The sequence below is a fragment of the Mycobacterium sp. NGS66 genome (genome assembly GCF_059812225.1).
On sequence record NZ_JCALCG010000008.1, the window covers coordinates 57,672 to 114,580 of the forward strand.

Below are 56,909 nucleotides of genomic sequence, written 5' to 3' on the forward strand. Positions count from 1 at the left end.
ACCGCCGCCCTTGGGCTCACCGGTCTGATCTACGAGGTGCGCCACTACCGCCAGCACCACCCCAAGCGGTCACACGTCGCTCATCAGGAGATTCGGGAGCCGGCGATCACCCACTGAGCACGCAGTCAGGTTGCGGGCAGGCTGAGCCGGAATTGCGCCCCGCCCTCGTGCGGCACACACACCAGCTCACCACCGTGGGCTCGGGCCAGCGCTCGCGCGATCGGCAGGCCCAGCCCAGCGCCGCCGTGGTCGCGGGCGCGGCCCGCATCCAGGCGCACCAGTCGCTCGAAGATGCGGTCGCGCTCCTCGTCGGGAACTCCCGGTCCGGTGTCGGTCACGGTCACTTCCGCCGTGTGATCATCGCTGCTCAGCTCGACGGTGATGGACCCGCCGTCCGGGGTGTATTTGCGCGCGTTGTCGAGGAGGTTGGACAGGATCTGCTCCACCCGGGTCGGGTCTGCCCTGACGATCAACGTCGTCGGTCCGGTGGCGGACACGGTCACCCGCGGCGCCAGCATGGCGGCCCGGTCGGCTTCGGCGGCGACGATGGAACCCAGGTCGGCGTCGCGCAGGTCCAGGGCGAGCCCGGCATCGATACGACTCAAATCCAGCATGTCGGCGACGAGCCGGCCGGCGCGGCGGGCATCGGACAATAACAGGCTGGCGCGGCGGTATTGATCACGCGCCGCATCGTCGTCGGCTTGACCGGCGCTCCCGACGAGCTGTTCGGCGGCGGCCTGGATGCCGGCGATCGGGGTCCGCAGCTCGTGTGCGGCGTCGACGAGGAAGCGACGGGTCGCCGTCTCGGCGCGGTGCGCGGCGTCCGCGGCCTGCCGGGCCCGACGTTCGGAGCTTTCCAGCGCGTCGAGCATCTCGTCGAAGGCGCTGGCCGCGCGACCGAGTTCGGTGTCAGTGCGCTCGGGACGCAGCCGCCGGCCGCGATCGCCGGTGGTGATGCCCTTGGCCAGCGCCGTCATCCGGTCCAAGGGCCGCAACGCCGCGCGGCTGACCGCCATCATCAGCAGCGCGGCCACCACCAGGGTCGCCAGGCCTGCGCCGATCATTAACCGGCGCAGCTGCCTGGTCACTTGTGTCGTCTGCGTGGTGTCGGCAACCAGGATCACCCGGCCACCGTCGCGCAACGGGTGGACCAGCACGGTCGCGGTCGCATCCGGCGGCGGAGCTGGCGGCGGAGGCGGCGGCCCTGGCGGCGGCGGCAGTCCCGGGGGCGGCGGCTCGGGCGGATTTGCGGGTGGGCCGGGTGGTGGCCCCGGCGGTAGCGGCTCCGGCGGCGGGCCCGCGGTGGTGTCGGGGCTGATGCGGCGGTCCCCATAGGTCGCGCCGTCGGCGGTCACCAGCAGCGCCCGCACGCTGCCGCCGTTGAGTTCGGCCACAAGCAGGTCCGGTGCGGTATGCGCGGCTGTCAGCGCGTCGGCACGTGACGTCGCCGCCAGCAGCCGGTCGTGCAGGTCTCGGCGCGCCTGGACACCCATCACCACGTCGATCGTCAGCCCCAGCATCGTCAGCAGCACCGCGAGCAACGCGACCACGATCACGGTGACCCGGCGCTGCAGCGACGGTGTCGGCGTGCCGGAATCCGCGTTGGCCGGCGCAGGGCAGCTCATGACCGCTGCGGTTGGAGCCGATACCCGATGCCGCGGACGGTGTGCAAAATCCGCGGGCCATGCGCCTCGAGTTTGCGTCGCAACCCGCTGACGTGCACCTGCACCAGGTTGGGGTCGTACGCGTCATAGCCCCACACCGCGTTCAGGATCTGGGCGGCACTGACGATCCGGCCGCGTTGCGCGACGAGGAAGTCGAGCAGCCGAAGCTCGGTGCCGGTCAGCTCCAGGCGGTGTCCGTCTCGCGCGGCGACGCCGGCCTCCACGTCGAGCATCAAGTCACCGAGTTGAACCACCTGCGGCAGCCGTCCCCGGCGGCGCAGCACCGCCCCGACCCGCGATATCAGTTCGGCGAGCTCGAAGGGCTTGACCACATAGTCGTCCGCGCCGCCGTCGAGGCCACGCAACCGGTCCGGCAGGCCGTCGCGGGCGGTGATCAACACGATGCCGATGTCGCCCCATTCCCGAACGACGTCCACGAGCGCGAATCCGTCCCGCCCAGGCAGCATCACGTCCAGGACCACCAAGTCGGGGCGCAGGCCGTCCAGAACCTCTTCCAGTCCTTCACCGTCGCAGCGGCTCTCGGTGTGGTAGCCGGCGTCGGCCAACGCCTCGCTGACCATTTCCCGGATCGTCTCGGAGTCCTCGACTACCAGGACGCGCGGGGTACCGACGCTGAATTGGTCGGCCCGGGCCGAAACCGAACGGCTGCCGGTCGGTCCCGGTCGCGAACAATCAGTCATGGCCCCATTGTTAACGCGCCATTCTGGGATCAGGCTTAAGGATGCAATGTCATTGAAAGTCCTCCCGATCCGATCCAGCCGACATGGGGAGCCACATGACCTCCGATGAGACCGTTGAGCCGCCACCGTCGCCAGAACCACCGGCGTCGCCAGAACCACCGGCGCAGCCACAACCACCGGCATCGCCACAACCACCGGCATCGCCACCGCCCGCGGCGCGCCGTTATTCCGCCGGTGTGGTGATCGGCGCTGCGCTGGGCGGGCTGGCGGTCGGCGCGCTGGTGGTCCTTGCCGTCACCGGGCCCACCTGGAAAGTCCGACTCGAGTTCCCGCCGCCGCCGTATCCCGCGCCGATGTCCACGCCGCTGGTCAGTTATGTCCCGCCATCGCCGCCGGTGGTCACCGTCCCGTCGTCCGGGCCCAGTGTGCTCCCGCCGCCCGCGTTCCCGCCGCCCGGCCAGCACCCCTGAATCTTCAGCTTCGCTTCAACTTCGGTTCCTACCGTGGCAGCTGGCCATAAACCGACGACGTGAGGAGCCGCATGACCTCCGACGAAACCAGCACCGAACAGCCCGGCACCGAGCACCAGGGGCCCGCAGCGCCGCCACAGGCGCCGGTCGTTCCGCCCCGGCCGCCCAGACGCCGCCATTCCACGGGAGTCGTGATCGGCGCCGGAGTGGCCGGCGGGTTTTTGGGAGCTTTGTTCACCGCGGCCGCATCCCTGCTGATATTTATGTTCAGTTTCGATCCCCCTCCGCCGCCCCCGCCGCCCGGATTCGGGCCCGCCGCACCGCAATTCGGCTTCCCGCCACCGCCCGGTCCGCCCGGGCCGATGGCCGGACCGCACAGCGGCCTGGGGATGTCCCCGATGGGTCCGGGGCCCCGGGCGCCTCGGCCGCCGCTCCCGGGAGGACCCCCGCCCGGCGCGCCGGGAGCACCGCCACCGCCAGCACCCAGCCAGTCACCGGCATCGCCGACGCCGGCACCGCCTGGCGGACAGCGCTGACCTCAGCGCCTGTCAGGTCCCTTAGCCGTCATCGCCGCGAACAGCGCCAGGAACGACGCCGCCGGTAGGGCGTTGACCACCTTGTCCCGCACCCGGATGTGCGCGCCGAGGGCGCAGACGAAGTACAACGTCAGCAGCGCCGTCGTCAGCCTCGCCACGGCGGGAAAGCGGCTGACCGACAGCAGGCCGACTGCCGAGGCGGCCTTGACCACCGGAAGGACCGGGCGCACGTTGACCGGCAGCCCGACGGTGTCCAATGACTTTTCGATCGGCGCCAGCGGAATGGCACACGCCACCGCGTCACCGGCCTGGAAAGCGGCTAGGGCCACATAGGTTTTCGGGGAAGTCAATGCACTCATGCGCACACCTTATTGAGGGCTATTGAGTCAGCTGTGGCGGCACCCCTGGCGGACCGTCCACGGGCTGGCGGGCGATCGCCTCGGCCTTGGCCACCGCCTGCGCGATCGCGGGATCGGTTTCCGTGGAGAACCAGTCGGCGACCTCGGCGTCATCGTCGTCGGTGGCATGCCGGGGTGCGTCATCGACCGGGGACGGCTGGAACCGGAACACGCCGTCCTCACCCGGCGCGCCCAGCAGCCGGGTGAACCCCTGCAGCGCCGCGCTGAAGTCGCTGGGCACCACCCACACCTTGTTGGCGTCGCCGCGGGCCATTTCGGGAAGCGTCTGCAGGTACTGGTAGGCCAGCATCTCCGGGGTGGGCCGGCCGGCCTTGATCGCGGCGAACGTCTTCTCGATCGCCTTGGCCTGCCCCTGGGCTCGCAGGTAGGCGGCGGCCCGCTCACCCTGAGCCCGCAGCATGCGCGACTGACGGTCGGCCTCGGCGGCCAGGATGGCGGCCTGCTTGGCGCCCTCGGCGGCCAGGATCTGGGCCTGCTTGTTGCCTTCGGCCTGTTTGATCGCCGCCTCGCGCGTGCCTTCGGCGGTCAATATCATCGCTCGCTTTTCCCGGTCCGCCTTCATCTGCTTTTCCATCGAGGCCTGGATCGACGGCGGCGGGTCGATGCTGCGCAGCTCCACCCGCGCCACCCGCAGGCCCCAGCGGCCGGTGGCCTCGTCGAGCACGCCGCGCAGCTGGGCGTTGATCTGGTCGCGTGAGGTCAGGGTCTGCTCCAGCGTCATGCCGCCGACGACGTTGCGCAGCGTGGTCGTGGTGAGCTGCTCCACGCCGACGATGTAGTTGCTGATTTCGTACACCGCCGCCTGCGGCACGGTGACCTGGAAGTAGACCACCGTGTCGATGTTGAGGGTCAGGTTGTCCTCGGTGATGACGGGCTGCGGCGGGAAGGACACCACCCGCTCGCGCAGGTCCACCCGGGCCCGGATCCGGTCGATGAACGGCACCAGCAACGTCAGCTGCCCGCTGACCGTGCGGCTGTACCGGCCGAGCCGCTCGATGACCGCCGCCTCGGCCTGCGGGATCAAGGCAATCGACTTGGCCACCACGACGATGGTGAAGATCACCAGGACGACGAAAAACGCCAGGACAAGAGTTCCACCTGCACCCACCAGAGTTCCTTTCTCGCAGGGTTATCCGTTCTTGAAGACCACTTAGACGCTCTTGAAGACCACTGCCGTGGCACCGTCGATGTGCATCACGGTCACCGACTCCCCGGGTTCGTAGACGTCGCCCTCGTTCATCGGGCGTGCGGTCCACACCTGGCCGTCAAGCTTCACTTGGCCCTGTTGGCTGGCGACCCTGTCCAGCACCAAGGCCTGCTTGCCCTCCAGTGCCTTGATGCCCATCTGGACGTGCGTGGTGGGCGTAAGCCGGCGCCGCAGCGGGGGCCGGACCAAGGCCACCAGCAGCACCGATACCACCAGGAAAATCACGCCTTCGGCCCACAGCGGCCAATCGGTCAGCCAGCTGGCCCCGGCCGCGGCGAGTGCGCCGCCGCTGAGCATCAGCAAGAACATGTCGCCGGTGAGCGCTTCGGCACCGGCCAGCACCAGAGCGAAGATCAACCAGATCAGCGCGACGGGCATGCGGTCAGAATACGCGTGATCAGCCTTTCCGGGGCCGAACAACTACACTGCGAGATCATGTGGTGTCCAAGTGTTTCGCTGTCGCTATGGGCCAACGCCTGGCTAGCCGGCAAGGCCGCGCCCGACGACGTCCTGGATGCCTTATCGCTTTGGGCGCCAACGCAATCGGTGGCCGCTTATGATGCGGTCGCCGCGGGTCACACCGGGCTGCCCTGGCCGGACGTGCATGACGCGGGCACGGTTTCGCTGCTACAGACGCTGCGGGCGGCCGTGGGCCAAACCCGGACGCATGGAACGGTCAACGTGGTCTTGCCGGTGCCCGGTGACGTGCGCGGGCTGGCGCCGGGCACCCAGTTCGAGCGCGACGCGCTGGCCGTGGGCGAGGCAGTGATCGTCACCAACGCCGACGACTCGGCCACCGCCATCGGATTGGTGCCCGAGTTCACCTACGGCGAAGCCGACACCGGCGACGATTCACCCGAATTGTGTGCGCTGTCTTGGATGGTCTACTCACTGCCCGGCGCATCGGCCCACGAGCACTACGAACTGGGCGACGCGGAGTACGCGCTGCGCTCGGCGGTGCGCTCGGCCGCCGACACCCTTGGCAGCATCGGATTGGGATGCGCGGCGAACGATGTAGCCGACCCGCGGGGCCTGGTCGAGCAGATGCTGGAATCTTCTCGGCAGCACCGGATTCCAGAGCACGCGCCGCCGCGCGCACTGCGGGTTTTGGAGAACGCCTCGCACGTGGACGCGATCATCGCGGTCAGCGCCGGGCTGAGTCGGTTGCCGACCGGAAACTCTTCGGCGGAAACGCAGATCGCCAGTGACGCCTTGCGCCCGCTTGCGGCCGTGGTGCGTTCGGCGCGGATGGCGGCCGTCAGCGCGATCCTTCGTTCGGCCTGGCAATAGTCGCATTCGGGGTGTGAAGCCGCGGCTTTCAGTGTGAAGCCGCGGCTTTTGTTGTGAAACCACGGCTTTCGGCGTGAAACCAGGGCGGGATCTGCGCGATTTTCTCTCCCTGCCTACCCGCCCGACGCCGACGTTTCACGCTCAACGCCGACGATTCACTCCCAACGAGGGCGCACCGCAGCTGGCGACGCAGTGCGGCGGCCGGCACGGCTCACCGTTAGTGCTCGCCAGGCAGCCCGGCACCGGATCGGCGCCACTGACCCGGGCGGGCGCGCGGCCAGTTCGCAGTTCGTCGATCAAATCCGCAGCCAGCGCGGCGAATCGCCGATCCGCATTGGGTGTGGTGGCCCGGGCGAACGCCATACCCGCCGCCTCGGCCTGTGCCCGCAGCTCATGGTCGAGGTCCCAGACCACCTCGATGTGGTCGGCGACAAATCCGATGGGACAGACGATTACCGCCTTAACCCCCGCGTCCGCCAGCAATTCGAGATGGTCCGCTACGTCTGGCTCAAGCCAAGGGACGTGCGGCGGCCCGGATCGTGACTGCCAAGCCAGGTCGTAGTCCGCATAGCCCGCCGCGGCTGCGACCAGCCTTGCGGCGTAAGCGACTTGGCTGCTGTAGAGGTTGGGGCCGCAGCGCCGGTCTGCATCCACGGGGACCGAATGCGCCGTGAACACCAGCCGCGCATCAGGGGACACGGTGCCCGCCGCCACCGCGATCGCGTCGGCGAACATCTCGACAAAAAGCGGATGGTCGAAATACGGTCGCAGCTTGACCAATTCGGGTGCATCCACACCTGCCGACCGACGCGCCCGCGCGATGTCCTCGACATACTGCGTGCAGCCGGAATACCCGCTCCACGCCGACGTGGTGAAGACCGCTGCACGACGAATACCGTTGTCGCGCATGGTTATGACGGCATCTTCAACATACGGCTCCCAGTTGCGGTTGCCGAAGTACACCGGCAGGTCCTGGGCCGCGCGCAGTTCTGCGATCAGCGCACGGTTGATCCCGTTGAGCGGTGACACGCCGCCGAAATGCAGATAGTGCTCGGCCACGGCGTCCAGCCGCTCGGCGGGCACGCCGCGCCCCCGGGTGACGTTCTCCAGGAACGGCCGCACCTGCTCGGGCCCCTCCGGACCGCCGAAGGACAGCACCAGGACGGCGTCGAAAAGCATTGCCAGCTAGAGCAATTGGGTAGCCGCGCCGCCGTCGGCGAAAATCACGGTACCCGTCGTGGCCGGCAGCCAGTCGGAGAGCAGTGCGCAGACGGTCTTGGCGACCGGCGTCGGGTCCTTCATGTTCCAGCCCAGCGGCGCCCGCTGATCCCAGCCGTCCTCGAGCAGCTTGATCTGGGCGCCGGCCTCGTCGCCCAGCGCTCCCCCGACGATCGCCGCCATCGCCAACGTCCGGATCGGCCCTGCCGCAACGAGATTCGAACGGACACCATACTTGCCGGCCTCGCGGGCCACGAACCGGTTGACCGATTCCAGCGCGCTCTTGGCGACGGTCATCCAGTTGTAGGCCGGCATCGCCCGACTGGGGTCGAAGTCCATCCCGACAATCCCGCCGCCGGGGTTCATGATCGGCAGCAGCGCCTTGGCCAGCGAGGCATAGGAATACGCCGAGATGTGGATGCCCTTGGAGACGTCCTCGTAGGGCGCGTCGAAGAACGGGTTGATGCCCATCCCGGTCTGCGGCATGAAGCCGATCGAATGCACCACACCGTCGAGCTTGTTGCCCTCCCCGATGACCTCGGTGACGCGGTCGGCCAGGGTCGCCAGATGCTCCTCGTTCTGCACGTCGAGTTCCAGTAGCGGCGCCTTTTGCGGCAGCCGGTCGACGATGCGCTGGATCAGCCGCAACCGGTCGAAGCCGGTCAGCACCAGTTGAGCGCCTTGCTCTTGGGCCACCCGGGCGATGTGAAACGCAATAGACGAGTCGGTGATGATCCCGGTGACCAGGATCCGTTTGCCTTCGAGCAGTCCTGTCATGTCCGTCCCTCGTGTGTTAATGGCCCATGCCCATGCCGCCGTCCACCGGGATGACCGCACCGGAGATGTAACTCGCATCCTCAGAAGCCAGGAAGCTGACCACCCCGGCGACCTCGGCGGCGGTGCCGATGCGCTTGGCGGGGATGAATTCCAGGGCCCCCTTTTGAATCCGCTCATCCAGCGCGCGGGTCATGTCGGTGTCGATGTAGCCCGGGGCGACCACGTTCGCGGTCACGTTGGCCTTGGACAGCTCCCGGGCGATAGAGCGGGCCATGCCGATCACACCGGCCTTGGAGGCCGCGTAATTGGCCTGGTTCCCGATGCCCCAGGTGCCGGATACCGAGCCGATGAAAATCATGCGGCCGAACCGCTTTCGCTGCATGCTGCGCGATGCCCGCTGCGCCACCCGGAACGCCCCGGTGAGGTTGGCGTTGATGACTCGTTCGAACCTCTCCTCGGTCATCCGGATGAGGAAAGCGTCCGCGGACAGACCGGCGTTGGAGACCAGTACCTCCACCGAGCCCTGATGCTCCTCGACCGCGGTGAAGGCCCGGTCGACGGCGGCGTTGTCGGTGACGTCGCACTCGACGCCGAACAGCCCTTCGGGCGACCCGGACCCGCGGTGCGTGACGGCCACCTTGTGGCCGTCAGCGGCCAGCCGCTGTGCTATCGCCAGGCCAATCCCCCGGTTTCCGCCCGTCACCAGAACCGAGCGGGACACAAAAGGAGGCTTGCCCCCGGCGGGTTCGGTAGCAGGTTCGGTGGCTGTCTCAGTCACCCCGACAACCTATCGTCCCGGCGCTTCAGCATCGAAGTCTGCCCCCATTCGACGCTTGGTTTCGCCGACCCTGTAATTTTGCAGGCCGTTACTCGCACTTACGCTGCAGATTTACAGCCTCGGCAACTTATTGGTCCTGGCTGGCGTCAGTTGGGCAGGCGTCGGTTGATCAACAGCGCCGCCAACGCGGCCAGCGCCAGCACCAACGAACCCAGCCGCAGCCAGCCGACACTGGCGTCGCCCTTGATGGTTTCGTAGCCGATCTGCTGCTGCAACGTGGAGTAAACCTGCTTCAGCTCCTGCAGGCTCGCGGCGTTGTACGAATTTCCACCCGACAGCTGGGCGACCTTTTTCATCGTCTCGTCGTCGACGGGCACCGGCTGGTGCTGGCCGTTGATCTCGACGAACCCGTACGGCGTGCCGAACGAGATCGTGGAGATCGGCACGCCCTGGTCCTTGGCGGTGCGCGCCGCGGTGTAGGCGCCTTTGGGCTGGTCCGGGTTGGTCGGCATGGTCTCCTTGCCGTCGGAGAACAAGACGATGTGCGCCGGGGGCGGGGTGTCGCCGCCGCCGATCACCGCGCCGACCGTCGCGATGGCCTGCAGGGCGGTGAAGATGGCCTCCCCGGTGGCGGTGCGGTCGGCGAACTGCAACTTGTCCAGGCCGGCCTTGGTGGCGGTCCGGTTCGTCGTCGGCTGCACCAGCACCGTCGCGGTGCCCGCGTAAGCGATGAGCCCGAGGTTGATGCCCGGGGTCAGCTCATCGGCGAACTGCTTGGCGGCCTCCTGCGCGGCGGTCATCCGGTTGGGTGCGACGTCGGTGGCGCGCATCGACTGTGACACGTCGATCACCAGCATCACCACCGCGCGGTTGCGGGGTATCTGGATGTCGGTCGTCGGCCCCGCCATCGCGATCGTGAACAGCAGCAATGACAACACCAGCAGGATCGCCGGCACGTGCCGCCACTGGTTGGGCCGCTTGGGGGCGACGCTGTCCAGCAACTCGGTGTTGGCGAACCGCAGCATCCGCCGGTGACGGGCCAGCTGCATCAGCACGTACAGGGCGGCGATGCCCACGACGACCAAAAGGAACAGGAAATACCACGAGTGCGCGAAGCCGGACAGCGTCATCGGTCCGAGCAGCGGCAGCGTCACTGGCGTCCCGCCAACGCACCCCGCCTCCGGGACTCCACGAAACGGACGATGTCGGCGATCCAGTCCCGGTCGGTGCGCAGCGTCAGCAGCGGCGCGCCGCAGCTGCGCAGCGTGCGCGCCACCTCGGCGCGGTGCGCTGCGGCGGCCCTGGCGAAGTCGTCACGCAATTGCGCGTCGATGGTGTACTCGCGGGTGACTCCGGTTTCGGCGTCCTGCAGGACGACCTCACCGACGTCGGGAAGCTCCACGTCACGTGGGTCGAGCACCTCGATGCCGAGCACCTCGTGTCGTCCGGCGATCGCGCGCAGCGGCCGGGTCCAGTTGATCGGGCCCAGGAAGTCGCTGATGATGACCGCCATTCCGCGGCGGCGCTGAGGCCGGCGGAGCGCGTCGATGGTCCTCCCCAGGTCACCGCGCACTCCCGGCGGCGCCTTGGGCATGGTCGCGATGGTGCGCAGCAGCGTGTGCTGGTGCTGGCGCCCGCTACGGGCCGGTACCCGGGTGATGGTCGCGCCGTTGTCGATCAGCGCGCCGAACCGGTTACCGCCACCACTGTTGAGGAAGTTGATCGCGGCCGCCGCCGCCACCGCGAGGTCGCGTTTCTCGCAGAACGCGGTGCCGAAGTCCAGGCTGGCCGACAGGTCGACAACCAGCCAGGTCTCCAGTTCGCGGTCGGCGATCATCTGCCGGACATGCGGATGGGTGGTGCGCGCGGTCACCGACCAATCCATCCGGCGCACGTCATCCCCGGGCTGGTAGAGGCGTGACTCCCCCGGCTCGGAACCGGGACCCGGAATCAGGCCCAGGTGATCGCCATGCAGGACGCCGTCGAGCTTGCGGGTGACGGTCAGCTCGAGGGTGCGTAGCGCTGCCGCCAGCTTCGGGTCGTCGATGTCACCGCGCTGCATCGACGGCGGATGAACCACCGCCGGCGTCTTGGATTCTGTCACCGACCGGCGACGGTAGCGGCGGTCGCGGTCTGCATCACCGGACTCACCGAATGCCCTTGCTGCGGAACGGCATTGATCTGCGGCATGGCGACGGTCTGCAAGACCCGGTTGATGACGATCTCCGACGAGATTTCGTCGGCGAGCGCGTCATAGGTGAGCACCAACCGGTGGCGTAGCACGTCGGGAATGACGTCGACGACATCCTGCGGAATGACGTAGTCGCGACCCCGCACCAGCGCCAGCGAGCGCGCGGAGGCGATGATGCCCAGCGACGCGCGCGGCGACGCTCCGAACGCGACCCAGCTCTTGACGTCGGTCATGCCGAGCTGCTCGGGATTGCGGGTGGCGAAGACGACCCGCACCACATAGTCGACCAGCGCGTGATGCACGAAGTTGTTTGCCGCGATGTCCTGCAGCCGCACCAGGTCACCGGTGGTCAGGATCTGTTTGGGCTCCGGCGGCCGCACACCCATCCGGTAGATGATCTCCCGCTCTTCCTCCGGCGAGGGGTAACCGACGTTGATCTTGAACAGGAAGCGGTCGCGCTGCGCCTCCGGCAGCGGGTAGACGCCCTCGTGCTCGATCGGGTTCTGCGTCGCCATCACCAGGAACGGGTTGGGCAATGCAAAATCCTTGCCGCCGATGGACACCTTGCGTTCCTGCATGACCTCCAGCAATGCCGACTGCACCTTTGCCGGGGCGCGGTTGATTTCGTCGGCCAGCAGGAAGTTGGCCACCACCGGACCGAGCTCGGTGTCGAACTCTTCGCGGCCCTGCCGGTAGATGCGGGTACCGATGATGTCGGTCGGCACCAGGTCCGGGGTGAACTGGATACGGGAGAACGTCCCGCCGACCACGCGGGCGAAGGTCTCCACCGCCAGCGTCTTGGCCACGCCGGGAACACCCTCGAGCAACACATGGCCCTTGGACAGCAGCCCGACCAGCATTCGCTCCACGAGCTGGTCCTGCCCGACGATGATCCGCTTGACCTCGAAGATGGCCCGCTCCAGCGTGTGTACCTCGGCGGCCAGGCCGTCAGCACTTCCCGACGGTGCCTCATGGGCGCCCGCGCCCGGGTAACCGCCGGCGCCCGGGGGCAACCCACCTGCTGATGTCATCAACACCCTCCACAGCTCATTCAGACACGACTGCTGACTAGACCCAATGTCGCGGGGCAGCGGCGTGCCCGCGTCCAACTATTCCAGGCCGCTGGGATTCCGTCGACGCCACCGTTCCCGCTCGGCCACCCGGCCCGGCCAGTCGAACCCCGGGCCGCCTGGTCAGTACTCGATGATCCGGGTCAGAAACGGCGTCATACCGGGCTTGCGCACCGGGCTGATGGTGACCTTGCCAGCCAGGCTGGAGGCCTCCAGCATCTGGCCGTTACCCAGGTACAGCGTGACGTGCTGGGTGCCGTTCGGCCCGTAAAAGATCAGGTCACCGCGTCTGGCCTCGTTCGGCGGGATGTGGCGGCCGGCGTTGTACTGGTCGCCGGAGAATCGCGGGATCAGCACGCCGACCCCGGCGAAGGCGTAGCGCATCAGCCCCGAGCAGTCGAATCCGGTGATGTTGGCGCCGTCGCCGACGCCCTTGCTCGGGCCCTCCAGCGAGCCACCGCCCCACGAATACGGGACGCCCATCTGCGAGCCGGCCCGCCGGATCACGTACTCGATGGCCTGGCGGCCGTTGGCCCGGGGGATCCGGCTGGGGCTGGTGCTCTCGGCGGCCGGGGTGCCGCCGAGGTTGATGCCGAGCCCGCCGAGGAACTGCTTACCCAAGTCGAGTGTGGTCTGGGTGGCCTGCGCCGTGGCCTGCAGCGAGGCGTTGGCGACAGCGAGCGGATCTCCGGGAGCCCCGGCGCTGACCGTGGCCGGCAGCGTGGGATCCCACGGGCCCGGGTCGGCGTTTGCCGGCACCGCCGGCGCGGCGAGAGCCAACAGCAGCCCGGTCACGACGGTGGTGATCCAGGCCAGGTTGATCGAGCGAACCAGGTTGATCAAACGAAAAGGTCTGCGGCACATAGCTCCTCGTCAGAAATCGATGTAGCGGACCACGAAGGGCGTCATGCCGCTGGTGCGCACCGGCGCCACCCGCACCTTCAAGCCGACGTCGGGAGCCTCGAGCATCTGGCCGTCGCCGAGGTAGATGGTCACGTGCTGGCTGCCGCCCGGGCCGTAGAAGATGACGTCTCCGCGGCGCATCTGCGCCGACGGGATCTTGCGGCCCATGTTGTACTGCGAACCCGAGTAGTGCGGCAGCTTGATGCCCACCCCGGCGAACGAGTACAGGACCAGGCCCGAGCAGTCGAAGCCGGTGATGTTGGCGCCGGAGTCGATGCCCTTGCTGGGGCCGGCCGCGTTGCCGCCACCCCAGGAGTAGGGCACCCCGATCTGCGACATACCGCGCCGGATCACATATTCGGAGGCTTGCCGCCCATAGACCCGCGGAATCCGGCTCGGGCCGGTAGCCGCATTGGTGATGCCCGTGTCGTTGGGCTTGAGGATGCCCAGCTGCTGCAGGAAGTTGCGCCCCATTTGCGCGGTGACCTGAGTGGACGTGGCCGACACACCCAACACCTGGTTGATCACCGCGATCGGGTCGCCGGGAACGTTGGCGCTGGGAATCGCCGGCAACGTGGGATCCCAGGCGCCGTCCCAGGTGCGGCCGCCGCCCGGAGGCGGCCCCCCGGGCGCGCCGGGGTCCCAACGGTCGCCCGATACCGGAACGGTCCCGCCCCCAGCCGACCAGCGGGCGGCTTCCAGCCTGGCCTGTGCGGCATCACGTTCGGCGGCCAGGCGATTGACCTGCTCACGTTGCTGGTCGAACTTGCGTTGGGTTTCGAGCAGTGCCTTGACCGCGGCGTCTTGGCTGGCCTTGGCATCGGCGGCGGCCTTGTCGGCCTTCTGCTTGGCCAGTCGCGCCGCGGACTCCTTGTTCACCTGTTCGGTCCGGGCGCGCATCAGGTTGGCCATCATCGTCTGGGAACTGGCCGTGAGAGTCTGCGCGGCGGCCGCAGCGGCGATGATCTCGTCGGGGTTCTTGGCGGTCAGGTAACTTCCCGGCGGGCCGCCCATGTAGGTAGCCGCCGCGAAGCGGCTAAGCCGGCGTTGAGCAGCGGCGATGGCCGTGTTCGCGTCTTTGACCGACTCCTGGCTGGCTGCGAGCTCGCGCTCGGCGGCGCTGACGTTGTCGCGTGCGGTTTCCACATCGACCAGGGCCTTGTTCACGCTTTGTTGTTCGGTCTGGACTTCGGCGCTCAGGTCTTCCAGCCGCTGGTTGGCCCGCGCGACCTCGGCGATCAGCGCGCCCATCGTGTCGGCACCCGGATCGGCTGAGGCCAGTCCGGGCGTCAGCCCCGCCGTGCACGCCAGCAGGGCGACACTCAAGATCGACGGAACGGCCGGCCGCACCAACCTTGCGGCTGATCGCCGGACGCAGCCACGACGGGTCCGTCTCATTCGCAGGTCTCCTACGGCCTAATCCATACGGGCGGCGCAGGTCACATTTTTCACACAAAGCGCCAAAGACAACATCAGCATCATTTGCACCGTACGTCACATCTGAGACCGTGGAAACGCGCGTCACCAACTGCGTTCTGGACGTGCGTTTAATGTGACCGAATAGTGATCTAAGCGGTTTGCCGCACGAATTGGCGGCGCTCGCCAGAAGGGGCGGCGGAGACCGATAGCCGCGGTTAGGCGTCCTGGGCGGGCTCTGCCACGTCCGTGTCCGCGGGCTGCGTGGAGGTTGCTGGCCGCCTACTGCGCAGTTGCATGAATCGGGTGCCGACGGCCGCGGCGAGGACCCCGACCAGCAGCAGAATCGTCAATCCCGTCCAGGGAAACTCCGGGGTTTCCAGCTCGTGCAAAAAGTTGTTCGCCGACTGCACCGGATTGCCCGTCTTGGAGTGGTCTTCTCCTGCCTCGAGCGTTACGCGCGGGTAATGCGTGCTGTAGCTGCCGACGAAGTTCGGGCTGAGGGTCAATACCGTGGCGTCCGGGTAGTCGGCGCCAACCACGGTCGAGATGTCCCGCAGCGGTGTGTCATTGGGCGGGTTGTGGTCGAGCAGCACGATCTTGAGATTGATGCCCTCGGCGTGCGCCTTGTCGAGGACCTGCAGCAGCCCGGGCATGGCTTCTGGCGGCGCGCTGACACCGCTGGCCTTCACCTGAGCCTTGATCAGGTTCATGTCCACGTCTTGCGGAATGTAAAGCGGCAGCATGTGCCCGGTCATACACGCACCGTACGCGAGTGCCCCGGGCCTGCCGCCAAGGCCGTGCCATCGTGGATCGCTTTCTGCGCGATGACTCCGGGCATTGGGCGTGCATCCTGGGCTTTGCGTGTGAATCCTTGGCTTCCGGCGTGAATCCTGGGTGGAAAATCGCGCCGATCCCCGCCCTGTACTCACGACGAAAGCCCTCACTTCACAACGAACGCCCTCACTTCACAACGCAAGCGCTATCTGCCCATCCCCCGTCCCGGGGACGGGCTGACGGCCGATGCGCCGCCCACATACCGGTCGATTCGCGCAGCATGCAATTGCCGAGAGACTCACTCGCGCTGCGGCGCGCTGGCTCCAGGCTGACGAGCCAATCGAAGGGCTTTCCATGCACGCCCGACGCGACAAGACTGAAGTATTGGGTGCCGCTTATTACAGGACAAGCGTACTGTTAAAGTAGCACTGCCCCGTCGACCAGCCCGTCGGCGGCAGAACTCAATCCCGGGAGTTGATGTGACCAGCAAAGATTCGGTGAACTCGTTCGGAGCCCGCGACACCCTCGAGGTCGGCGACAAGAGTTACCAGATCTATCGTCTCGACGCCGTCCCCAACACCAAGAAACTCCCGTACAGCCTGAAGGTGCTGGCCGAGAACCTGCTGCGCAACGAGGACGGCAGCAACATCACCAAAGAGCACATCGAGGCCATCGCCAACTGGGATCCCGACGCAGAGCCCAGCATCGAGATCCAGTACACGCCGGCGCGCGTGGTGATGCAGGACTTCACGGGCGTGCCCTGCATCGTGGACCTGGCCACCATGCGCGAGGCCATCGCCGACTTGGGCGGCAAGCCGGAGAAGGTCAACCCGCTGGCGCCGGCGGACCTGGTGATCGACCACTCGGTGATCGCCGACCTGTTCGGCCGGGAGGACGCCTTCCAGCGCAACGTCGAGATCGAGTACCAGCGCAACGGTGAGCGCTACCAGTTCCTGCGCTGGGGGCAGGGCGCATTCGACGACTTCAAGGTGGTGCCGCCGGGCACCGGGATCGTGCACCAGGTGAACATCGAATACCTGGCGCGGGTGGTGATGGAACGCGACGGGGTGGCTTACCCCGACACCTGCGTGGGCACCGACTCGCACACCACGATGGTCAACGGCCTCGGGGTGCTCGGCTGGGGCGTGGGTGGCATCGAAGCCGAGGCCGCCATGCTCGGCCAGCCGGTGTCGATGCTGATCCCGCGGGTCGTCGGCTTCAAGCTGACCGGTGAGATCCAGCCGGCCGTCACCGCCACCGACGTCGTGCTGACCGTCACCGAGATGCTGCGAAAGCACGGCGTGGTCGGCAAGTTCGTCGAGTTCTACGGCGAGGGCGTGGCCGAGGTGCCGTTGGCCAACCGCGCCACACTCGGCAACATGAGTCCCGAATTCGGTTCCACCGCAGCCATTTTCCCGATCGACGAAGAGACCATCTCGTACCTGAAGTTCACCGGTCGCAGCGACGAACAGGTGGCGCTGGTCGAGGCCTACGCCAAAGAGCAGGGCATGTGGCATGACCCCAAGCACGAGCCCAAGTTCTCCGAGTACCTCGAGCTCGACCTGTCCGACGTGGTGCCGTCGATCGCCGGACCCAAGCGCCCGCAGGACCGCATCGCGCTGAAGGACGCCAAATCGACCTTCCGCGAACAGATTTGCGACTACGTCGGTGACGACCCGGACAAGAAGGAGTACTCCAAGCTCGACGAGCTGGTGGACGAGTCGTTCCCGGCCAGCGACCCGGGGCGAATTTCCAATGGCCACGCCGACGACCATGCGCAGAAGGTGGAATCGGCCGCCAAGCACGCCAAGGGCCGCGTGAGCAACCCGGTGCCGGTCAAGTCCGACGAACTCGGCGAATTCGTGCTCGACCATGGCGCGGTGGTGATCGCCGCCGTCACGTCATGCACCAACACCTCCAATCCCGAGGTGATGCTCGGGGCGGCCTTGTTGGCGCGCAACGCCGTGGAAAAAGGCCTGACCTCCAAGCCCTGGGTGAAGACGACCATGGCACCGGGCTCGCAAGTGGTCAACGACTACTACGACAAAGCCGGCTTGTGGCCGTACCTGGAGAAGCTCGGCTTCTACCTCGTCGGGTACGGCTGCACCACGTGTATCGGCAACTCCGGCCCGCTGCCCGAAGAAATCTCGAAGGCGGTCAACGACAACGATCTTTCGGTGGCCGCCGTGTTGTCCGGCAACCGCAATTTCGAGGGCCGCATCAACCCGGACGTGAAGATGAACTATCTGGCGTCTCCGCCGCTGGTGGTCGCCTACGCGCTGGCCGGCACCATGGATTTCGACTTCGACAGCGAGCCGCTGGGCACTGATAAAGACGGCAATGACGTCTTCCTGAAGGACATTTGGCCGTCGCAGAAGGATGTCTCGGACACCATCGCCTCGGCGATCAACCAGGAGATGTTCACCAAGAACTACGCCGACGTGTTCAAGGGCGACGAACGGTGGCGTAACCTGCCGACTCCGAGCGGCAATACCTTTGAGTGGGACCAGGATTCGACGTACGTGCGCAAACCGCCGTACTTCGAGGGGATGTCCGCGGAGCCGGAGCCGGTCAAGGACATCAAAGGCGCCCGGGTGCTGGCATTGTTGGGCGACTCGGTGACCACCGACCACATCTCCCCCGCCGGCGCCATCAAGCCGGGCACCCCAGCGGCGCAATACCTCGACGAGCACGGCGTCGAACGCAAGGACTACAACTCCTTCGGTTCGCGGCGCGGCAACCACGAGGTGATGATCCGCGGCACGTTCGCCAACATCCGGCTGCGCAACCAACTGCTGGACGACGTGGCCGGTGGCTACACCCGCGACTTCACTCAGGACGACGCTCCTCAGGCGTTCATCTATGACGCGGCGCAAAACTATGCGGCACAAGACATTCCGCTGGTGGTGCTGGGCGGCAAGGAATACGGCTCCGGGTCCTCGCGCGACTGGGCGGCCAAGGGCACGTTGCTGTTGGGTGTGCGCGCCGTGATCACCGAGTCGTTCGAACGCATCCACCGCTCCAACCTGATCGGCATGGGCGTCATCCCGCTGCAGTTCCCCGACGGCGAGTCCGCCGAGTCGCTGGGCCTGGACGGCACCGAAACCTTCGACATCACCGGCATCGAGGAGCTGAACAACGGCAAGACGCCCAAGACGGTGAAGGTCAAAGCGACAAAAGAGGGCTCGGACCCGATCGAGTTCGACGCCAAGGTGCGCATCGACACTCCCGGTGAGGCGGACTATTACCGCAACGGCGGCATCCTGCAGTACGTGCTGCGCAACATGCTGAAGTCCGGCTGACACCGGCCCCGTGCCCAAGGTCAGCGAGGACCATCTGGCGGCTCGCCGCCGTCAGATCCTCGACGGCGCTCGCCGTTGCTTCGCCGAATACGGCTATGACAAGGCGACGGTTCGGCGTCTCGAGAAAGCGATCGGAATGTCGCGTGGGGCGATCTTCCACCACTTCCGGGACAAGGACGCGCTGTTTTTCGCGCTGGCGCACCAGGATGCGGAGCGCATGGCCGACGTCGCGTCCCGCGAGGGCCTGATCCAGGTGATGCGCGACATGCTCGCCGCGCCCGAGGAGTTCGACTGGTTGGCCACGCGGTTGGAGATCGCCCGCAAGCTGCGCAACGACCCCGAGTTCAGCCGCGGGTGGGCGGAACGGTCGGCGGAGCTGGCGGCGGCGACGACCGATCGGCTGCGCAGGCAGAAGGAAGCCCATCGGGTACGCGACGACGTTCCCGGCGACGTGTTGCAGTGCTATCTGGAACTCGTGCTCGACGGGTTGGTGGCCCGGCTGGCGTCCGGCGAGGACCCACAGCGGCTTACCGCTGTTCTGGACCTAGTCGAAAACTCGGTGCGGCGCCACTGATTTCGCTGGCGAGCAGACGCAAAGTCGCCCAAAACAGCCCCGATTTGGGCGATTTTGCGTCTGCTCAGCGGGCACGGGAAACGTGATTGGGGCCGCCGCGGCCGCGCAACGTAGTACCCGACTCGAGCAGCATGCTGTGAACCGACCCGTAAGATCTGCCGGTGCTGGCCACCAGCTTGCGGATGCTGGCGCCGCCTTCATAGGCGTTGCGCAACTCGTGCAACAACTGATCGCGTGTCTTCTTCGACTTCTTGGTTGGGTTTCGCACGGGCCCCTCCACGCTTCGACACGATCGGCAAGCACTTAGCGTAAGAACCCGCGGTCGATAGCGCGGGGCTTTTGCCGAAATGGTTTGCGGCTCCGCGAATAATCAGGCCAGCTCGATGAGATCCCGGTACTCGTCGGACCAATAGTCCTCGGTACCGTCGGGCAATAGCACGACGCGCTGGGGGTCCAGCGCCTCGGCCGCCCCAGGATCGTGGGTCACCAGCACCACCGCGCCACGATAGCTGCGCAGCGCATCCAGCACCTGCTCACGCGAGGCGGGGTCGAGATTGTTGGTCGGCTCGTCGAGCAGCAAGACATTGGCGGTGGACGCGACCAGGCCGGCCAGCGCGAGGCGGGTTTTCTCTCCGCCGGACAACGTACCCGCGGGTTGGTCGAGCTGCGGGCCGCTGAACATGAACGCCCCGAGTAGCCCGCGCAGATCCTGTTCGCCGGAATCGGGTGCGGCGTGCCGGATGTTCTGCCAGACGGTCGCGTCATTGTCCAGCGTGTCGTGCTCCTGCGCGAAATAGCCGATCCGCAAACCATGTCCGGGTTCGAACACTCCGGTGTCGGGCGTCTCGACACCGGCCAGCAGGCGCAACAGGGTGGTCTTGCCCGCGCCGTTGAGTCCCAGCACCACTACCCGCGAGCCGCGGTCGATAGCCAGATCGACATCGGTGAAGACTTCGAGTGATCCGTACGACTTGCTCAGGCCCTGGGCCACCAGCGGGGTGCGCCCGCACGCGGCCGGCGTCGGGAACTTGATGCGGGCCACCTTGTCCGCGACCCGCTCTTCGTCGAGTGCGGCCATCATCCGGTCGGCGCGGCGCAGCATGTTTTGCGCCGCAACGGCTTTGGTGGCCTTGGCACCCAGTTTGGCGGCTTGGGTGCGCAGCGCCGCCGCCTTGCGTTCGGCGTTGGCGCGTTCCCGACGGCGACGGTGCTCGTCGGTTGCCCGGGCGTCGAGGTATTTCTGCCAGCCCATGTTGTAGATGTCGACCTCACCGCGCACGGCGTCGAGATACCAGACCCGATTCACGACATCGGCGATCAAGTCGACGTTATGGCTGATCACCACCAGCCCCCCGGTATGGCTCCGCAAAAAATCCCGAAGCCAGCCAAGCGAATCCGCGTCGAGGTGGTTGGTCGGCTCGTCGAGCAGCAGTGTCGTGGACGATCCGGCGCCGCTGTCGGACGCCGCGAACAGAATGCGCGCCAGCTCCACCCGGCGACGCTGACCGCCGGACAGGGTGCGCAGTTGCTGCGTGAGCACCCGCTCGGGCAGGCCGAGGCTGGCGCAGATGCGGCCCGCTTCGCTTTCGGCGCCGTAGCCGCCCAGGGCGACGAAACGTTCCTCGAGCTGGCCGTAGCGGCGGATCGCGCGATCGCGTGCGTCGTCGTCGGCGACCTCGGCCATCAGCGCCTGCTGCTTTTCCAGATCGGTCAACAGCACGTCCAACCCACGGGCCGACAACACCCGGTCGCGCGCCAGCACGTCGAGGTCGCCCTCCTTGGGATCCTGTGGCAGGTAACCGATTTCGCCGATTCGGCTGACAGATCCCGCATACGGTTCGGTTTCACCGGCCAGAATGCGCAGCGTGGTGGTCTTGCCGGCGCCGTTGCGGCCGACCAGCCCGATGCGGTCGCCCGGCTGCACCCGCAGGGCCGGCCCGTCCGCGGACAGCAGGATGCGCGCACCAGCGCGGACCTCCAGGTCCGTAGCCGTGATCACGATCCAGCTCCTGTTGCACTATTTGTCGTCGGTGAATACCGGCGGCCGTCGTTCCGCACGCGCGGCAACCGCTTCTTCGAAGTTGGCGGTGAGCAGACGGACGAAAAGCTGACCCAAGCCTTCGGCTTGCATGTGCCCTTCCAGGCTACCGGCGTCCAGTCCACTCCACAGTGTGCGTTTGGTCAACTCGATTCCCGGGCGGGAGAACATCGCGATCCGGGCCGCGATGGCATAGCAGGTGTCCAGCAGCTGGGCTTCCGGCACCTGATTCGACACCAGTCCGATCCGTTCGGCCTCCTCGGCGCTGACATCACGACCGGTCAGCATGATCTCGAACGCGCGTGAGGACCCGATGGCTCTGGGCAGCAGGTAGCTGAGCCCCAGCTCGCTGGCGGTCAGCCCGTTGTTGATGCCGGCGGCCCGAAAATAGGCGGTCGTCGAGGCCACCCGGATGTCTGCGGCCAGCGCCAGGCACAGCCCGCCGCCGATGGCTGGGCCGTTGACCGCGGCGATCACCGGCTGATGCAGCCGCCGCAGCGCCAGGATGACCTCGTCGAGTAGCTCCATGGACCGCAGCGCATACGTCGGCCTGGTCAGACCTTCGACGTTGGGCACCGTGCCCGCGGACTTGTGATCGGCCCCAGAGGAGAATCCCCGGCCGGCCCCGGTCAGCACCACCACTCGGACGGAATTGTCGTACGTGACCTGCTCCAGGGCCTCTTTGAGCGGCACCATGACGTCAAACGCCATCGAGTTCATCCGCTCGGGCCGGTTGAGGGTTATCAGTGCGACCCCGGGGCGCGGGTGTTCGACGAGGACCAGATTCACGATAGAAAGGTAGCGCGCCGCCTAAGACGGCGCTGGGTCAGACTTCTCGGGGTTCTTGTGCTTCGGCGGCGTCCACGTCGAAAGCCTTGACCTGCTGTACCAGATCCTCCAGCGCTGCCGGCGGCAGCGCGCCGGGCTGGTTGAACAGCAGCTTGCCCTTCTTGAAGGCCATCAGCGTGGGAATGGACCGGATCTGGGCCGCCGCGGCCAGCTGTTGTTCGGCCTCGGTATTGACCTTGGCGTGCACCACGTCGGGATGCTTCTGCGACGACGCCTCGAACGTCGGCGCGAATGCTCGACACGGGCCGCACCAGGAGGCCCAAAAGTCGACCAGCACGATGTCGTTGCTGTTGATCGTGTCGTTGAACTGCTCAGCAGTGAGATCTTGGGTAGTCACCTCTCGGTAACGCAGCGCGACGACCTTATTGTTCCCGGCCCGCCGCGGGGGGCGTAGACCGACGCCGGCTTACCCGCCACGCCTGGTGGGCTGGGAGATCTTTGCCGTGGTGGCCGTCTTCGGATCGCCGGCATGAGCAAACCTGCTGCGGCACAACGTCTTAGCTTAAAGATCCGGCTCTGCTATGGCGAGGCGGTTGGACGAACACCGCGACGTGGCAGTCCGCAGAACCACACTTCGGCTCCACGGAGTTTTGCGAGTGCTCAGCGCCATCTCCGCAGGTTACGGTTGCGTACGTTTTCCCGAGTCGACCACACTGAGTGCGCTGAATTTCCGCCGGTGGAGGGAACCACATTGGGCCACTACATTGCCAACGTGCGCGATCTCGAGTTCAACCTGTTCGAGGTTCTTGATATCGGCGCCGTCCTGGGCACCGGAGCGTACAGCGAGCTGGACGCCGACACGGTCCGCACCATCTTGGCCGAATCCGCTCGCCTGGCCGAAGGACCGATCGCCGAGTCGTTCGCCTCGGCAGACCGCAATCCCCCGGTATTCGACCCGTCGACGCACAGCATCAGCGTGCCCGACGGCGAATTGGTCAAGTCGGTCGAGGCGATCAAAGAGGCCGGCTGGTGGCGGTTGGGCCTGCCCGAGGAGATCGGTGGCATCGCCGCACCGCCGCCGCTGACCTGGGCGGTCAACGAAATGATCTACTGCGCCAATCCCTCGGCGTGCTTCTTCCTGCTTGGCCCGCCGATGGCCCGCGCACTTTACATCGAGGGTAATGAACAGCAAAAGCGTTGGGCGGCAGAAGGTTTGGAGCGCGGCTGGCAGGCCACCATGGTGCTCACCGAGCCCGACGCGGGTTCTGACGTAGGCGCCGGCCGGACCAAGGCCATCCAGCAGCCCGATGGCACCTGGCACATCGAGGGAGTGAAACGGTTCATCTCCGGCGGAGACGTCGGCGACACTGCGGAGAACATCTTTCACCTGGTGCTGGCCCGGCCCGAAGGCGCCGGTCCCGGAACCAAGGGTTTGAGCCTGTTCTACGTTCCGAAGTATCTTTTCGATCCCGACACTTTCGAACTTGGTTCCCGCAACGGGGTTTTCGTCACCGGACTGGAACACAAGATGGGCCTGAAGTCCTCGCCGACGTGCGAATTGACTTTCGGCGCAACCGATGTGCCCGCGGTCGGCTACCTGGTGGGCGACGTGCACAACGGCATCGCGCAGATGTTCACCGTGATCGAGAGCGCCCGGATGACGATCGGGGTCAAGGCCTCCGGCACGCTATCCACCGGCTACTTGAACGCTCTGGCCTATGCCAAGGAGCGGATCCAAGGCGCCGACCTGACTCAGATGACCGACAAGACCGCACCGCGAGTCACCATCATGCACCACCCCGACGTGCGCCGCAGTCTGATGACGCAGAAGGCCTACGCCGAGGGCCTGCGGGCACTGTATCTGTATGCGGCGGCACACCAGGACAACGAAGTAGCACAACGGGTTTCGGGCGCCGGCCCGGACATGGCGCACCGCGTCGACGACCTGCTGCTGCCCATTGTCAAAGGCGCCAGTTCGGAACGGGCCTTTGAGATTCTGACCGAATCGCTGCAGACGCTGGGTGGCTCGGGCTTCCTGACCGACTACCCGATCGAGCAGTATTTGCGCGACTCCAAGATCGACTCGCTCTATGAAGGCACCACCGCCATCCAGGCGCTGGACTTCTTCTTCCGCAAGATCGTGCGCGACCACGGCCAGGCGCTGCAGCATGTGACGGCCCAGATCACCCACAGCATCGACAACGCTCACGAGTCGCTGAAGCCGCAAGTCGAGCTCCTGCAAGCCGCCCTGGAGGATGTCACCGCGATGACGGGCGCCCTCACCGGCTACCTGATGTCTGCGGCCGAACACCCCACCGATATATACAAGGTCGGCCTCGCCTCGGTGCGGTACCTGCTGGCCGTCGGCGACCTGCTGATCGGCTGGCGGCTGCTGGTGCAGGCCGATATCGCGCGGGCCGCACTGGAGAGCGGGCCATCCGAGCACGACCAGGCGTTCTACCAGGGCAAGATCGCGACCGCCGGGTTTTTCGCGAAGAACATGTTGCCCAGGCTGACGTCGGTGCGCGCCATCATCGAGTCGATTGACGACGAAATCATGCGCCTCCCCGAGGAAGCGTTCTGAACGCACAGACTACGCACAGCTCCATGGAGTAAACCCGATCGTCGAGACCAACTCACGAACGGAGAAACGTTGATGGCTGTCATATCGGCGCAGCTGAACCGGGCCGCGATCCTGGCGGTGACAGGTGCCCTATCGCTTTCCCTGGCGGCGTGCAGCTCGACGAGCAACCCGCCCAGCGCGACGTCGTCAGCGGGCACCACCGCAGGCTCCCCGTCGGCAACCACACCGACGACGAGCGCGCCAACGACGCCCGGCGGTGAAGCCCGCGTCAGCGGACTAATCGCGTCGGTGTCGGGTGAATCCGCTCAGGTCACCCAGAAAAGCGGCAACGCGACGGTCAACTTCACCGGCACGACCAAGGTCACCGAGGTCAGCCGGGCACAACTGACCGACGTCACCCCTGGTAGCTGTGTCAGCATCCGGTCGGTGCACGGGTCTCACGGCGGCAAACCGATCACGGCCGCGACCGTGCGGGTGAGCCCCGCCACCGATGGCAAATGCCCGACGGCCAAGGAGTCCGGGCCGGATTCGACGCCTACGCCGCCGTCCGGCTCGCCGACGCCGTCAACCACTCCGTCTACGCCTCCAAGCAGGAAACCCGACGTCGCCGGTACCGTCGCCTCCGTCTCGGGAAGCACCATCAACGTCACGAGCACCGACACCAACGGCAACCCGACGCAAACTGCCGTCTCGGTCGACGACAAGACCAAGTACACAAAGCAGGCCCCAGCCGACACGAAGGCCATCGCTCAGGGCAAATGCATGACGGCCAAAGGCACCAAGGACGGTGGCGGCGCGTTGCAGGCGACGACGATCACCCTGCGGCCGGCCACCAACGGCAAATGCGGGCGCGACTAGCTGAACTCAGACGGTGAAGCCGAGGGCGCGTAGCTGCTCGCGCCCGTCCTCGGTGATCTTGTCCGGACCCCACGGCGGGTTCCACACCCAATTGATGCGAATGTCGTCGACTAGACCGCTACCCACCAACGCGCTGCGCGACTGGTCTTCGATGACGTCGGTGAGCGGGCAGGCCGCCGACGTCAGGGTCATGTCGATCAGCGCGACGGTCCCCTCCTCGGCCTCTTCCACGTTCAAGCCGTAGACCAGCCCTAGGTCGACGACATTGATGCCGAGTTCGGGGTCGACGACGTCGCGCATCGCCTCTTCGACGTCGGCGAGCAATTCCTCATCCGGTGCGGTGGTTTCGCTCATCGGTCACCTCCTCCAAGGCGTGGCTGGCTTGGACCAACGCATCCTTGAACGCCATCCAGCCAAGTAATGCGCATTTGACGCGGGCGGGATATTTGGCCACTCCCGCGAACGCTACTCCGTCGCCCAGGACTTCCTCGTCGCCTTGGACGTTTCCCCGCGAGGACACCATTTCGGTGAACGCCTCGATGGTCTTCAGCGCCTGCGGCACGCGCTGACCGATCACCTGCTGAGCGAGCACCGACGTCGAGGCCTGGCTGATCGAACAGCCCTGTCCGTCGTAGGAGACGTCGGTGACGCGGGCGCCGTCGTCAGACAACGCGACCCGCAGGGTGACCTCGTCGCCGCATACCGGATTGACGTGAAAAACTTGCGCGCCGAACGGTTCTCGCAAGCCCCGATGCTGCGGATGCTTGTAGTGGTCGAGGATCACGTCCTGATACATCTGTTCCAGGCGCACGTCAGGCTCTCCCGAAGAAGTCCAGGGCACGCCGCACACCGGCCACCAGGCGATCGACCTCGTCGAGGGTGTTGTACACCGCGAACGATGCGCGTGCGGTGGCGGCCAGGCCGAACCTGCGGTGCAGCGGCAGTGCGCAGTGATGCCCGACCCGCACGGCGACGCCGTCGTCGTCGAGCACCTGACCCACGTCATGCGCGTGCACGCCGTCGACGACGAACGCCACCGGCGAGCCACGGTTTTCCAGCGACGCCGGGCCAATGACGCGGACACCGTCGATGCCGGACAGGCCCTTCAAGGTGGCGGCCACCAACTCACGTTCGTAGGATTCCACCGCCTCCATGCCGATGGCGCCCAGATACCGTGCCGCCGCGGCCAACCCGACGACCTGGGAAGTCATCGGGGTGCCGGCCTCGAAACGTTGGGGCGGCGGCGCGTAGGTCGAGCTTTCCATCGCGACCGTTTCGATCATGGAACCGCCGGTGAGGAATGGCGGCATCGCTTCCAAAAGCTCGCGACGGCCGTAGAGCACGCCGATCCCGTTGGGCCCCAGCATCTTATGCCCAGAGAACGCGGCGAAGTCGACGTTCAGCGTGTGCAGGTCCACCGGGCGGTGCGGCACCGACTGGCAGGCGTCCAACACCGTGAGCGCACCCACTTCCCTGGCGCGCGAGACCAGTTCCTCCAGCGGCGCGTGGACGCCTGTGACGTTCGAATGATGGCTGAATGCAACGACTTTGACGCGTTCGTCCAGTTGCAGCGAGTCCAAGTCGATGCGACCGTCGTCGGTGACGCCGTACCAGCGCAACGTGGCGCCGGTGCGCCGGGCCAGCTCCTGCCACGGGACCAGGTTGGCATGGTGTTCGAGTTCGGTGGTGACAATGACGTCGCCGGGCCCGACGGCGCGCTGGAAGCGGTTGTCCCCCAGCGCATACGAGACCAGGTTGAGCGACTCGGTGGCGTTCTTGGTGAACACCAGCTCCTCAGCGTCGGCGCCGACGAACGCGGCGATGTCGGCGCGGCCCTGTTCGTAGGCGTCGGTGGCCTCTTCCATCAGCTGATGCGCGCCGCGGTGCACCCCGCCGTTGGAAGTGGTCAGGAACTCGCGCTCGGCGTCCAGCACCTGCAGGGGACGCTGCGACGTTGCGCCGGAATCCAGATACGCCAACTGTTTTCCGCCACGCATGACACGCTTGAGGATCGGGAAATCGGCGCGGATCGCTGCGATATCGAGCGGCGTGACAGAGGCAGACATGGTTATGCCCCGGTTGCCGCCGTCCGCGGCGATCGCAAGCTCGGCGAAGCCGAGCGCAGCGGGTCGCCGCCATCAGCCTGCGTAAAGCGCACGTAGCCGTTCTGTTCGAGTTCGTCGGCCAGCTCCGGGCCGCCGGATTCGGCGATGCGGCCGCCGACGAAGACGTGGACGTATTCCGGGTGGATGTAGCGCAGGATGCGGGTGTAGTGGGTGATCAGCAGGATGCCGCCGTGCTCGGCTTGGGCGTAGCGGTTCACCCCCTCGCTGACCACGCGCAACGCGTCGACGTCCAGGCCGGAGTCGGTCTCGTCGAGAACGGCGATCTTGGGCTTGAGCAGTTCCAGCTGGAGGATTTCGTGCCGCTTCTTCTCGCCGCCGGAGAAACCTTCGTTGACATTGCGTTCGGCGAAGGCGGGGTCGATGTCGAGGCCGGCCATCGCGGACTTGACTTCTTTGACCCAGTGCCGAAGTTTCGGCGGCTCACCCCGAATGGCCGTGGCCGCCGAGCGCAGAAAGTTCGACACCGACACACCCGGCACCTCGACGGGGTACTGCATGGCCAGGAACACGCCTGCCCGTGCGCGCTCGTCGACGCTCATCGCCAGCAGATCGGCGCCGTCCAGGGTGATCGAGCCCGAGGTCACCCGGTATTTGGGATGGCCGGCGATGGCGTACGACAGCGTGGATTTGCCGGAGCCGTTGGGGCCCATCAACGCATGCGTCTCACCGGATTTCACGGTCAGGTCGACGCCGTTGAGGATGGGAATTTCGCGCTCCCCATCGGCGGCGTTGGGATTTTCGACGCTGACGTGCAGGTCTTTGATTTCCAATGTGGTCATAAGGTTGTCGATCTCGATTCCGTTATTTCCAGTTCGTGCTCGATGGCAGCGGTCAGGCGTTCCCGGACTTCCGGGACCGCAATCTTGGCGATGATCTCGCCGAAGAATCCACGCACCACCAGTCGGCGGGCCTGTTCTTCGGGGATGCCGCGGGAACGTAGGTAGAACAATTGCTCGTCGTCGAAACGTCCGGTGGCGCTGGCGTGTCCGGCGCCGACGATCTCGCCGGTCTCGATCTCCAAGTTGGGCACCGAGTCGGCGCGCGCGCCGTCGGTGAGCACCAAGTTGCGGTTCACCTCGAAAGTGTCGGTACCGGTGGCCTCGGCGCGGATCAGCACGTCACCCACCCAGACGGTATGGGCGTCGGGCAAGTGCGACGCCGGATCTCCTTGCAGCGCACCTTTGTACAGCACATTGGACCGGCAATCCGGCCGGGCGTGGTCGACCAGCAGCCGCGACTCGAGGTGCTGGCCGTCGTCGGCGAAATACAGTCCCAGCAACTCGGCGTCGCCACCTGGGGCATCGAAACGCACGTTGGCCGTCATCCGCACCACCTCGCCGCCGAGTGTGACGGCGACGTGCCGCAGCAGCGCGTCCTTGCCGAGCTTTGCGTGATGTGCGCTGAGATGAACCGCGTCGTCGGACCAGTCAGCGATCCACACCACGGTGAGCCGGCCGGCGTCGGCGACCACGAATTCAAGGTTGTCGGCGTAGGTTCCGCTCCCGCGGTGGTCCACGACGACGACGGCCTCGGCGAGTTCCTCCACCCGAATCTGCAGATGACCGTAGGCCACCGCGCCTGGGCCCGGCCCGGTTACGGTGACGTTCACCCGTTCGTGGGCCTGCGTGGCCCGCTCGACGGTGACCACCGTCGCGGAGTTGAACGACGAAAACGCTTGAGCGGCAACCCGATCGGCGGGCACACCGCCCTGGCCTAGGCGCTCGTCGCCGCGTCGCACGGTCTCGGTTCGCACGCCAGGGTGTTCGCTGACGGTTATCTGGGCGCTGCCGGAGGCCCGTGCGGAGCCGTCGTGCAGGCCACGCAACCGCTTGAGCGGAGTGAAGCGCCAGAGCTCGTCGCGGCCGTGCGGAACCTCGAAGGCGTCGACGTCGAAGGAGGCGAACAGCTCGCCCTTGTTGGCAGCGGCGAGTGACGAACCCTCAACCGCTGCAGTCAATTCCGTCACTAGCCGACCGCGCCTTCCATCTGCAGCTCGATCAGCCGGTTGAGCTCCAGCGCGTACTCCATGGGGAGTTCCTTGGCGATCGGCTCGACAAAGCCACGCACCACCATCGCCATCGCCTCGTCCTCGGTCAGTCCGCGGCTCATCAGGTAGAAGAGCTGGTTCTCGCTGACCTTCGACACGGTGGCCTCGTGACCCATCGTGACGTCGTCCTCGCGGATGTCGACGTACGGGTAGGTGTCACTGCGGCTGACCGTATCGACCAGCAGCGCATCGCATTTCACGCTCGACCTGGAACCGTGCGAGCCCTTGTTCACCTGGACCAGGCCGCGGTAGGAGGTGCGGCCGCCACCGCGGGCCACCGACTTGGACACGATGTTGCTTGACGTGTTCGGCGCCAGGTGCAGCATCTTGGCGCCGGTGTCCTGGTGCTGGCCTTCGCCGGCGAACGCCACCGACAGCACTTCGCCCTTGGCGTGCTCGCCGGTCATCCAGACCGACGGATACTTCATGGTCACCTTGGACCCGATGTTGCCGTCGACCCACTCCATGGTCGCGCCGGCCTCGGCCCGGGCCCGCTTGGTGACCAGGTTGTAGACGTTGCTCGACCAGTTCTGGATCGTGGTGTAACGAACGCGCGCATGCGGTTTCACGATGATCTCGACCACTGCGGAGTGCAGTGAGTCCGACTTGTAGATAGGCGCGGTGCAGTTGTGCACGGCGAATCCGTAGGCGAGGTAGCTGTCTGGCGCCTCTACATCGAGGTTGTATACCGGCTCATGTGCCTCACGCACTGCGCGCTTCTTGATCGGCACCGCGAAGTAGTCGCCACAGTCGCGGGCCTGCTTCGGCCCGTGGCCGCCTTCCGTCCACTGGACCTGGTAGATGTCCTTGCGCATGATGTTTCGGCCCTGGATTACACCGGGACCAGCTGGCCGGCGCAGCTCGACGGTAGCGTAGTGACCCAACCGCGCCAGGATCGACTGCAACTGGAAGGCCCAGACACGCGACGTCGTGTGCACGCGCTTCCATAGGGCGCCGCCTCTACGGATGACGTTGCCGTCGCCGTTCACATAGGCGTCGACCAGTTCGCGCAGGAAGATCTCGTCCTGACGCATCAAAAGGTCGGACAGCTTCTTGTGCGACGATCCGATGCCGACATTGTCGCGCATCGCGGCGTAGCCGGCCTTGGTGTAGACGGTGACGCGGGCCGAATGCTTGTGCTCTTCGATCAACACCGAGCCCAGCTTGTCGTACAGCGACTTGCACGCTTGACGCACGTCCTCGACGTACTCGAACTCGTCGCTGTGGAACGAGAAGATCAGCGATTCGCAGCCATTGGTCAGGCACGCGTGACCTTCGGCCAGGTAGTAGCCCGCCAGCCTGGCGAACTCCAACGGCAGAACCGTCTGGTGCGGGATCGGCTTCGGCTTGGGATAGATCAGGAAATCACCCTCGGCGACATCCTTCGCGGCGACCCAGCGCGGCTCGGTGGCACGCAGCTTGGCGCTATTTACCTCCGCCTTCCATCCGTTGCGCTCCTTTCGCGCGACCCGCACCTCGTCACGCGGAACGACCAGCAAGGGGTGTTCCGCGGTGACCGAGAACTTGTTGGCGGGCGACATCGGCGTGAAGGTGAACAGCTCGCCATTGAGATCGCGCACCTGTACCGCGGTAACGCGATGCGACCGTCCATCATGGCCGGTGACGTAGTCGCCCACGCGGATCGACTCGATGGGCCGCAGGTCGCCATCCGCCGTGGTGATCAGCTCGCCGGCCGGCAGGCAGCCCTCGACATAGTGCACGTAAGCGCCCTCGTCGGCGATGATTAGCGTCCGCTCGAACTGGCCCATGTTCTCGGTATTGATCCGGAAGTAAGCCTGCAGCGGGATGTCCACGTGCACGCCCGGCGGGACGTAAATGAAACTTCCACCACTCCAGACTGCGGTATTCAGCGCGGAGAACTTGTTGTCGCCAGCGGGGATAACGGTGCCGAAGTACTGCTTGAAGATTTCGGGATGCTCACGCAAACCCGTGTCAGTGTCCAGGAAGATGACGCCCTGGGCTTCAAGGTCTTCCCGGATCTGGTGGTAGACCACCTCGGAGTTATGGACAACCAGACCTTCGGCGATGAAGTTGTGCGGGCCGTCGACCTCAATGTCGTACACCGGCTCGACCGCATATGGCTCGATGGACTTGATCCGCTCGAAGCCAAGCCAATCGTTGCAATGCACCCGAATTGTCGTCCCGTGCGAGCTGTTGGACGAGTGCATAAACCGCCGGCGCCCGAAGCGATTCGTCCGCTTCAAGTTGCGGCAGCCGAGGCGCTCAAAATCACCGGAAATGCCCAGCCGCCAAGCAATTTGCATCCGTTCCGGAGCGTGCCGGTAAGGCTGGGTGAATGACCACGGCCCACCCGCACGGAGACCGGACAGTTCGGCTAGTTCGCGCGCCTGCTCGAGCAAAGCTTCGTTGGCACAGGTCAGCATTACCGAGCCACTACGGTCGGGTTGGACATATCCGTCGGCGTCGACCCAGCCACCGAGGAACGCCAGCCGCTGTTCAACTGGCAGCCCGTAGACCCAGTCCGGCACACGCTTCGTCAGCGAAAGACCTCCGAACCCCAGGGCAACGATCCACTCGGTCAGTGCCTTCGAGTTGACAACAATGCGGTATTCGTCGGCTTCTATGCACCGTAGGCCGAACAGTTCCTTGACGACACGGCCCACCTCGGCGCGCAGCTCGACATCCGTAGCCGGGATGGCGAACTGAACACGGTAGGTCCTCGTCGAGAGATGCAGGTTGCCATCGCCGATGTACAACCCCAGCAGCCACATCAGATCGACCGAACTGGTCTTTGGAGCCGTCAGTCCGGCGATCAGCGGAAGTTCGGCCGCTACACCGAATTCGGGCACAGCTCGCGGTACTGCGATGAAGTCACCGGCCTTGAGTTCGCCGACGGTGACCCAACGTCGGGCGTAGCGGGCACGCTGCCGGCCTTCCTTGCGCTCGTCGCGCAAAACCAGCATCGGATGGTTGTCCGTCGCGCGGATGCTGCGCCGCGTCGTCTTGACGGTGTAGGTCAACCGGGTGTCGGTCTGGGCTGACGCACGAACGGGGGCCACCACAAATCGCTCGGCATCCTCGTCGTAGGCGAACACGCGGTCGCCGTATTCGATCTCCTTGATCGGGACCTGGCCACGGTTGGCCGTCCACACCAGCGTGTCCCCTGCCAAGCATTCGTACTGAGCCGCCACGCCAGCCACCAACCGCTGCTTTTCGGCCTCAGGGATCCCCAGCCGGTCGTAGGTGTTTTTGATGTCTTCGGGCAAATCGTCCCAACTAGCCGCTTGCTTTTCAGTAGACCGCACGAAGTACTTGATGTTGTCGAAGTCGATGCCGCCGAGGTTGGAGCCCCACGTCGGCATCGGCTTGCGCTCGAAAATGCGCAGCGCCTTGAGCCGGTTGTTCAGCATCCACTCGGGCTCGTTCTTCTTCGCCGAGATATCCCGGACCACCGCCTCGGACAGCCCGCGCTGCGCGCTGGCACCTGCGACGTCGGAGTCCACCCAGCCATAGCCGTAGCGGCTCAGCGAGGCGATCGCCTCTGCCTGGGTCAGCGGCTCGGTGGCCGTCTTGCTGGCCTCTGGCGTCATGGTCATAGGGACGCTCCTTCGAGTTCGTCGTATGTTCGGCGCGGGCTGGGCGCCGTTTCGTGCTAGGTCTTGCTGGCCGCGTTGCTCATCGGCTGAGTGAGCGGCACGTGGGTGGTGCAGGCGCAGTCGCCGTTGACGATCGTCGCCAACCGCTGCACGTGCGTTCCGAGCACCTCGGCCATCGCCTGCTGCTCGGCTTCGCACAATTCTGGAAACTCCTCGGCGACATGGGATACCGGGCAGTGGTGCTGGCAGATCTGCACGCCGTGGATAGGCCCGCCCACCTCCGTCGTGGTCGCCACATAGCCGGCTTTCGTCAGGGCGTTCGCCACACGCTCGGCGGCGGCCTCGACATCGGCATCGTCGCCGCTGCCCGCCCCTTCGACGCCGGACAGGATCGCGTCGATCCGCCTGCGGGCGAACGTCCGCACCGCCTCGTCACCGCCGATTTCCCGCAGCTGCCGCATGGCCGCGACGGCCAGGTCGTCGTAGGAGTGCTCCAGCTTGGCCCGGCCGGCCGCGGTCAAGCGATAGCGCTTCGCGGGCCGCCCCCGTCCCACCTGCTGCCAGGCGGCGGCCGGCACCGACTCCGCGTCGCCGGCCTCGATCAGCGCGTCGAGATGACGTCGCACGCCGGCGGCCGACAGGCCCAAGCGTTCACCGATCTCACCGGCAGTGATCGATCCGGATTCCAGCAGTAGCCGCACGACGGCGCGCCGGGTGTGACCATCCGTTCCCCCTGCGGCGGCTGCAGGCACAGCAGCATCCAGCTCGGATTGGATTTTCACAACACCAGTGTGACGCAATTCCGGTGAACGGTCCAGCAAGGGTGCCCTTTGCCGGCGGTTGCGCTGGTCACACCTGGTCACACCATGAGGATCGCCCCGGCGGCTCGCGACCTCAGGCTAGGCTCCTGAGGATGGCAGCCCGCCAGCACACGCTGAGCTCGTCGATCGCGAGCCTGCATGGTGACGAGCAGGCGGTGGGCTCGCCGCTGAACAACGCCGAGATCACCGCCCTGCAGCGCACCCGCCTGTTCGGCGCCACCGGCACCGTGCTGATGGCCATCGGCGCCCTCGGCGCCGGGGCCAGGCCGGTCGTACAGGACCCTACCTTCGGCGTCCGGCTACTCAACCTGCCGTCGCGCATCCAGACCGTCTCGCTGACGATGACGACGACCGGGGCAGTCATGATGGCGCTCGCCTGGTTGATGCTCGGCCGCTTCGCACTCGGCGACCGGCGGATGTCGCGTGGCGAACTGGACCGCACCCTGCTGTTGTGGTCCCTGCCGCTGTTGATCGCGCCGCCGATGTACAGCAAGGACGTGTACTCCTACCTGGCGCAAAGCCAGATCTCGCTGGAGGGACTCGACCCCTACCGGGTGGGCCCGGCGTCGGGCCTGGGCCTCGGTCACGTCTTCACCCTGTCGGTCCCCAGCCTGTGGCGCGAAACGCCGGCGCCCTACGGTCCGCTGTTCTTGTGGATCGGGCGCGGAATCTCGGCATTGACCGGCGAGAACATCGTCGCGGCCGTGCTCTGTCACCGGCTGGTGGTGTTGATCGGCGTGGGCATGATCGTGTGGGCCACCCCGCGGCTGGCCCGGCGGTGCGGCGTCGCCGAAGTCAGCGCGCTGTGGCTGGGCGCGGCCAACCCGCTGCTGATCATGCATCTGGTCGCCGGCATCCACAACGAGGCCTTGATGCTCGGGCTGATGCTCAGCGGCGCGGAATTCGCGCTGCGCGGCATCGATTCCCCGCGGCTGATGCCCACGTCGTGGCGGATCGGCCCGGACTGGGAGCCGTTGGGCATGCTGGTGGCCGGCGCGATCCTGATCGTGCTGTCGTCGCAGGTGAAGCTGCCGTCGCTGCTGGCGCTGGGCTTCGTCACCATGGCGCTGGCCTACCGCTGCGGGGGCACGCTGAAGGCGCTCTTACTGGCCGGTGGGGCCATGTCGGGGCTGACGCTGGCGGTGATGGCGGTCGTGGGCTGGGTCAGCGGCCTGGGATTCGGCTGGATTTTCACGCTCGGCACCGCCAACGTAGTGCGGAGCTGGATGTCGCCGCCGACACTGCTGGCTCTGGGCACCGGGCAGGTCGGGATTCTGCTGGGCCTGGGCGATCACACCACCGCGGTGTTGTCCCTGACACGTGCCATCGGCGTGCTGATCATCATGGTGCTGGTCTGCTGGCTGCTGGTGGCGGTCTTCCGCGGCCGGCTGCATCCGATCGGCGGGCTGGGCGTGGCGCTGGGGGTCACGGTGCTGCTGTTTCCGGTGGTGCAGCCGTGGTATCTGCTTTGGGCGATCATCCCTCTCGCCGCCTGGGCAACCCGCACCGGCTTCCGGGTGGCTGCCATCGTCGTCACCTTGGTCGTGGGCATCTTCGGCCCGACGGCCAACGGCGACCGCTTCGCGCTGTTCCAGATCGTCGATGCCACCGTGGCCAGCACCATCATCGTCGTGGTGCTCATCGCGCTGACCTACACGCGCCTGCCGTGGCGACTGCTCCTACCCGTCCCGATCCACCACCACGAACCCCCTGCGCAAACAGCGCCCCCGGCCGGGCCCACCGAGACGCCCCCGGCCACCCCTCGCTCCAAGTCGGCACCTGACGCCTACGCTGACTCCACGTGAGCTCGGCCCCGCAGATTCCCGACACGGTCGTTCGGCTGCGTGGGGTCAGCAAGCAGTACGGGTCGGGAGCGTCCGTCTGTAAGGCCGTCACCAATCTCGATCTGGACGTACACGCCGCCGAGGTGCTGGCCCTGCTGGGACCCAACGGCGCCGGAAAGACGACGACAGTCGAGATGTGCGAAGGCTTCGTGCGCCCGGACTCCGGAACCATCGAGGTGCTCGGGCTGGACCCGATCGCCGACAACGCCCGGCTGCGCCCGCGGATCGGGGTCATGTTGCAGGGCGGCGGCGGTTACCCCGCGGCGCGAGCCGGCGAAATGCTGAATCTGGTGGCCGCCTACGCCGCCGACCCGCTGGACCCGCAGTGGCTGCTGGACACGCTGGGCCTCACCGACGCCGCGCGCACCACCTATCGGCGGCTCTCCGGCGGACAGCAGCAACGGCTCGCGCTGGCCTGCGCGCTGGTCGGCCGCCCCGAGCTGGTGTTTCTCGACGAGCCCACCGCGGGCATGGACGCGCATGCCCGGTTGCTGGTGTGGGAGTTGATCGATGCGCTGCGCCGCGACGGCGTGACCGTGGTGCTGACCACCCACCAGCTCAGGGAGGCCGAGGAGCTCGCCGACCGGCTGGTCATCATCGACAACGGCGTGACGGTCGCCGCCGGCACCCCGACCGAACTGACCCGCGCCGGCGCCAAAGACCAACTGCGGTTCAGCGCGCCGCCGCGGCTCGAGCTGTCCCTGTTGGCCACGGCGCTGCCGGAGGACTACAAAGTCACCGAGGTAACCCCGGGCGAGTATCTGGTCGAAGGCCCGGTCGATCCGCAGGTGCTGGCGACGGTCACGGCTTGGTGCGCGCAGATCAACGTGTTGGCCACCGACATGCGCGTCGAGCAGCGCAGCCTCGAGGATCTCTTCCTCGATCTCACCGGGCGGAGCTTGCGGCCATGACCGATGTGTTTCCGCCTGGCACATTCACCCCCGACCCGCGACCGAACGCCGTGCCCCGGATGCTGGCCGCGCAGTTCGCCCTGGAGCTCAAGCTGCTGTTGCGCAACGGCGAGCAGCTGCTGTTGACCATGTTCATCCCGATCACGCTGCTGGTCGGGCTGACCCTGTTGCCGCTGGGTTCGTTCGGCCCGCACCGCGCCGCGGTGTTCGTCCCCGCCATCATGGCGCTCGCGGTCATCTCCACCGCCTTCACCGGACAGGCCATCGCCGTCGCGTTCGATCGCCGCTACGGCGCGTTGAAGCGGCTCGGCGCGACGCCGCTGCCGGTCTGGGGGATCATCATCGGCAAGGCCTTGGCCGTCGTCTTCACCGTCTTCTTGCAGGCAATTCTGTTGGGGGTCATCGGATTTACCCTTGGCTGGCGTCCGGCTTTGGCGGCGCTGGCCCTGGGTGCGGCGGTCATCGCGGTGGGCACCGCGGGATTTGCCGCGCTTGGCCTGCTGCTCGGTGGCACCTTGCGGGCCGAGATCGTGCTGGCCCTGGCCAACCTGTTGTGGTTCGTCTTCGCCGGGTTCGGCGCCCTGACGCTCGAGACCGGCATGATCCCGCGAGGTGTCAAATGGGCAGCGCGGCTGACTCCCTCGGGAGCGCTCACTGAGGCGCTGTCGCAGGCCATGAGCCTGTCGGTGGACTGGTTCGGGTTCGCGGTGCTGGCGGTATGGGGTGTGCTCGCGGCATTGGCCGCGCGCCGCTGGTTCCGCTTCACCTGACGGTCCGTGGGGCGCCCATTGATTCTGCGTCCATGGCGTGGAAGTTCGAGTAAAACGCGCCGTCAGCGCAGAGCCAACTCGATCAAGCCGCCCACTTCTACTACGTGACGTAGTTGTCGTTACGATCGGGCGATGCCCGTCGGACGAGCGCTTTCGCGGTTGGTGGACCTGCTCCCCGACCCCAGCCTGCGTGTCCAGCGGCTCATTGCGGCGGCCGTCATCCTGACGCAGGGGGGCATCGCCGTCACCGGCGCGATCGTACGGGTCACCGCGTCGGGGCTGGGTTGCCCGACCTGGCCCCAGTGCTTTCCGGGCAGCTTCGTGCCGGTAGCGGTGGCCGAAGTGCCACGCATCCATCAAGCGGTCGAGTTCGGCAACCGCATGATCACCATCGCGGTCGTCATCACCGCGCTGCTGGCGGTGCTGGCCGTCACCCGCGCCAGACGCCGCACCGAGGTGCTCGTCTACGCGTGGCTGATGCCGGCCTCGACGGTGGTGCAGGCGGTAATCGGTGGCATCACCGTGCGCACCGGGTTGCTGTGGTGGACGGTGGCGGTCCACCTGCTGGCGTCGATGACCATGGTGTGGCTGTCGGTGCTGCTTTACGTCAAGGTCGGCGAACCCGACGATGGCGTGGTCGAGCAGCGGGTGGCGAAGCCGCTGCGGGCCCTCACCGCGCTCAGCGCGCTGAACCTGGCCGCCGTGCTGGTGACCGGCACGCTGGTGACGGCGGCCGGACCGCATGCCGGTGACCGGAGCGCCACCCGGACGGTGCCGCGGCTCAAAGTTGAGATCACCACCCTGGTGCACATGCATTCGTCGCTGCTGATCGCGTACCTCGCACTACTTGTCGGGCTGGGTTTCGGGCTGTTGGCCGTCGGCGCGTCCCGCCCGGTCAGGCTACGGCTTGCCGTGTTGGTGGCGCTGGTTCTTGCGCAGGCCACCGTCGGCACCACCCAGTACTTCACCGGGGTGCCGCCCGCGCTGGTCGCGCTGCACGTGGCCGGCGCCGCGGCGTGCACCGCAGCCACCGCCGCGCTATGGGCCTCAATGCGGGAACGACTGCGAGAACGGGCCGAGCCCGAACCGCTCCAGAGCTGACTCCACGCCCACCGCAAACTCTCGTTCGGCCCCGTCGCGGGTGCCGGCATCGAGCTTTCTGAAGAGCAGCGACGGCCCAACCAACTGCAGTTCCAGCAGCGCGGGAGCGTCGGCCTCGCCGATCACCTGCGCCCTCGCGTAAAGCAAATCGCTTGTGCTGCCGCCGATTCGGGCGGCCGCGCCGGCCAGCGCGGCGGCTCCGATGTCCCAGATTTCGAAATCAGCCTCGGTCTGATGCCAGCTGCCCGCCCGTCTGGTGAGGGCGTGCGACGGCTCGCCGCACAAGAAGACCAGTGCGGTCTCGGTAGCCGAGTCGCAGGATTGCACCACCACGCTGCGGCCGGCCGCCTGCAATTCGGCCGCGTATTGGGCGGCCTCCGACCGGCTGCGGCAACGCCGCGCACCCGACCCGATGGTGGCGCTGACGAAAACCAGGTCTGCGCGCGGCAGCCGCACCTGCTCGCCCGGCGCGAAGGTCGTCTTGGGCACGGTCGGCACATCCCGGTTCGCCAGCTCGTCCAAATACCGCCGGTCGGCGTTCCAGGCCACCGCTGCGGGCGGGTTCAGCAGGTTTTTCACCTTCAGCGTCCAGGCCAGGAATTCGCCGAGCCGGTCGGCGTAGTCGTGGACAGCCCGCAGTATCACCAGGTCCGCACGAACGATTTCGGGATCGTCCCAGGACATCCAATGGGCATGCAGGCCGCGGTGTCGCAACGCGGCAAGCAGCCCGGCGTCATCGCCGTCTCCGGCGACCTGTCGCGGACACCCGGCCAGCACGATGCGCGGGTGGAAGACGTCTGGCCGCGCTAACTTCATTCACGGGCATGATAAGCACATGCATGCGATCGAAGTGTCCGAAACCGGGGGCCCCGAGGTCCTGCGCTATGTCGACCTGCCCCAACCCTCTCCCGGGCCGGGCGAGCTGCTGATCAAGGCCGAGGCGATCGGCGTCAACTTCATCGACACCTATTTCCGTTCGGGGCAATACCCACGCCCGTTGCCGTTCGTGGTCGGCTCCGAGGTATGCGGGACGGTCGCCGCCCTGGGCGATCGCGTGGACAACGGCGGGATAGCGGTCGGCGATCGGGTGGTGAGCGCATCGGCAAACGGTGGTTACGCCGAATTCTGTACTGCGCCAACACTTTTGACGGCTAAAGTGCCCGAATCGGTAGATTCCGACGTGGCCGCGTCGGTATTGCTGAAGGGCCTGACCGCGCACTACCTGCTCAAATCGGTGTACCCGGTGCAAAGCGGCGACCCGGTGCTCATTCATGCCGGCGCGGGCGGCGTCGGACTGATCCTCACGCAATGGGCCACCCACCTCGGCGCCCGGGTGATCACCACCGTTTCGACGCCGGAGAAGGAGCGACTGTCCCGGCAGGCCGGCGCCGCCGAGGTGCTCCCTTACCCCACCGATGCCGCCGAATTCGGCAACCAGGTGCGTGCGATCACGGGGGGTCCCGGGGTCGCCGTGGTTTACGACGGCGTCGGTGCTTCCACGTTCGACGCCAGCCTGGCCAGCCTGGCCGTCCGCGGAACGCTGGCGTTGTTCGGCGCCGCCAGCGGACCCGTTCCGCCCTTCGATCCGCAGCGCCTGAACTACGCCGGCTCGGTCTATCTCACCCGGCCCTCACTGGTGCACTTCATCCGCACCGGCGAGGAGTTCAGCTGGCGGGCGGCCGAGCTGTTCGACGTGATCGGCAGTGGGATCGTGACCGTCGAAGTCGGCGGACGGTATCCGCTGTCCGAGGCGGCGCGCGCCCACCAGGATCTGCAGGGCCGCAAGACGGCGGGCTCCATCGTGCTGCTGCCGTAGGACCGGTCCTTCAAATCCCTTCTGTCACACCAGCATCGGCGCGGCCAGCGAGCTCAGAGCAATGTCGGCAGGGCGATCACCGAGTCGATCGCCAACGCGCAGAAAACCACCGCCAGGTAGTTATTCGACTGCAGGAACAGCCGCAGCGGCTTCACCGGCTCACCGGCGCGGACCCCGGCGTACAGCTGGTGGGCCATGGCCAAGAACCACACCCCGGCCACCACCGCGACCGCCGCATACAGCCACCCGGTCGCCAGCGCCAGCACCAGCGTCGCCAGCACGGTCAGCCAGGTGTAGACCAGGATCTGCTTGGTGACCTGACGTTCGGTGGCCACGGCCGGCAGCATCGGCACACCGGCCGCTTTGTAGTCCTCCTTGTACCGCATCGCCAGGGCCCAGGTGTGCGGCGGCGTCCACAAAAAGATGATCGCGAACATCGCCAACGCCGGCCAGCCGATGCCACCGGTCACGGCCGACCAACCGATCATCACCGGCATGCAGCCGGCCGCACCGCCCCAGACGACGTTCTGCGACGTGCGGCGCTTGAGCAGCAGGGTGTAGACGAACACGTAGAACGCGATGGTCGCCACCGCCAGCAGGCCGGACAGCAGATTGGTCGTCCACCACAGCCAGAAAAACGAACCGACGCTCAACACCAGACCCAGTACCAGCGCGTTTCGCGGCGGTACCGCCTCTCGGGCCAGTGGGCGCCGGGCGGTGCGTTTCATCACCTTGTCGATATCGGCGTCAGCCACGCAATTGAGCGTGTTGGCGCCACCGGCGGCCATCATGCCGCCGATCAGCGTGTTGAGGATCAACAGTGGGCTCACATGGCCCCGATCGGCCAGCAGCATCGCCGGTATCGCGGTCACCAACAGCAGTTCGATCACGCGGGGCTTCGTCAGCGCCACGTAAGCCAGGACCGCGCCGAGTACCCGGCTCCTGGCCCGGCCGGCATCCGGCCCGGCTTGTCGCCGGGCGGTGCCGGTCATCCGGATCGACGTGACGCGCCCGCGAACGCTCAACGCATTTACTCCTCGGGGTCGCAGCAGCGCGCGCAGCTTTCTACTACGCACGATGGTAGACAGCATGTCCACCGCCGCGGCGCCGCAGGGTCCATTCCGCGACTTTTTCCGCCGAGGGCGCGATTGTTCGCACAGCGTAGGCGGCGGACAAGTAGGTTTCACACTGATTCCGCAGGGCCGGCCCTGGGTACCCGAAATCCGGCCCTGCACTAGTGAGCCCTCCCGCACTAGGGTGAGGATTGATCAGCTTCATGACCCAAGGACTGCGTCTGTGACCACACTCGAAGAGATCTCCACGCTGACCCAACCGCGCCACCCGGACGACTGGACCGACATCGACTCAGCCGCGGTGGACACCATCCGGGTGTTGGCCGCCGACGCGGTGCAAAAGGTGGGCAACGGTCACCCCGGCACGGCGATGAGCCTTGCCCCGTTGGCCTACACCCTTTTTCAGCGCACAATGCGCCACGACCCCAGCGACCCCCACTGGCTGGGCCGTGACCGGTTCGTGCTGTCGGCCGGACACAGCAGCTTGACCCTCTACCTGCAGCTCTACCTCGGCGGCTTCGGCCTGGAGCTCTCCGATATCGAGTCGCTGCGCACCTGGGGCTCGAAAACCCCGGGCCACCCGGAGTTCCGCCATACCAAAGGCGTGGAGATCACCACCGGTCCGCTGGGCCAGGGCCTGGCCTCGGCGGTCGGCATGGCGATGGCGTCGCGCTATGAGCGCGGCCTCTTCGACCCCGACGCCGAACCGGGGACCAGCCCGTTCGACCACCACATCTTCGTGATCGCCTCCGACGGCGACATCGAGGAAGGGGTGACCTCCGAGGCGTCGTCGCTGGCGGCGGTCCAGCAGCTGGGCAACCTCATCGTGATCTACGACCACAACCAGATCTCCATCGAGGACGACACCAACATCGCGCTGTGCGAGGACACCGCGGCCCGCTACCGCGCCTACGGTTGGCACGTCCAAGAGGTGGAGGGCGGCGAGGACGTCGTAGCCATCGAGGAAGCCCTCGCCAACGCGAAAGCCGCCACCGACCGGCCGTCGTTCATCTCGCTGCGCACCATCATCGGGTATCCGGCGCCCAACCTGATGAACACCGGCAAGGCGCACGGCGCCGCCCTCGGTGACGAGGAGGTGGCCGCCGTCAAGAAGATCCTCGGCTTCGATCCCGACAAGAACTTCGAGGTCCGCGACGACGTCATCGCCCACACCCGCAAATTGGTCGAGCGGGGTAAGGAAGCGCACGAGAAGTGGCAACCGGAGTTCGATGCCTGGGCACAGCGCGAACCGGAACGCAAGGCCCTGCTGGACCGGTTGACCGCCGAGAAACTGCCCGACGGCTGGGACGCCGACCTGCCGCATTGGGACCCCGGCTCGGACGAGATCGCCACCCGGAAAGCGTCCAACGCGGTGCTCGACGCGGTGGGACCGAAGCTGCCGGAGCTGTGGGGCGGCTCTGCCGACCTGGCGGGCAGCACCAACACCACCATCAAGGGTGCGGATTCCTTTGGGCCGCCGTCGATTTCCACCAAGGACTACACCGCGCACTGGTATGGGCGCACCTTGCATTTCGGTGTTCGCGAACACGCCATGGGCGCGATCTTGTCCGGCATCGTGCTGCACGGCCCAACCCGGGCTTACGGCGCCACCTTCCTGCAGTTCTCCGACTACATGCGCCCGGCGGTGCGGCTGGCGTCGCTGATGGACATCGACACCATCTACGTGTGGACGCACGACTCGATCGGACTGGGCGAAGACGGCCCGACCCACCAGCCGATCGAGCACCTGTCGGCGCTGCGCGCCATCCCGAACCTGTCGGTGGTCCGTCCCGCCGACGCCAACGAGACGGCGTACGCCTGGCGGACGATTCTGGCGCGCGGTAACGGCAGCGGGCCGGTCGGGCTGATCCTGACCCGTCAGAATGTGCCGGTGCTGGCAGGCACCGACGCCGAGGGTGTTTCCCGCGGCGGGTACATCCTGGGGGAAGACGGAGGCGAAGAACCGGACGTCGTGCTGATCGCCACCGGCTCCGAGGTCCAGCTCGCGGTGGCGGCGCAGAAGTTGTTGGCGGACAAGGACATCATCGCGCGGGTGGTGTCCATGCCGTGCGTGGAGTGGTTCGAGTCGCAGCCTCAGGACTACCGCGACAGCGTGCTGCCCCCGTCGGTGTCGGCCCGGGTGGCCGTCGAGGCGGGTGTCGCGCAGTGCTGGCACAAGCTGGTCGGCGACACCGGAAAAATCGTTTCGATCGAGCACTACGGAGAATCCGCGGATTACAAGACATTGTTCCGTGAGTACGGCTTCACAGCGGAGGCCGTCGCTGATGCCGCGGAACAGGTAGTAGACAACTGAGAGAGGGTAATTGGCATGACCACTCAAAACGCCAACCTCGCGGCGTTGAGTGCCGCGGGGGTATCGGTATGGCTGGATGACTTATCTCGGGAGCGACTGCGTTCGGGCAACCTGCAGGAGCTGATCGACACGAAATGCGTTGTGGGAGTGACCACCAACCCGTCGATCTTCCAGAAGGCGTTCGCCGAAGGCGACGTCTACAACGACCAGATCGCCGAGCTGGCCGAACGTGGTGCCGATGTCGACGCCACCATCCGCACCATCACCACCGACGACGTGCGCAATGCCTGCGACGTGCTGACCCGCGAGTGGGAGGCCTCCGATGGCGTCGACGGCCGGGTGTCCATCGAGGTCGACCCACGGCTGGCCAACGAGACCGACAAGACCATCCAGCAGGCCGTCGAATTGTGGAAGATCGTCGACCGGCCGAACCTGTTCATCAAGATCCCGGCCACCAAGGCGGGCCTGCCGGCCATCACAGCCACTCTGGCAGAAGGGATTTCGGTCAACGTTACGCTGATCTTCTCTGTCGAGCGGCATCGCGAGGTGATGGGCGCCTACCTGGCGGGCTTGGAGAAGGCCCGCGAAGCCGGCCACGACCTGTCCAAGATCCATTCGGTGGCATCGTTCTTCGTGTCCCGGGTGGACACCGAAGTGGACAAGCGGCTGGAGAAGATCGGCTCGCAAGAGGCGCTCGCGTTGCGCGGGCAGGCCGGTGTCGCGAACGCCCGGCTGGCCTACGCGGCCTACCAGGAGGTCTTTGAGGGCGGCGACCGTTATCAGGCGCTGCGGTCCGACGGCGCCCGGGTGCAGCGTCCGCTGTGGGCGTCGACGGGGGTCAAGAACCCCGACTACTCCGACACCCTCTACGTGACCGAGCTGGTGGCTCCGAACACCGTTAACACCATGCCGGAGAAGACGATTGACGCCGTCGCCGATCACGGCGTGATCAACGGCGACACCGTCACAGGCACGGCTGCGGCCGCGCAGGAGGTGTTCGACCAGCTCGAGGCGGTGGGAGTCGACCTGACCGACGTGTTCGTCGTGCTGGAAAACGAAGGTGTGGAAAAGTTCGTCGACTCCTGGACCGAGTTGTCGACCGAGACGCAAAAACAATTGGACTCCGCCGCCAAATGAGTCCGGCCCGCGCCGCGAGCGGCGCAGCACAGTGGCGAAATCCCCTGCGCGACAAGCTGGATAAGCGGCTGCCCAGAATCGCCGGCCCGTGTGGAATGGTCATCTTCGGCGTCACCGGCGACCTGGCCCGCAAAAAGGTGATGCCGGCCGTCTATGACCTGGCCAACCGCGGCCTGCTGCCGCCGTCGTTCGCCCTGGTGGGGTTCGCCCGCCGGGACTGGACCACGCAGGATTTCGGCGAGGTGGTCTACAACGCGGTCAAGCAACACTGCCGCACGCCGTTTCGGCAGGCGAACTGGGACCGGCTGGCCGAGGGATTCCGTTTCGTCCCAGGAGCTTTCGATGACGACGAGGCGTTCGCCCGGCTGGCCGAGACCCTGGAGAAGCTCGACGCAGAGCGCGGCACCGGCGGTAATCACGCCTTCTACCTGGCGATCCCACCCAAGTCGTTCCCGGTGGTGTGCGAGCAGCTGCACAAATCCGGACTGGCCCGGCCACAAGGTGACCGGTGGAGCAGGGTAGTCATCGAGAAACCCTTCGGTCACGATCTGGAAAGCGCGCAGGCCCTGAACAAGTCGGTTAATGCCGTCTTCCCCGAGGAGGCGGTGTTCCGCATCGACCACTACCTGGGCAAAGAGACGGTGCAGAACATCCTCGCGCTGCGGTTCGCCAACCAGCTGTTCGACCCGATCTGGAATTCGCACTATGTCGACCATGTGCAGATCACGATGGCCGAGGACATCGGATTGGGCGGGCGCGCAGGCTATTACGACGGCATCGGCGCGGCCCGCGACGTCATCCAGAATCACCTGATGCAGCTGCTGGCGCTGACCGCGATGGAAGAGCCGGTCAGCTTCAACCCGTCGTCGCTGCAAACCGAGAAGATCAAGGTGCTTTCGGCAACGCAGCTCGCCGAGCCGCTTGACGAGACCACCAGCCGCGGGCAGTACACCGCCGGCTGGCAAGGCGGAGAGAAAGTGGTCGGGCTGCTCGACGAGGAGGGGTTCTCCAAGGACTCCACCACCGAGACGTTCGCCGCCATCACACTCGAGGTGGACACCCGCCGCTGGGCCGGGGTGCCGTTCTACTTGCGGACCGGAAAACGGTTGGGCCGCAGGGTCACCGAGATCGCGTTGGTGTTCAAACGCGCGCCGCACCTGCCGTTCGATGCCACCATGACCGACGAGCTGGGCACCAACGCCATGGTCATCCGCGTGCAGCCCGACGAGGGCATCACGTTGCGGTTCGGGTCCAAAGTGCCCGGCACCGCGATGGAAGTCCGCGACGTCAACATGGACTTCTCCTACGGCTCGGCGTTCGCCGAGGAGTCACCCGAGGCCTACGAGCGGTTGATCCTGGACGTGCTGCTCGGCGAGCCGTCGCTGTTCCCGGTCAACGCGGAAGTCGAATTGGCTTGGGAAATACTCGATCCGGCGCTCGACCACTGGGCGGCCCATGGCAAGCCCGACCCCTACGAGGCGGGTACCTGGGGGCCGGAGTCGGCATTCGAAATGCTGCGCCGCACCGGCCGGGAATGGCGGCGGCCGTGATTGTCGATTTGCCCGCCACCACCACCACGGCCGTCAACAAGAAGCTCGACGAGCTGCGTGAAGAGATCGGTGCCGTCATGATGGGCCGGGTCCTGACGCTGATCATCGCCCCGGACAGCGATGCCGTGCTCGAGGAGTCCATCAAAGCGGCCAACGATGCCAGCCATGAGCATCCCAGCCGGATCATTGTCACGATGAGGGGTGACCCGTACGCCGACCAACCGCGGCTTGACGCTCAACTGCGGGTGGGCGGCGACGCCGGCGCCGGCGAGGTTGTGGTGCTGAGACTGTCCGGGCCGCTGGCCGGTCACGCCGAAAGCGTGGTCATCCCGTTCTTGCTTCCCGATATTCCGGTGGTGGCGTGGTGGCCCGACATCGCTCCCGCGGTGCCTGCCCAGGATCCATTGGGCAAGTTGGCTATCCGTCGCATCACCGACGCGACGAACGCGATCGACCCGTTGGCTGCCATCACCAGCCGGTTGCCCGGTTACACCGCCGGCGACACGGACCTGGCCTGGGCCCGCATCACCTACTGGCGGGCCCTGCTGACGTCCGCGGTTGACCTGCCGCCGCACGAGCCCATCGAGTCAGCGCTGATCTCCGGTTTGAAAACCGAGCCGGCGCTCGACATCCTGGCCGGCTGGCTGGCCAGCCGGATCGATGGGCGGGTGCAACGCCGGGTGGGCGAACTCAAGGTCGAGCTGGTGCGCAAGAGCGAGACCATCGTGCTCAGCCGTCCGCAAGAGGGCGTCACGGCCACCTTGAGCCGGACGGCCAAACCCGACGCGCTGGTTCCGTTGGCGCGCAGGGTAACCGGTGAGTGCCTGGCCGAAGACCTGCGCCGGCTGGATCCGGACGTGATCTATCTGTCCGCACTCGAAGGCATCAAGAAGGTTCAGTACGTATGAGCACCGCCGTCGAAATCTTCCCCGACAGCACAACCATGGTCGACGCCGCCGCCGAACGACTGATCGAGACGATCCAGTCAGCCATCGCGGCTAGGGGCCGAGCGCTGATCGTGCTGACCGGTGGGGGCAACGGCATCGCGCTGCTGCGGCAGCTCGGCCTGCATGGTCGACAGATCGACTGGACCCGCGTGCACATGTTCTGGGGCGACGAGCGCTACGTACCGGAAGACGATGACGAGCGCAACGACAAGCAGGCGCGCGGGGCGTTGCTCGATCACATCGACATCCCGTCGAGCAATGTGCACGCGATGCCGGCCAGCGACGGTGAGTTCGGCAGCGACCTGGCCGCGGCGGCCCTGGCCTACGAGCAGGTTTTGGCCGCCAACGCCGAAGCGGGCCAGCCGGTGCCGGATTTCGACGTCCACCTGTTGGGAATGGGGCCCGAAGGCCATATCAACTCGCTGTTCCCGGACACCCCGGCGGTGCGGGAAACCACCCGTATGGTGGTCGGGGTCGAAGACTGCCCGAAACCGCCGCCCCGCCGAATCACCTTGACACTGCCCGCCGTTCAACGTTCCCGCGAGGTCTGGCTGCTGGTGTCGGGCGCGGCCAAAGCGGACGCTGCGGCCGCTGCGATCGGCGGTGCGGACCCGGTCTCGGTACCGGCGGCCGGAGGCGTCGGACTGCACACCACACTGTGGCTGCTCGACGAGGAAGCGGCGGCAAAGCTTCCAGGAGAGCCCGACGCCGGGTCATAATGACCGCTATGGCAGACAGAACCGACCGTCCCACGCCGGTGCGGAAGCGGATGAAGACCCTCACCCAGGCCGCGCTGAACGCGGACCGGACGGTCGAGCAAGTCGAAGACGTTCTCGACGGCCTGAGCAAAACCATGGTCGAACTCAACAGCTCGCTGTCGGCGCTGAACGCCACAGTTGAGCGCCTCGAGGGCGGCCTGGATCATCTCGAGGGCACCCTGCACAGCCTCGACGATCTCGCCAAGCGGCTGATCGTGCTGGTCGAACCGGTGGAAGCCATCGTCCAACGGATCGACTACATCGTGAGCCTGGGCGAAACGATGGTGTCTCCGTTCTCGATGACCGAGCACGCCGTGCGCGGCGTGATGGACAGGCTGCGTAACCGAAGCCTGCGGTAGCTCGCCAACCTTGGCGAGCAGACGCAAAATCCCCTCGACACGCCGTGACAGAGGGGATTTTGCGTCTGCTCGCCGCCCTGTCCGGCGGCTACATCTTGGTCAACCGGGCCATGGCGAAGCTGTACAGGCCGTAGGTGATGATGCCCAAGGCGGCGGCGATCAACAGCGCAGCGCCATACGGCTGAGCGCCCAGTGTTTTGAGCGCCCCGTCGAGCCCGGTGGCCTTTTTCGGCTCTGAGCGCAAGGCGGCGACGACGAGCAGCGCGCCGGCCGCGGCGAGCACCCCGCCTTTGCCGATGTAGCCGAGCATGCCCACGCGTCGCACCAGGTTGCCCGATTTGCCGTTCAGATCGTCCACGAAGTTGCGGCTGGCCCCTTTGTACACGTGATAGACACCTACCGCGACCACGCCGATGCCGCAGGCGACGAGCGCGGCGGTGCCCGGGCCGGTCTGCATCAGGCGCGCGCTGATGCTCGAATTCTGTTCACCCGCGGACCTCCTGGCACCGTGGGCGTATCCGAACGCGGAGTAGGCGAAGCCGCAATAGACGATCGCCAAGCCAAAGGCCTTCACCCGTTCCAGCGCGCCCGACGAGGTGCCGCCATCGGGCCTGCGGTCCGTCGATCTGCCCAGAACGGTTTCGACCAGCCGCCACAGGCCCAGCGTCAGCAGGGCGGCGGCGGCGAACCAGAGTGCGACTCGCCCGCCGGGTTGAGCTGCCAGTGCCGCCAGCGCCCCGGATTGATCGGCGGTGCCACCGTCGCCTAGGGCGATCCGAATGGCGAGGTACCCGACGATCATGTGCAGCGACCCGCTGACCACGAACCCGGCCCGGGCACACCGCTCGAAGACGCTGTTCTGGGCCAACTCCGTCGCGGTGACGGCCGATTCGTCGGACATGTTGGCTTAATTGCCCGTTATCCGCTGTTGCGTAACGCGCTGGCCAACCCGTTCATCGTCAACAGGATGCCGCGCTGCACCAATTCGTCGTCGTCACCCGAGCGGTACCGGCGCAGCAGCTCCACTTGCAGGTGGTTCAGCGGTTCCAGGTAGGGGAACCGGTTGAACACCGAACGCGCCAGCGCCACATTGTCGGCGAGCAGGTCCTCCTGGCCGGTGATGAGCTTGTGCATGGCGATGGTCCGCTGGTGTTCATCGGCGATCTTGTCGAACACCCTGCGCCGCAACGACTCATCGGGCACCAGTTCGGCGTAGCGCGCCGCCAGTCCCAGGTCGCTTTTGGCCAGCACCTGCGCCAGGTTCGACAGCACGCTGCGAAAGAACGGCCACCGCTGGTACAGGTCGCGCAGTACCTGTACCCGCTCGGCTTCCTCGCCCGCCGCAATCCACTGTTCGAACGCCGATCCGGTGCCGTACCAGCCGGGCAGCATGACCCGTGACTGACTCCAGGCCAGCACCCACGGAATCGCACGCAGATCTGCGATCGACTCGGTGGGCTTGCGCGATGTCGGCCGGCTGCCGATGTTCAGCGACCCGATTTCGCTCACCGGCGTCGAGGCCTTGAAGTAGTCGACGAAACCCGGTGTCTCATGCACCAATTCGGCATAGGCGCGCTGCGCCAGGCCAGCCACCTCGTCGAGCACCGCGTAGGCGGGCGCCGCGGCGTCACCAAGGCCTTCCACGTCGAGCAGGGTGGACTCCAGGGTGGCGGCCACCAAGCTCTCCAGGTTGCGTCGCGCCATGCGGGGTTCGGCGTACTTGGCGGCGATCACCTCCCCTTGCTCGGTCAGCCGCAGCGACCCGTGCACCGCTCCGGGTGGCTGCGCCAGGATGGCCTGATAGCTGGGGCCGCCGCCGCGGCCGACGGTGCCACCGCGACCGTGGAAGAGCCGCAACCGGATTCCGGTTTTGCGGGCCACTTCCACCAGGGCCAGCTCGGCCCGGTAGACCGCCCAGTTGGCGGCCAGATATCCGCCGTCCTTGTTGGAGTCCGAATAGCCCAGCATCACCTCCTGCGCGTCGCCGCGCGCGGAGACGATCGTCCGGTAAAGCGGAAGGTCCAGCATCGCTTGCACGATCGTCGCGCCGTTGTACAGATCGTCGATCGTTTCGAACAGCGGCGAAATCCCTACCGGGCAATAGACTTCCGACCCGGAAGCGTCCAGCAGGCCGGCCTCCTTGAGCAGGATCGCGGCCTCGAGCACATCCGAGACCGACCGGCACATCGAGATGACATAGTTGGGCACCGCGGCCGGCCCGTAGATATCGACCGCGCGGGCCGCCGCGCCGACCACGCCCAGCTCGCTACGGGCCAGTTCGGACAGTTGCGCGCGGTCACCGACCAGCGGGCGGCGGGTGCTCAGTTCGCCCGCCAGCAGTTCGACCCGTTCGTCTTCGGACAGCGAGCTGTAGTCCGGATGCACCCCGGCCCAGGCGAGCAGCTCGGCGACCACCTCTTCGTGCACGTCGGAGTTTTGCCGCATATCCAGGCCGCACAGGTGAAACCCGAAGACGCCCACGCCTTCCCGCAGCAGGGCCAGCCGGTCGTCGGCCAACAGCGCCGCACCGTGTGTGCGCAATGATGCGTCGATGGTGTCCAGGTCGGCGCGCAGCTCGGTGGGCGCGGCATACGGCGGCAAATCCGAGTCCAGCAGGCCCTGCGGTTGCCGGTCCAGGATCTGGCGCGCGGTTGCGCTGAGCCGGCCCCGGATGACCCGCAACGCCCGCCGGTAGGGCTCGTCGGCACGGGCCTGCTCGGTGCAGCCCTCGGCCAGGTCCGCCAGCTCGGCGGTTACCGTGATCAGCCGGCCCGACATCGTCAGCTCCTGTTCGAGGGCGCTGAGTTCGGCCAGGTAATGCGCCAGCGCGGTGTAGGCGGCGCCGCCGGTGGCCAGGCGCACCACGTCGGCGGTCACGTTGGGATTGCCGTCGCGATCGCCGCCGATCCAGGAGCCGGGCTGCAGGATCGGTTCGGAAAGCAGGTCGGCGTCGGGCCAGCGGGTGCGCAGCGCTTCCCGGACTTCGGCATTGACCTGCGGAACCACCTCGAAGAACGCCGACGGGTACAACCGTAGCCCGGCCTCGATCTCATCGCTGATCTGCAACCGGGACAGCCGCACCAGCGCGGTCTGCCACAGCGTGAGGACCTGGCGGCGCAACTCGAATTCGATGTTGCGCCCGTCGTCGGTCTCGGTGTGTCCCTCGGCGCGCAGCCGCATCAGCTCGGTGATCCGGTGCTGGGTGACGAACACCGTGCGCCGCCGGGTCTCGGTGGGGTGGGCGGTGCTGACCGGAGAGACCAGCGCGCCTTTCAGGGCGTCGGCCACGACGGCCGAATCCAGCTCTGCCCGATCGAGTTTGGCGTAGGTAGCGGCCAGGCTGCTGTCCTGTGGCGGCTCGCCGGCCTCGACGTGGATGGCGCGGCGGCGTTCCCGGTGGATATCTTCGGCGACGTTGGCCAGCAGCGCGAAGTGGCTGAACGCCCGGATGATCGGGATCGCCAGATGAATATCGATCCCGTCGAACATCCGCGCCATCTGGGCCCGGTCGATCTCGGAGCGACGCACCCGGAACGCTTCTACCCGCGCCCGCTCGACGAGATCGAAAACCTCTTCGCCGTTCTGCTCGCGGACGGTGTCGCCGAGGATGGTGCCTAGCAGCCTGATATCGGCGCGCATCGGTTCGGTCGCCTCGCGACCAACCCGCGTGCGGTGCACGGCACCGATGGGTTCCAACGCGGCATCAGTGGGTTCGGCCATGCGTTTCAGTATCGACGCGAATCGCTGGCGTCGCTTGCCGCCGGTGGCGGCTGACGAGTCTGCATTCTTGGCGCCGAGCCTGCGGCCAGGGCGAGCCTGCCTCGGATTCTCCCGCCGTGGCCGCAGACTCGGCACAGGCCCGGCGCCTTTGGCCGGCCCGACGACGTTCGGTAGGCTGCCCCTCATGATCTTGGCCCTGCAGATCACCCTGGTGGTCACCAGTGTCCTGGTGGTGTTGCTGGTGTTGCTGCACCGCGCGAAGGGCGGCGGTCTGTCGACGCTGTTCGGCGGTGGGGTGCAGTCCAGCCTTTCCGGGTCGACCGTCGTCGAGAAGAACCTGGACCGCTTGACGCTGTTCATCACCGGCATCTGGCTGGTCAGCATCATCGGCGTGGCACTGGCAATCAAGTACCACATGCACTGACAGCCGATGAACTATCCGCATCAACCCGGGCCTTATCCGCCGCCGGGGCCCTATCAGCCGCCGGCGCCCTATCAGCCGCCGGCGCCCTATCAGCCGCATCCTCAGGCGCCGCAGCCCAGCCCGTATCAGGCCCGTCCCTCCTACCCGCCCCAGCAACCCGGCCCGCACGGCTACGGCCAACCGGCCGAAGGCATCGCCGTGAACACCCAGTACTTCCCGCTGGGGTTCATGATGGCAATGTTCAGGCCGAAGATCGTCATCGACGGCTACGAAGCGCCAGTCGCCGGCTGGGGCCGCACCGTCGTCCCGGTGCGGCCAGGTCCGCATCATGTGCACGTACATGTGCCCTACTGGCTGCCGCCGCAGATCGGACCGGCGGACATTTCGGTCGACGTCTACCCCGGCAGGCTCGTTGAGCTCGAATACAAGGCGCCGGTGTGGGGATTCAGCCGGGGATCGTTGGGCGCGCCGCCGCAAAGCTACAACGGCGTCGGCATCACCGTCGGCGTGATGGCGGTGTCGCTGTTTCTCGCGGTGGTGCTGCCGCTGATCATGATCCTCGCCCGGATGTGACTAAACACCAAAAATTGACAGGCTTGCCGTGTGCGTTCCCCGCAAGGGGCGGTGCCGGCTAGCATAACCAACCCGTTGACGAGCTAACACCGACGACGCATTGCCCGCTGAAATGGCGAGGGCTGAGCGAGGTTTTCATGGCCGTGACTGACTTCCGGCACCGATCAACTGCATGCGAAGCGAGGCCAGCCATCCGCCGGCGGATACGAATCCGGCTCTGCCAGTGAGCTTCCCGACCCACGCTCACGCGGTGCCTTAGCGGCGATCGGCCGACATCCCCCTCCCTGCGGCCACTCTGCGGCCAGAGTGCAGCGTTTCGTTTCGCCTTTCGCTACATTTCGTATTTGTCGACCGTTCAGAAAGTGAGGGATTCGCCGTGAAAGCTTTCGTCTTGATCGTCGGCCTTGCGATCCTCGGCATCGGCCTATTTGTTGGGTATGGCGAGTTGCGCGCAAATGACCGGGTGTCAACCGCAAGCTGCGGTGCCGCCTTCGCCTCAAAATTGGACGACGCCAAGAAAGAGGACGACAGGAACGCCGTTCTTGGACCCATGCGCACCCATCTCTATGACATATGCCTAGAAAAGATCGAAACACGCAGGACTATCGCTGGGGCAATTGCTGGCCTCGGAGCCGCAGTAATGCTTGGTGGTCTCGCCATTTCGGGTCGCCGGTAAATAATCGCCCTGTGCTTAACGCACGGGGCGGACGATCTCGGCTAGACAGCTTCCCCCTGACTTGTAGAGACCGGTCGGAGCCGAGCTCGAGAGTACATTGCGATGTCATCGAGAGGAGGAACTGCGATGGAAGACTTCCCGCTCGACCAGGGCGATATCCTCGAAACGGCCATGCTCAGCCTGTGCGCTGGGGGTCTCCTTCGCACTTGGACACCCGACGGGTCGTCGTGTCTGTGGTCGGTCCCGGCAGCCGATTTTCTACGCACAATTCAAGGTACCGGCGTGATCGGTCGCACATTGCGAGATGAGCGGCGATACCGCGAGTGTGTAATGCTCTGCGAGCGCAAGGGCGCTGCGCTTCTGCCGTCACGTTTGCCAATAGCGGAGGAACGAAGCAATCCGCGGTTCGAAGGCAACGTGCTCAGGCTGGAGCCCGCCGGCGAGACGAGTAAACCGGTCTACGACGACACGCTTTCACTGCTCAGGCAGGCGACCCGCCATGCGCTGGCTAGCAACGAGATCCTTGTCGTGGAGCAGGGTACTTTGGACGCGTCCGAGGAACCCTGCTGCCAATTCATGGTGATCGCGGAGGACGAGGGTCTGTCCATACTGATCGCCACCGCGCCCGAGCCGCGCGGCTCCGCGCTGTGGGCGCCACACATATTGCCGGGTCCGGGGTACAACTGCTTGATATCTCCGGCATCGCGAGAGGCCATCGACATGGCGCCGATCGCAATGATGGAGGCGATCGGGACCTGGGACCTCCTACCGTGGGACCTCGCTCTTACCTTCGTTCAGCGCTAAGCGAGCCAGGCGCAATTGTCCGCATCGGCCGCGGAAAGGTCAATGTCGCAGCAGCTTTCGGTAACGGCAGTCGCGCCATGACCAAAACCGAGGTTCGATTTTGCGTGCCTGCTCATCGTCGAGACCGAATATCGCTCAGCTCGTTTCTTTAGTGAACTCATCTTTCTTTGGGAACTCGTTCAATTTGCCCGTACCACCCGAATTGAGCCGGTGACGGCCAATCGAGTCCGGCGACCGGTACCTAACGCCGCGCGAGTCTCTCGTCGCTGTCGGATTAGACTGCGGCTGCACCGCGGTGACCAGGTGCAGCGAGCCTTGCTTTGAATAGTCCCGTCAATCCGAGTCGACGGGCTCTCTGCGCTGTGGCAGGCCCGCCTCGGCGGAAATCTTTTTTTCTACCAAATGGGTCGAGCCAATGTCACGTCGCCGGATCTGCGCATTTCCACAGCCCGGCAGAGGTGCTCGAAACAGAAGCGGAAATCTGGCGCAGTGTCCTGCCATGTTCGTAGTATGCGGCTCATGGCGTTGAGTGCGGGGGAGCATTTTGCGGGCTACCGCATTGTGCGCTTGCTGGGGGCAGGTGGGATGGGTGAGGTCTATCTGGCCGAACATCCGCGGCTACCGAAGCGTGATGCGCTCAAGGTGCTTCCGGTGGAGCTGTCCCGCGACACTAACTACCGCGCGCGGTTCCAACGCGAAGCTGACCTGGCCGCCAAGCTGTTTCATCCGCACATCGTCAGCGTTCACGACCGGGGTGAATACAACCAGCAGCTGTGGATCGCCATGGATTACGTCGACGGTCTGGACGCGGCTTGCCTTCTGGCTAGGCGCTACCCCGACGGAATGCCGCTGATTCAGGTCCTGCGCATCGTCAGGGCGGTCGCCAGCGCGCTCGACTATGCGCACAAACAAGGCCTGCTGCACCGAGACGTCAAACCGGCCAACATCATGATCACCCAGCCCTACGACAATGACGGTGAACAGCATGCGATGCTGACCGATTTCGGCATTGCCCGCCCCGTCGACGAGATCAGCGGCCCGACTGCGACCAACATGGCCATCGGCACCGTCGCATATGCGGCCCCCGAGCAGCTTATCGGCGCGGACCTCGACGGCCGCGCTGACCAGTACGCGTTGGCCGCCACGACCTATCACTTGCTCAGCGGTGCAACGCTTTTCCCCCACTCCAACCCAGCCGTTGTGATCAGCCGCCAGCTCACCATGGCGCCACCGGCGCTGTCTGAGAAGCGTCCAGAGCTCAGCCGACTCGATGCGATCCTGCGCGTGGCACTGGCGAAGAGCCCCAAGGAGCGCTTCGCGCGATGCTCCGACTTCGTCAGCGCACTAGCCGAGCGAGCCTCCGAGCCGAGCTCCGCACCCCCTAGAAGCGCCGACGGACCAGTCAGCGATGAGAGGGAAGAGCGTTGGCCGGTCCTAACGAACGTCCTCGCCGTCATCTTGGCAGGAGCGCTAGCGATTCCTTTGATGGGCCTGATCGCGGGCCTGATAGCGACGTCCCGGCATTCGGGGACCACTACTGAGACGACACACGCGTCCTCGGCCACTCCCCCGCCGCGTCCCCCGTCTCCGACAGCAGCGACCGCCACCGCGGAGATGCCTCCCGTCATCGATGTGGATCCAATCGACTACCAAGACAGCGAATCGCCCGGCTACTACACCTGGGCGTACGCCAGGGCACCGACCTATCGCCAATGCGTAATCTTTCCGGTCGATCCCAAATCCGCTATTCCAGAAGGGGTATCGTGCGACGTCGAGTTTCCACCCGGCACGCCGGAGGTCAGCAACGGACTGTGGAGCGGGCCGCCGAACGCAGTGCGGATCGTTCCCCCCGACGGCCCGACCGGCGTGCTGACCGAAGGCGGTCGCCCAACGGCGCGAACGTTGTTACCTAATCACCGGATTAGCGTCAATGGTTTCTCTTGCACAGCACTTGCCGGCGGAGGTATCGACTGCCAGGCACCAACAGGCGGATTTCGA

53 protein-coding genes (2 of these 53 cut by a window edge) are annotated in these 56,909 nt (G+C 66.3%); 24 read left to right on the plus strand and 29 right to left on the minus strand.

Going from position 1 to position 56,909, the window contains the following annotated elements:
* Nucleotides 1-117: the 3' end of a TVP38/TMEM64 family protein gene (locus tag AC5Y2L_RS16075; protein WP_499936816.1), read on the plus strand. Its footprint begins 648 nt before the window's first position; 117 of the gene's 765 nt are visible here — the last part of the coding sequence; the start codon falls outside the window, past its left edge; its stop codon occupies nucleotides 115-117.
* An 8-nt stretch (nucleotides 118-125) separates the two neighbouring features.
* Here the strand turns inward: AC5Y2L_RS16075 and AC5Y2L_RS16080 are convergent, their stop codons facing one another.
* Together AC5Y2L_RS16080 and AC5Y2L_RS16085 are read right to left on the minus strand one after the other, a co-directional pair.
* Nucleotides 126-1,625, minus strand: coding sequence for a sensor histidine kinase (locus AC5Y2L_RS16080; RefSeq protein WP_499936814.1), 1,500 nt, complete (start codon nucleotides 1,623-1,625; stop codon nucleotides 126-128).
* Nucleotides 1,622-2,365: a response regulator transcription factor gene (locus tag AC5Y2L_RS16085; protein ID WP_499936813.1), complete on the minus strand. Its 744-nt coding sequence runs from the start codon at nucleotides 2,363-2,365 to the stop codon at nucleotides 1,622-1,624. Before AC5Y2L_RS16085 ends, AC5Y2L_RS16080 begins: the two co-directional genes overlap by 4 nt.
* Before the next feature lie 95 nt (nucleotides 2,366-2,460).
* Between AC5Y2L_RS16085 and AC5Y2L_RS16090 the strand changes: the two genes are divergently transcribed.
* Both AC5Y2L_RS16090 and AC5Y2L_RS16095 read left to right on the plus strand, forming a co-directional pair.
* On the plus strand, nucleotides 2,461-2,835 hold the full coding sequence (locus tag AC5Y2L_RS16090; RefSeq protein ID WP_499936811.1) for a hypothetical protein: 375 nt from the start codon (nucleotides 2,461-2,463) through the stop codon (nucleotides 2,833-2,835).
* Between the two features lie 71 nt (nucleotides 2,836-2,906).
* The gene (locus AC5Y2L_RS16095) at nucleotides 2,907-3,371 is read left to right on the plus strand and encodes a hypothetical protein (RefSeq protein WP_499936810.1); all 465 of its coding nucleotides are present in this window, start codon (nucleotides 2,907-2,909) and stop codon (nucleotides 3,369-3,371) included.
* Nucleotides 3,372-3,373: 2 nt separating this feature from the next.
* On the opposite strand, the gene AC5Y2L_RS16100 is transcribed toward AC5Y2L_RS16095, so the two are convergent.
* The 3 genes from AC5Y2L_RS16100 to AC5Y2L_RS16110 all read right to left on the minus strand — a co-directional run bounded on the left by AC5Y2L_RS16100 (nucleotide 3,374) and on the right by AC5Y2L_RS16110 (nucleotide 5,375).
* On the minus strand, nucleotides 3,374-3,730 hold the full coding sequence (locus tag AC5Y2L_RS16100) for a DoxX family protein (RefSeq protein WP_499936808.1): 357 nt from the start codon (nucleotides 3,728-3,730) through the stop codon (nucleotides 3,374-3,376).
* Nucleotides 3,731-3,749: 19 nt separating this feature from the next.
* On the minus strand, nucleotides 3,750-4,874 hold the full coding sequence (locus tag AC5Y2L_RS16105) for an SPFH domain-containing protein (RefSeq protein ID WP_499936859.1): 1,125 nt from the start codon (nucleotides 4,872-4,874) through the stop codon (nucleotides 3,750-3,752).
* Nucleotides 4,875-4,940: 66 nt separating this feature from the next.
* Nucleotides 4,941-5,375, minus strand: coding sequence for an NfeD family protein (locus tag AC5Y2L_RS16110; protein ID WP_499936807.1), 435 nt, complete (start codon nucleotides 5,373-5,375; stop codon nucleotides 4,941-4,943).
* A 57-nt stretch (nucleotides 5,376-5,432) separates the two neighbouring features.
* On the opposite strand from AC5Y2L_RS16110, the gene AC5Y2L_RS16115 reads away from it, so the two are divergent.
* Nucleotides 5,433-6,287 (plus strand): Rv1486c family protein, encoded by an 855-nt coding sequence (locus tag AC5Y2L_RS16115; RefSeq protein ID WP_499936805.1) that lies wholly within the window; start codon nucleotides 5,433-5,435, stop codon nucleotides 6,285-6,287.
* Nucleotides 6,288-6,428: 141 nt separating this feature from the next.
* Here AC5Y2L_RS16115 and AC5Y2L_RS16120 read toward each other — a convergent pair whose 3' ends face one another.
* The 9 genes from AC5Y2L_RS16120 to AC5Y2L_RS16160 all read right to left on the minus strand — a co-directional run bounded on the left by AC5Y2L_RS16120 (nucleotide 6,429) and on the right by AC5Y2L_RS16160 (nucleotide 15,398).
* Entirely contained in the window at nucleotides 6,429-7,466 is a 1,038-nt protein-coding gene (locus AC5Y2L_RS16120) for a ferrochelatase (protein WP_499936804.1), read from the minus strand.
* A 6-nt stretch (nucleotides 7,467-7,472) separates the two neighbouring features.
* On the minus strand, nucleotides 7,473-8,282 hold the full coding sequence (inhA, locus tag AC5Y2L_RS16125; protein ID WP_499936803.1) for an NADH-dependent enoyl-ACP reductase InhA: 810 nt from the start codon (nucleotides 8,280-8,282) through the stop codon (nucleotides 7,473-7,475).
* A 16-nt stretch (nucleotides 8,283-8,298) separates the two neighbouring features.
* The gene (gene fabG1 / locus AC5Y2L_RS16130) at nucleotides 8,299-9,060 is read right to left on the minus strand and encodes a 3-oxoacyl-ACP reductase FabG1 (protein ID WP_499936802.1); all 762 of its coding nucleotides are present in this window, start codon (nucleotides 9,058-9,060) and stop codon (nucleotides 8,299-8,301) included.
* Nucleotides 9,061-9,206: 146 nt separating this feature from the next.
* Nucleotides 9,207-10,214: a VWA domain-containing protein gene (locus AC5Y2L_RS16135; protein WP_499936800.1), complete on the minus strand. Its 1,008-nt coding sequence runs from the start codon at nucleotides 10,212-10,214 to the stop codon at nucleotides 9,207-9,209.
* Nucleotides 10,211-11,164, minus strand: a complete 954-nt coding sequence (locus AC5Y2L_RS16140) for a DUF58 domain-containing protein (protein ID WP_499936798.1) — start codon at nucleotides 11,162-11,164, stop codon at nucleotides 10,211-10,213. The genes AC5Y2L_RS16135 and AC5Y2L_RS16140 overlap by 4 nt, the downstream gene beginning before the upstream one ends.
* Entirely contained in the window at nucleotides 11,161-12,282 is a 1,122-nt protein-coding gene (gene moxR1 / locus AC5Y2L_RS16145; protein ID WP_499936796.1) for a chaperone MoxR1, read from the minus strand. The genes AC5Y2L_RS16140 and moxR1 overlap by 4 nt, the downstream gene beginning before the upstream one ends.
* 162 nt (nucleotides 12,283-12,444) lie before the next feature.
* Nucleotides 12,445-13,185, minus strand: a complete 741-nt coding sequence (gene ripB / locus AC5Y2L_RS16150; protein WP_499936795.1) for an NlpC/P60 family peptidoglycan endopeptidase RipB — start codon at nucleotides 13,183-13,185, stop codon at nucleotides 12,445-12,447.
* 9 nt (nucleotides 13,186-13,194) lie between these two features.
* Nucleotides 13,195-14,622, minus strand: coding sequence for an NlpC/P60 family peptidoglycan endopeptidase RipA (gene ripA / locus AC5Y2L_RS16155; RefSeq protein ID WP_499936793.1), 1,428 nt, complete (start codon nucleotides 14,620-14,622; stop codon nucleotides 13,195-13,197).
* A gap of 236 nt (nucleotides 14,623-14,858) precedes the next feature.
* A complete protein-coding gene (locus AC5Y2L_RS16160; RefSeq protein WP_499936792.1) occupies nucleotides 14,859-15,398 on the minus strand; it encodes an Rv1476 family membrane protein in 540 nt (179 codons plus the stop codon).
* 498 nt (nucleotides 15,399-15,896) lie between these two features.
* Between AC5Y2L_RS16160 and AC5Y2L_RS16165 the strand changes: the two genes are divergently transcribed.
* Nucleotides 15,897-18,719, plus strand: a complete 2,823-nt coding sequence (locus tag AC5Y2L_RS16165; RefSeq protein WP_499936790.1) for an aconitate hydratase — start codon at nucleotides 15,897-15,899, stop codon at nucleotides 18,717-18,719.
* A 10-nt stretch (nucleotides 18,720-18,729) separates the two neighbouring features.
* A complete protein-coding gene (locus tag AC5Y2L_RS16170; protein ID WP_499936788.1) occupies nucleotides 18,730-19,293 on the plus strand; it encodes a TetR/AcrR family transcriptional regulator in 564 nt (187 codons plus the stop codon).
* Nucleotides 19,294-19,357: 64 nt separating this feature from the next.
* On the opposite strand, the gene AC5Y2L_RS16175 is transcribed toward AC5Y2L_RS16170, so the two are convergent.
* The 4 genes from AC5Y2L_RS16175 to trxA all read right to left on the minus strand — a co-directional run bounded on the left by AC5Y2L_RS16175 (nucleotide 19,358) and on the right by trxA (nucleotide 22,517).
* A complete protein-coding gene (locus AC5Y2L_RS16175) occupies nucleotides 19,358-19,561 on the minus strand; it encodes a helix-turn-helix domain-containing protein (RefSeq protein ID WP_499936786.1) in 204 nt (67 codons plus the stop codon).
* 102 nt (nucleotides 19,562-19,663) lie between these two features.
* Complete coding sequence (locus AC5Y2L_RS16180; protein ID WP_499936784.1) at nucleotides 19,664-21,292, minus strand: ABC-F family ATP-binding cassette domain-containing protein; 1,629 nt, start codon at nucleotides 21,290-21,292, stop codon at nucleotides 19,664-19,666.
* A gap of 18 nt (nucleotides 21,293-21,310) precedes the next feature.
* Complete coding sequence (locus AC5Y2L_RS16185; protein ID WP_499936782.1) at nucleotides 21,311-22,120, minus strand: enoyl-CoA hydratase; 810 nt, start codon at nucleotides 22,118-22,120, stop codon at nucleotides 21,311-21,313.
* 37 nt (nucleotides 22,121-22,157) lie between these two features.
* A complete protein-coding gene (gene trxA / locus AC5Y2L_RS16190) occupies nucleotides 22,158-22,517 on the minus strand; it encodes a thioredoxin (protein WP_499936780.1) in 360 nt (119 codons plus the stop codon).
* Between the two features lie 354 nt (nucleotides 22,518-22,871).
* Between trxA and AC5Y2L_RS16195 the strand changes: the two genes are divergently transcribed.
* Nucleotides 22,872-24,704: an acyl-CoA dehydrogenase gene (locus AC5Y2L_RS16195; protein WP_499936778.1), complete on the plus strand. Its 1,833-nt coding sequence runs from the start codon at nucleotides 22,872-22,874 to the stop codon at nucleotides 24,702-24,704.
* A 72-nt stretch (nucleotides 24,705-24,776) separates the two neighbouring features.
* The gene (locus AC5Y2L_RS16200; RefSeq protein ID WP_499936776.1) at nucleotides 24,777-25,562 is read left to right on the plus strand and encodes a DUF5666 domain-containing protein; all 786 of its coding nucleotides are present in this window, start codon (nucleotides 24,777-24,779) and stop codon (nucleotides 25,560-25,562) included.
* A gap of 6 nt (nucleotides 25,563-25,568) precedes the next feature.
* Here the strand turns inward: AC5Y2L_RS16200 and AC5Y2L_RS16205 are convergent, their stop codons facing one another.
* From AC5Y2L_RS16205 to AC5Y2L_RS16235, 7 genes are read right to left on the minus strand one after another with little or no spacing between them, the layout of a single operon-like run.
* Entirely contained in the window at nucleotides 25,569-25,916 is a 348-nt protein-coding gene (locus tag AC5Y2L_RS16205) for a metal-sulfur cluster assembly factor (protein ID WP_499936775.1), read from the minus strand.
* A complete protein-coding gene (sufU, locus tag AC5Y2L_RS16210) occupies nucleotides 25,891-26,358 on the minus strand; it encodes a Fe-S cluster assembly sulfur transfer protein SufU (RefSeq protein WP_499936857.1) in 468 nt (155 codons plus the stop codon). The genes AC5Y2L_RS16205 and sufU overlap by 26 nt, the downstream gene beginning before the upstream one ends.
* Before the next feature lie 16 nt (nucleotides 26,359-26,374).
* Nucleotides 26,375-27,628, minus strand: a complete 1,254-nt coding sequence (locus AC5Y2L_RS16215) for a cysteine desulfurase (RefSeq protein ID WP_499936773.1) — start codon at nucleotides 27,626-27,628, stop codon at nucleotides 26,375-26,377.
* Between the two features lie 2 nt (nucleotides 27,629-27,630).
* Complete coding sequence (gene sufC, locus AC5Y2L_RS16220; protein ID WP_499936771.1) at nucleotides 27,631-28,467, minus strand: Fe-S cluster assembly ATPase SufC; 837 nt, start codon at nucleotides 28,465-28,467, stop codon at nucleotides 27,631-27,633.
* Entirely contained in the window at nucleotides 28,464-29,654 is a 1,191-nt protein-coding gene (gene sufD / locus AC5Y2L_RS16225) for a Fe-S cluster assembly protein SufD (RefSeq protein ID WP_499936770.1), read from the minus strand. The genes sufC and sufD overlap by 4 nt, the downstream gene beginning before the upstream one ends.
* Nucleotides 29,654-33,313 (minus strand): intein-containing Fe-S cluster assembly protein SufB, encoded by a 3,660-nt coding sequence (gene sufB, locus AC5Y2L_RS16230; protein WP_499936768.1) that lies wholly within the window; start codon nucleotides 33,311-33,313, stop codon nucleotides 29,654-29,656. Before sufB ends, sufD begins: the two co-directional genes overlap by 1 nt.
* Nucleotides 33,314-33,369: 56 nt before the next feature.
* A complete protein-coding gene (locus AC5Y2L_RS16235) occupies nucleotides 33,370-34,176 on the minus strand; it encodes a helix-turn-helix transcriptional regulator (protein WP_499936766.1) in 807 nt (268 codons plus the stop codon).
* A 50-nt stretch (nucleotides 34,177-34,226) separates the two neighbouring features.
* Here AC5Y2L_RS16235 and mptB point away from each other — a divergent pair, with 50 nt between their 5' ends.
* The 4 genes from mptB (at nucleotide 34,227) to AC5Y2L_RS16255 (ending at nucleotide 38,760) form a co-directional block, all read left to right on the plus strand.
* Nucleotides 34,227-35,939, plus strand: coding sequence for a polyprenol phosphomannose-dependent alpha 1,6 mannosyltransferase MptB (gene mptB / locus AC5Y2L_RS16240; RefSeq protein WP_499936765.1), 1,713 nt, complete (start codon nucleotides 34,227-34,229; stop codon nucleotides 35,937-35,939).
* Nucleotides 35,936-36,889, plus strand: a complete 954-nt coding sequence (locus AC5Y2L_RS16245) for an ABC transporter ATP-binding protein (protein WP_499936763.1) — start codon at nucleotides 35,936-35,938, stop codon at nucleotides 36,887-36,889. Before mptB ends, AC5Y2L_RS16245 begins: the two co-directional genes overlap by 4 nt.
* On the plus strand, nucleotides 36,886-37,659 hold the full coding sequence (locus tag AC5Y2L_RS16250; RefSeq protein ID WP_499936761.1) for an ABC transporter permease: 774 nt from the start codon (nucleotides 36,886-36,888) through the stop codon (nucleotides 37,657-37,659). Before AC5Y2L_RS16245 ends, AC5Y2L_RS16250 begins: the two co-directional genes overlap by 4 nt.
* A 132-nt stretch (nucleotides 37,660-37,791) precedes the next feature.
* Nucleotides 37,792-38,760: a COX15/CtaA family protein gene (locus tag AC5Y2L_RS16255; protein WP_499936759.1), complete on the plus strand. Its 969-nt coding sequence runs from the start codon at nucleotides 37,792-37,794 to the stop codon at nucleotides 38,758-38,760.
* Here the strand turns inward: AC5Y2L_RS16255 and AC5Y2L_RS16260 are convergent.
* Nucleotides 38,707-39,576: a DcsG N-terminal domain-containing protein gene (locus AC5Y2L_RS16260; RefSeq protein WP_499936757.1), complete on the minus strand. Its 870-nt coding sequence runs from the start codon at nucleotides 39,574-39,576 to the stop codon at nucleotides 38,707-38,709. The genes AC5Y2L_RS16255 and AC5Y2L_RS16260 overlap by 54 nt on opposite strands.
* Nucleotides 39,577-39,595: 19 nt before the next feature.
* Here AC5Y2L_RS16260 and AC5Y2L_RS16265 point away from each other — a divergent pair, with 19 nt between their 5' ends.
* Nucleotides 39,596-40,576, plus strand: a complete 981-nt coding sequence (locus AC5Y2L_RS16265; RefSeq protein ID WP_499936755.1) for a quinone oxidoreductase family protein — start codon at nucleotides 39,596-39,598, stop codon at nucleotides 40,574-40,576.
* 53 nt (nucleotides 40,577-40,629) lie between these two features.
* On the opposite strand, the gene AC5Y2L_RS16270 is transcribed toward AC5Y2L_RS16265, so the two are convergent.
* Complete coding sequence (locus AC5Y2L_RS16270) at nucleotides 40,630-41,601, minus strand: heme o synthase (protein ID WP_499936753.1); 972 nt, start codon at nucleotides 41,599-41,601, stop codon at nucleotides 40,630-40,632.
* A gap of 271 nt (nucleotides 41,602-41,872) precedes the next feature.
* Here AC5Y2L_RS16270 and tkt point away from each other — a divergent pair, with 271 nt between their 5' ends.
* The 6 genes from tkt to AC5Y2L_RS16300 are packed head-to-tail and all read left to right on the plus strand — an operon-like array spanning nucleotide 41,873 to nucleotide 48,714.
* Complete coding sequence (gene tkt / locus AC5Y2L_RS16275; RefSeq protein ID WP_499936752.1) at nucleotides 41,873-43,963, plus strand: transketolase; 2,091 nt, start codon at nucleotides 41,873-41,875, stop codon at nucleotides 43,961-43,963.
* Nucleotides 43,964-43,978: 15 nt separating this feature from the next.
* The gene (gene tal, locus AC5Y2L_RS16280; protein WP_499936750.1) at nucleotides 43,979-45,100 is read left to right on the plus strand and encodes a transaldolase; all 1,122 of its coding nucleotides are present in this window, start codon (nucleotides 43,979-43,981) and stop codon (nucleotides 45,098-45,100) included.
* Complete coding sequence (gene zwf, locus AC5Y2L_RS16285) at nucleotides 45,097-46,650, plus strand: glucose-6-phosphate dehydrogenase (protein WP_499936749.1); 1,554 nt, start codon at nucleotides 45,097-45,099, stop codon at nucleotides 46,648-46,650. Before tal ends, zwf begins: the two co-directional genes overlap by 4 nt.
* A complete protein-coding gene (opcA, locus tag AC5Y2L_RS16290) occupies nucleotides 46,647-47,558 on the plus strand; it encodes a glucose-6-phosphate dehydrogenase assembly protein OpcA (protein WP_499936748.1) in 912 nt (303 codons plus the stop codon). The genes zwf and opcA overlap by 4 nt, the downstream gene beginning before the upstream one ends.
* Nucleotides 47,555-48,316, plus strand: a complete 762-nt coding sequence (pgl, locus tag AC5Y2L_RS16295) for a 6-phosphogluconolactonase (protein ID WP_499936746.1) — start codon at nucleotides 47,555-47,557, stop codon at nucleotides 48,314-48,316. Before opcA ends, pgl begins: the two co-directional genes overlap by 4 nt.
* Nucleotides 48,316-48,714: an ATPase gene (locus AC5Y2L_RS16300; protein ID WP_499936745.1), complete on the plus strand. Its 399-nt coding sequence runs from the start codon at nucleotides 48,316-48,318 to the stop codon at nucleotides 48,712-48,714. Before pgl ends, AC5Y2L_RS16300 begins: the two co-directional genes overlap by 1 nt.
* 88 nt (nucleotides 48,715-48,802) lie before the next feature.
* Here the strand turns inward: AC5Y2L_RS16300 and AC5Y2L_RS16305 are convergent, their stop codons facing one another.
* Nucleotides 48,803-49,615, minus strand: a complete 813-nt coding sequence (locus tag AC5Y2L_RS16305; protein ID WP_499936743.1) for a DUF1206 domain-containing protein — start codon at nucleotides 49,613-49,615, stop codon at nucleotides 48,803-48,805.
* A 17-nt stretch (nucleotides 49,616-49,632) separates the two neighbouring features.
* Nucleotides 49,633-52,434, minus strand: coding sequence for a phosphoenolpyruvate carboxylase (ppc, locus tag AC5Y2L_RS16310; RefSeq protein ID WP_499936742.1), 2,802 nt, complete (start codon nucleotides 52,432-52,434; stop codon nucleotides 49,633-49,635).
* A 184-nt stretch (nucleotides 52,435-52,618) separates the two neighbouring features.
* Here ppc and secG point away from each other — a divergent pair, with 184 nt between their 5' ends.
* From secG to AC5Y2L_RS16335, 5 genes are all read left to right on the plus strand, one after another.
* The gene (secG, locus tag AC5Y2L_RS16315; RefSeq protein WP_499936741.1) at nucleotides 52,619-52,858 is read left to right on the plus strand and encodes a preprotein translocase subunit SecG; all 240 of its coding nucleotides are present in this window, start codon (nucleotides 52,619-52,621) and stop codon (nucleotides 52,856-52,858) included.
* A gap of 6 nt (nucleotides 52,859-52,864) precedes the next feature.
* A complete protein-coding gene (locus AC5Y2L_RS16320) occupies nucleotides 52,865-53,431 on the plus strand; it encodes a hypothetical protein (protein WP_499936740.1) in 567 nt (188 codons plus the stop codon).
* Between the two features lie 376 nt (nucleotides 53,432-53,807).
* Nucleotides 53,808-54,107: a hypothetical protein gene (locus AC5Y2L_RS16325; protein WP_499936739.1), complete on the plus strand. Its 300-nt coding sequence runs from the start codon at nucleotides 53,808-53,810 to the stop codon at nucleotides 54,105-54,107.
* Between the two features lie 417 nt (nucleotides 54,108-54,524).
* Nucleotides 54,525-54,911 (plus strand): hypothetical protein, encoded by a 387-nt coding sequence (locus tag AC5Y2L_RS16330; protein WP_499936738.1) that lies wholly within the window; start codon nucleotides 54,525-54,527, stop codon nucleotides 54,909-54,911.
* 519 nt (nucleotides 54,912-55,430) lie between these two features.
* Nucleotides 55,431-56,909 carry the 5' portion of a serine/threonine-protein kinase gene (locus AC5Y2L_RS16335; RefSeq protein WP_499936737.1) on the plus strand. It continues 39 nt past the right edge of the window, so the window shows 1,479 of its 1,518 coding nt (coding positions 1-1,479); its start codon is at nucleotides 55,431-55,433; its stop codon lies off the right edge, out of view.

What these genes read in the sequence shown, in the direction of transcription:
- AC5Y2L_RS16080 (WP_499936814.1), bottom strand. Translation starts at nt 1,625, where the DNA reads ATGAGCTGCCCTGCGCCGGCCAACGCGGATTCCGGCACGCCGACACCG.
- AC5Y2L_RS16085 (WP_499936813.1), bottom strand. Translation starts at nt 2,365, where the DNA reads ATGACTGATTGTTCGCGACCGGGACCGACCGGCAGCCGTTCGGTTTCG.
- AC5Y2L_RS16090 (WP_499936811.1), top strand. Translation starts at nt 2,461, where the DNA reads ATGACCTCCGATGAGACCGTTGAGCCGCCACCGTCGCCAGAACCACCG.
- AC5Y2L_RS16095 (WP_499936810.1), top strand. Translation starts at nt 2,907, where the DNA reads ATGACCTCCGACGAAACCAGCACCGAACAGCCCGGCACCGAGCACCAG.
- AC5Y2L_RS16100 (WP_499936808.1), bottom strand. Translation starts at nt 3,730, where the DNA reads ATGAGTGCATTGACTTCCCCGAAAACCTATGTGGCCCTAGCCGCTTTC.
- AC5Y2L_RS16110 (WP_499936807.1), bottom strand. Translation starts at nt 5,375, where the DNA reads ATGCCCGTCGCGCTGATCTGGTTGATCTTCGCTCTGGTGCTGGCCGGT.
- AC5Y2L_RS16115 (WP_499936805.1), top strand. Translation starts at nt 5,433, where the DNA reads ATGTGGTGTCCAAGTGTTTCGCTGTCGCTATGGGCCAACGCCTGGCTA.
- AC5Y2L_RS16120 (WP_499936804.1), bottom strand. Translation starts at nt 7,466, where the DNA reads ATGCTTTTCGACGCCGTCCTGGTGCTGTCCTTCGGCGGTCCGGAGGGG.
- inhA (WP_499936803.1), bottom strand. Translation starts at nt 8,282, where the DNA reads ATGACAGGACTGCTCGAAGGCAAACGGATCCTGGTCACCGGGATCATC.
- moxR1 (WP_499936796.1), bottom strand. Translation starts at nt 12,282, where the DNA reads ATGACATCAGCAGGTGGGTTGCCCCCGGGCGCCGGCGGTTACCCGGGC.
- ripB (WP_499936795.1), bottom strand. Translation starts at nt 13,185, where the DNA reads ATGTGCCGCAGACCTTTTCGTTTGATCAACCTGGTTCGCTCGATCAAC.
- ripA (WP_499936793.1), bottom strand. Translation starts at nt 14,622, where the DNA reads ATGAGACGGACCCGTCGTGGCTGCGTCCGGCGATCAGCCGCAAGGTTG.
- AC5Y2L_RS16160 (WP_499936792.1), bottom strand. Translation starts at nt 15,398, where the DNA reads ATGACCGGGCACATGCTGCCGCTTTACATTCCGCAAGACGTGGACATG.
- AC5Y2L_RS16200 (WP_499936776.1), top strand. Translation starts at nt 24,777, where the DNA reads ATGGCTGTCATATCGGCGCAGCTGAACCGGGCCGCGATCCTGGCGGTG.
- AC5Y2L_RS16205 (WP_499936775.1), bottom strand. Translation starts at nt 25,916, where the DNA reads ATGAGCGAAACCACCGCACCGGATGAGGAATTGCTCGCCGACGTCGAA.
- sufU (WP_499936857.1), bottom strand. Translation starts at nt 26,358, where the DNA reads ATGTATCAGGACGTGATCCTCGACCACTACAAGCATCCGCAGCATCGG.
- AC5Y2L_RS16215 (WP_499936773.1), bottom strand. Translation starts at nt 27,628, where the DNA reads ATGTCTGCCTCTGTCACGCCGCTCGATATCGCAGCGATCCGCGCCGAT.
- sufC (WP_499936771.1), bottom strand. Translation starts at nt 28,467, where the DNA reads ATGACCACATTGGAAATCAAAGACCTGCACGTCAGCGTCGAAAATCCC.
- sufB (WP_499936768.1), bottom strand. Translation starts at nt 33,313, where the DNA reads ATGACCATGACGCCAGAGGCCAGCAAGACGGCCACCGAGCCGCTGACC.
- mptB (WP_499936765.1), top strand. Translation starts at nt 34,227, where the DNA reads ATGGCAGCCCGCCAGCACACGCTGAGCTCGTCGATCGCGAGCCTGCAT.
- AC5Y2L_RS16250 (WP_499936761.1), top strand. Translation starts at nt 36,886, where the DNA reads ATGACCGATGTGTTTCCGCCTGGCACATTCACCCCCGACCCGCGACCG.
- AC5Y2L_RS16255 (WP_499936759.1), top strand. Translation starts at nt 37,792, where the DNA reads ATGCCCGTCGGACGAGCGCTTTCGCGGTTGGTGGACCTGCTCCCCGAC.
- AC5Y2L_RS16260 (WP_499936757.1), bottom strand. Translation starts at nt 39,576, where the DNA reads ATGAAGTTAGCGCGGCCAGACGTCTTCCACCCGCGCATCGTGCTGGCC.
- AC5Y2L_RS16265 (WP_499936755.1), top strand. Translation starts at nt 39,596, where the DNA reads ATGCATGCGATCGAAGTGTCCGAAACCGGGGGCCCCGAGGTCCTGCGC.
- tal (WP_499936750.1), top strand. Translation starts at nt 43,979, where the DNA reads ATGACCACTCAAAACGCCAACCTCGCGGCGTTGAGTGCCGCGGGGGTA.
- zwf (WP_499936749.1), top strand. Translation starts at nt 45,097, where the DNA reads ATGAGTCCGGCCCGCGCCGCGAGCGGCGCAGCACAGTGGCGAAATCCC.
- pgl (WP_499936746.1), top strand. Translation starts at nt 47,555, where the DNA reads ATGAGCACCGCCGTCGAAATCTTCCCCGACAGCACAACCATGGTCGAC.
- AC5Y2L_RS16300 (WP_499936745.1), top strand. Translation starts at nt 48,316, where the DNA reads ATGACCGCTATGGCAGACAGAACCGACCGTCCCACGCCGGTGCGGAAG.
- AC5Y2L_RS16305 (WP_499936743.1), bottom strand. Translation starts at nt 49,615, where the DNA reads ATGTCCGACGAATCGGCCGTCACCGCGACGGAGTTGGCCCAGAACAGC.
- ppc (WP_499936742.1), bottom strand. Translation starts at nt 52,434, where the DNA reads ATGGCCGAACCCACTGATGCCGCGTTGGAACCCATCGGTGCCGTGCAC.
- secG (WP_499936741.1), top strand. Translation starts at nt 52,619, where the DNA reads ATGATCTTGGCCCTGCAGATCACCCTGGTGGTCACCAGTGTCCTGGTG.
- AC5Y2L_RS16320 (WP_499936740.1), top strand. Translation starts at nt 52,865, where the DNA reads ATGAACTATCCGCATCAACCCGGGCCTTATCCGCCGCCGGGGCCCTAT.